Here is a 57,671-nt window from a genome sequence, read left to right as displayed (position 1 = left end):
CACAGCACAACATCCGGCCCAATCGCGCGCATCACCAGCGCATTGGCATCGAACCCCAGCCGTGTGCCGCAGTTCACGCAGGACTGATTGCGAAAATGCACCTCTTTCGCGCAGGTGGGGCAAGTAAAGCGTTTCATGGGGCTACCGTTCAGGTGACTAGGCCGAAAGGTAGCATGGCGCAGGACCATGGCAACGGCCCCTCGCGCCAAACGCTGTCCGCTAATGCGATCAGCCGCTAGGCGCGTCGGCTGCGATCATGCTGCAGCACGGCCGCCTCGCTGACCGACAAAACGCGCCGGGCATAACCGCCGTAGGCGCCGATATCGCTGCGCAAGTCGGGTACGCGCGCGAACAGGCGATCCTTGTCCGGTGCGGCAATCGTCGCCAGCGCGGCAGAGGCGGGATGGAAGCTTTCGGTCGGCACGTTGTTGGCAAAGACGATCTGATGCTGGGCCAGCATCACGTGAATATAGGTGACCGCGGGCATGCCGCGCTCGCGCAGGACGGCATAATCGTCGATTAAATCGCGAGCAGTGACAAGGACTTCGTCGGTGTTGAACAGCGCGCGGGCCCGCGGTCCGCGCAGCACGATACGGTGGTCAGGCGACACGAGCAGGCCAGCATCGGGCACGTCGCGGTCCAGTGCCCCGGCCCGCAGTCGCACGGGCAGCAAGTCCGGCATCGCCAACATCCGGGCCCCCGTCACGCGGCGGCGGCCAATCCACAGGATTTCTGCGGCACCATTGTCTTGCGTCTGGACCCGGTCGCCTTCGCCCAAGCTGGCCACATCGCGCGGGCCGTCCGGTGTCAGGATCATTGTGCCGGGGGTGAAGCAGATGACACCCTTGGGTGCCTCTTCCGCCTCTGCCCGGGTGGCTGCGTCGATGTCGTCTCTGACGATCCAAAGATCAGTGCGGCGCGGCGGGATATCGTTCAGAAACATCAGCAGCGGTTTGCGCCCAGCGCCGCGCGGGATCAGCGTGACATCCCAGGTGTCATGCCCGTTGGTGACGGTAAACGATTTGTCGAAAAGCGGACCCTGCAGCACCATCGGGGCAGGGCGATGCGCGACATGCGACGACGCGAGCAGCCGCCGCACGGTGAGTGCGGCGCGCTTGCGCAGATCTGCCTGTCCCTCGGATGGTCCCAGCGGAAGGATGGCGTTTGGACCATCCACGCGCACCGGCTCTCCGGTCCATGACCAGACGGCGCCTGTGCGAATACAGCGAACCGGCGCAGAGCTGCGCCCGTCCAGTTCCGTTTGCGACCAAGGGATGACGAACGTGCCGGAAAAGCCCGTTTTCATGCCTGTTTACTCTGCCTCATCTGCCTCGCGTCGTTAATCGCGCGGGGTCATAGGACGACGGTATCAAGCTGGCGGGGCGGCAATCAAGCGGCAGCGGCGCTAAGTCCGTGTTTTTTTGTCAGAAGTTGAAATTAAGTTTCAATGATCCAACGACTTGGCCTTCGTCCTGCGCTTCGAATTCGCGGCTTAGGTAGGTCGCGCCGTAAAAGAACGAAATCCCCGGAACTGGCTGCCAATTCACACCAGCCCTAGCGCGTGTGCGGGTGGGGGACGCAACATAGCCTTGGGACGACGGCAAAAACAGACTGTCTTTTACAGCCGCCACATCGCCGCCTAGCAAGAAACTTACGCCTGTTTCGTCGCCTTGGGTGCCGCGATAAAGTTGCCCTGTTACAACATCGCGCAGCAGTACGTCGCTTTGTCCGACCTTTCCGATCAGCAGATCAGCCCCGGCGCGGACCATATCCTCTGCCCCGGCCTTCGCCTCGACAAAGGGGCGCAGGGTGGCGGTAGGGGTCATGCTGTAGGTGTAACGCGCCTCTCCGCTGCCCTGAAAAGCGAATTGGTTCTTTAAGGCATTGCCGGTCGTCGGACGCGGCAGGCTGAATGCGCGGTGGTATGCCGTCTGAAAGTCATCCAGCCCGGTTTGCGGACCGATCGCCAAAACATCGCCGCCGAGGCTGATTTCGGCCGGGCCAAGGTCATAATGGGTGTGGGCCCCGACGCTGATCATGCCAACATAAGGGCGATCACGGGTGCGGCGGGTGGGGGCAATGATTTCGGTGCGAAAACGATATTCCATCACCTCGCCAATGCCGCGCAGGTCGCCGTCATAGGGTTCTGCCGCGCGCAAGTGGCTGAAAACATAGCTTCCGGTGCGCCAGCGATCAAAGCCATCACCGAACAGATCGTTGTTAAACAGCCTGCCGTTACCGATAGCCTGTTGGGCCGTCAAATTGATTTGCGCGCCCGCCTGCCCGGCTGAAAAACCGGCAAATAATGCGCAAAAAAGGATTAGGGCCAAATGGCGCATGTCATGTCCTATCGTTCGGCCCCCGCCGTATTCGGCCTTGATAATGCAGGCGAGCTTACCTGCGCTAGCGTCCAGAATCCGACAGTCAGAATCATGGCGCTATAGCAACACCCGGTGCCCCGCTACTTCGCCTTAACTTGCAGCCATATGGGTTAAAAAGGCGTGAATAGCTTGCGTTTGTATGCAGAAGCGGTTGGTATGACGATACGCATCTGCAGGCCGGTATGGCCGACTGATCCGACGAAAGGGACACCATGCCAACGACCCAGACCCAAGCGCCGGAAGCCATGGTTGACCATAATGCCGCCAAAGCCATTGTGACGGGACATTGCGCCGACCCCTTCGCGCAACTGGGACTGCAAGATCGCGGCGCGGGCCTGTTGCTGACCGTCTTTGTGCCGGGCGCAGATACGGTCAAGGTGCTGACCGGCAAGGTAGAGGCGGACATGACCGCGCTCCCTGATTATCCCGGCCTTTTTGTTGCAAGCTTGCCAAAGCGGCCAAAGACTTATCGTCTGCGGGCCAGTGCGCAAGGTCATACGTGGGACTTCGACGATCCCTATGCCTTTGGCCCTGTGCTGACGGATGACGACATTTACTACCTCGGCGAAGGCACGCACCAACGCCTGTGGGACGCGCTGGGCGCGCATGTGATGGAACATGAGGGCGTGCGCGGCACTCGGTTTGCGGTTTGGGCCCCCAATGCGCAGCGCGTGTCGGTTGTCGGCGATTTCAACCTATGGGACGGACGGCGTGCGCCGATGCGCAAACGCGGTGGCGGCGTGTGGGAAATCTTTATGCCCGGCATGGGGCCCGGTGATGTCTATAAATACGAGATCGTCGGCATCAATGGCGCGCGCCTGCCGCTGAAAGCTGATCCCATGGGCTTCGGGTCAGAGCATCCGCCGCGCACCGGATCGGTCGTGCGTGATCTGTCCGGCGCCACGTGGCACGACGCGGATTATATGAAAACGCGGGCGGCGGCGCAGAACATCGACGCACCGATCAGCATCTACGAGGTCAATCTTTCAAGCTGGAAACGCGCGCCCGGCAACCGGCCGCTGTCTTATATCGAGCTTGCGTCCGATCTTATCGACTATGTCGCTTGGATGGGGTTCACGCATATTGAACTGATGCCGATCTCAGAGCATCCCTTTGACGGATCATGGGGCTACCAGCCCGTCGGCATGTATGCCCCCACCATTCGCCACGGCACGCCTGACGAATTCCGTGCGCTGGTTGATGCCGCCCATGCCAAGGGTCTGGGTGTGCTGCTTGACTGGGTGCCCGGGCATTTCCCGATCGACGAACATGGCCTTGGCAATTTCGACGGCACCCAGCTGTACGAACACGCTGACCCGCGCGAAGGTTTTCATCAGGACTGGAACACCCTGATCCCGAACTTTGGCCGGAACGAGGTGGCGAACTACTACACCTCTAACGCGCTGTATTGGCTCGAGGAATATCACCTTGATGGCATCCGCGTCGATGCTGTCGCGTCGATGTTGTACCGCGATTACAGCCGCAAGCATGACGAATGGGTGCCAAACTACGACGGCGGCCGCGAAAACTACGAAGCCATCGCTTTGCTGCAAAACATGAACACCCTCACCTACGGCGAGGTGCCGGGCATCATGACCGTGGCAGAGGAAAGTACCGCCTTTCCCGGCGTGTCGCGGCCTGTGGAATACGGCGGGCTTGGCTTTGGGTTCAAGTGGAACATGGGGTGGATGAACGACTCCCTGCGGTACATGGAGCTCGACCCGATCCACCGCAAACACCACCATCACGAGATGACGTTCAGCCTGCACTACGCCTTTGGCGAGAACTATGTCCTGCCGATCAGCCATGACGAGGTCGTGCACGGCAAAGGGTCGATGCTGCACAAAATGCCGGGCAATAGCTGGGAACGCTTTGCTAACCTGCGCGCCTATTACGGGTTCATGTGGACCCATCCGGGCAAAAAGCTGCTGTTCATGGGGCAAGAGTTTGCGCAGTCGCAGGAATGGAACCACAATCAATCGCTCGACTGGCATGAATGCGACGATGGCCGCCACAAGGGCGTCCAGATGTGGGTGCGCGACCTGAATAATTTCTACCGCGATACGCCAAGCTTGTATCTGAACGACACACGTCCCAGCGGATTTAGCTGGCTAGAGGCGAACGATGCCGACCGGTCCGTCTTTGCCTATGTGCGCCATGGCGGCGCAAATGATCCCAAGGTCGTGGTCGTCATGAACATGACGCCGGTGGAACGCCCCGGTTACCGCATCGGCCTGCCCGCAGGCGGGCGCTGGCGCGAGGCGCTTAATTCCGATGCAGAAGCCTACGGCGGCGGCGGTCGCGGCAATATGGGCGGTGTTTCGACGGAAAATATGCCGTGGATGGGGCAAGACTGCTCTGCCACAGTGAACATTCCGCCGCTGTCGACAGTTATATTCATTCAAGACATGTCTTAAGTTTTTTGGGAGGAAAACAATGAAACCCACGCCAAACACTCGCTTGTCCAACCGCGCATTGGCCTTTGTGCTGGCGGGGGGGCGGGGAAGTCGCCTGAAAGAGCTGACCGACAACCGCGCGAAACCTGCGGTCTATTTCGGCGGCAAAACGCGGATCGTCGACTTTGCCCTGTCGAATGCCTTGAACTCTGGCATCCGCAAGATGGCGATCGCGACGCAGTACAAGGCGCATAGCCTGATCCGCCACTGCCAGCGCGGTTGGGGGTTTTTGCGGGCGGAACGGAACGAATTTCTGGACATCCTGCCTGCGTCCCAGCGCATGGGCGAAACGAAATGGTATGTCGGCACCGCCGACGCGGTCACGCAGAATATCGATATCATCGACAGCTATGACATCGAATATATCGTCATTCTGGCGGGCGATCACATCTACAAGATGGACTACGAGATCATGCTGCAACAGCATGTGAACACCGGCGCAGACGTCACCATCGGCTGCCTGACCGTCCCCCGGATGGAAGCGATAGCCTTTGGTGTGATGCACGTTGATACCGACAGCCGCATCACCGACTTTCTGGAAAAGCCCAGCGACCCGCCCAGCATTCCCGGCGATCCAGATCATGCGCTTGCCTCGATGGGTATCTATATCTTCGACTGGAAATTCCTGCGCGAACGGCTTTTGGCCGATATGGAAGACGCCAATTCCAGCCACGATTTCGGCCACGACATTATCCCGCATGTCGTGAAACACGGCAAAGCCATGGCGCACCGCTTTAGCGATAGCTGCGTGACGTCCGGGCTGGAAACAGAGCCTTACTGGCGCGATGTGGGCACGATTGATGCCTTTTGGCAGGCGAATATCGACCTGACCGAATTTACACCGCCGCTGGATTTGTATGACAACGCATGGCCGATCTGGACTTATTCCGAAGGCGTGCCGCCCGCCAAGTTCATCCATAACGAAGACGGCCGTCGCGGCTCTGCTGTGTCGTCGATGGTCAGCGGTAATTGCATCATCTCTGGGTCAACAGTGACGGAATCGCTGCTCTTTACCGGGGTACGGACACATTCTTATGCCTCGCTTGACCGGGTTGTCGCGCTGCCGGATGTGCGGGTCCGTCGCAAAGCGCAGCTTAGCAATTGCGTCATCGACCGGGGTGTCGAAATCCCCGAAGGCTTGGTCGTGGGTGCTGATCCTGACCTTGACCGCGCCAACGGCTTTCGCGTGTCCGAAGGCGGTGTCGTTCTGATCACCAAAACGATGATAGAAGCCCTGAACGCCAAGAGGTAGCCCATGCCAGGTCGCGTCCTATCCGTCGCATCCGAATACGTCCCGCTGGTGAAAACCGGCGGGCTTGCCGATGTGGCGGGCGCGCTGCCCGGCGCGCTGCGCGGCCAAGGGTGGGACATGCGCACGCTGATCCCGGCCTATCCGGGCCTGATCGCCAAGGCCGGCGCAAAAGCGGTGGTTTGGTCTGATCCTGATCTGTTCGGCGGCCCCGCGCAGGTGTTGGCGGGGCAGGTGGCTGGTACTGATGTACTGCTGCTGGACGCTCCGCATCTGTATGATCGCAAGGGTGGCCCGTATGGCGATCCCGGCGATTTCCCCGATAACGCGAAACGCTTTGCCGCGCTGTCTTGGGTTGCCGCCCAGATCGCGCGGGACGGGCTGCCGGATGGCTGGTTGCCCAATATCTTGCACGGGCATGATTGGCAGGCTGGGTTTGCCCCCGCCTATCTGCGCTTTAGCGGCGATACGCGGGTCAAGACGGTGATGACGATCCACAATATTGCCTTTCAGGGCAACGCCCCTGCCGCGATGCTGGGGGCGCTGCGCCTACCGATTGAAGCGTTCAATAGCGATACGCTGGAATATTACGGCCACCTGTCCAGCCTTAAGGCCGGCCTTGCCACCGCCGACGCCATCACAACGGTCAGCCCGACCTATGCAGCAGAGCTGATGCGCGGCGATTTCGGCATGGGGCTGGAAGGGCTACTCGCGCACCGCAGCGCTGATCTTTACGGGATTTTAAACGGCGTTGATGACACTGTCTGGAACCCGGAAACCGATCCAGAGGTGAAACCATACGGCAAGAAAACTTTGAAACGTAAAGCGGCCAATCGCGATGCCTTATTGGCTGAATTTGGTCTGCAAGACACGAGCGGCCCGCTGGCCATCGTCGTCAGTCGCCTGACCGATCAAAAGGGGATCGACATGATTGTCGACACCGCTGCAGATTTTGTGGGCATGGGCGGCGCGCTGGCGATCCTTGGATCGGGCGAACAGCGCCTAGAAGAGGCGATGAAGGATCTGGTCAAAGCGCACCCCGGCAAGATCGGTCTGCGCATCGGCTATGACGAGGCATTGTCGCACCGCATGTTCGCGGGGGGCGACGCCGTGCTGGTGCCGTCGCGGTTTGAACCCTGCGGCCTGACCCAGCTTTACGGGCTGCGCTATGGCTGCGTGCCCGTCGTCGCACTGACAGGCGGGCTAGCGGATACGGTGATCGACGCGAATCCCATGGCGCAGCAGGCCAATGTTGCAACCGGGGTGCAGTTTCACCCCGTAGATGCGCTGGCCTTTGGGCAAGCGCTGCGCAAGTTGATGGAATTGCACGCTGATTCCAAGGGCTGGGCAGCCATGCAAAAACGCGGGATGTCACAGGCGCTTGGATGGGATACATCGGCGTTAGCTTATGCCCAATTATACGAGTCCCTGACCGCGTGAATGTGAACCTGAACAACGGTATCCCGACGAAACTGCGTGAACACTCGCTTGCTGCGGGTCGACCCAATCCGCTGGGAGCCACTTTTGACGGGCAGGGTGTAAACTTTGCCGTCTTTTCCGAACACGCCGAGGCGATTGACCTGTGTCTGTTCACCGACGATGGCCGCAAGGAACGCGCGCGCATCCCGCTGCTAGAACGCGACGGTGACATCTGGCACGTCTATGTCGGCGGCGTCACGCCCGGCACGAAATACGGTTTTCGTGTTCAGGGTCCGTATGATCCGGAAAACGGGCACCGGTTCAATTACAATAAGCTGCTGCTCGATCCTTATACCAAGCGGATCGCAGGCCGGTTAAAGTGGTCTGACGCCGTCATGGGCTACCGCGTCGGCTCGCCTAAGGCGGACCTTAGCTTTGACACCCGTGACAGTGCCTTTGCGATGCCGCGGTCTATGGTCGTGGACCCGTCGTTCAACTGGGGTGATGATAAACCGCCCGCGATCAGCGCTTCTGATACATTGCTGTACGAGGCGCATGTCAAAGGCATGACCGCCCGCATGCCCGGCGTATCGCCGATGACGCGGGGTCGGTTTTTGGGCATGGCGTCCGAACCCGTTTTGGAACACCTGACCAAGATTGGCGTGACGACGGTGCAACTGATGCCCGCGCAGGCCTATGTCGATGATCACTTCCTCGCCAAGCAGGGGCTGAAAAACTATTGGGGCTATAACTCCATCGGATTTTTCGCGCCCGAACCGCGCTATATGACCGATCAGGGCATCTGGGAATTTCAGACCATGGTCCGCCGCTTTCACGCCGCCGGGATAGAGGTCGTGCTGGACGTCGTCTATAACCACACCGCCGAAGGCAACGAGATGGGGCCGACCCTGTCGTTCAAGGGTTTTGATAACCTGTCCTATTACCGGCTGGCCGAAGACAAACGCTTTTACGTCAACGATACCGGCACCGGGAACACACTGCGCGTCGAACACCCGATGGTGCTGCGGATGATCATGGATTCCATGCGCTATTGGGTCGAAGTCATGCACGTCGATGGCTTCCGTTTTGACCTTGCGACCATTTTGGCGCGCGAAGAGTCCGGCTTTGACCGGCAAGGCGGTTTCCTTGATGCGCTGCGCCAAGACCCCGTGCTTGGCAACGTCAAGCTGATCGCAGAGCCTTGGGACCTTGGCCCGGGTGGTTATCAGCTGGGCAACTGGCCGCATCCGTTCCTAGAGTTCAACGACAAATACCGCGATAACGTGCGCAAGTATTGGCGCGGCGACAGCGGGATCGTCGCCGATCTGGCCAAGCGCGTGGCCGGTAGCGCCGAACAATTCGACCATTCGGGCCGGGCTGCGACGTCTTCGATCAACTTCGTCACCGTCCACGACGGCTTTGTTCTGGACGATCTGGTCAGCTACAACGTCAAACACAATGCCGCCAACGGCGAAGATAACCGCGATGGCAAGGACGACAATTACTCTGACAACATGGGCGTCGAAGGCCCGACCGATGACGAGAAAATTCGCGCCGCCCGCGCCCTGCGCAAGCGCAATCTGCTGGCGACGGTGTTCCTGTCGCAGGGCACGCCAATGCTGTTGTCAGGGGACGAGATCGGGAACTCTCAGTGGGGCAACAACAACACCTATGCGCAGGATAATGACCAAGGCTGGGTGAATTGGAACAAGCCCGATCACAAGCTGCTGGCCTTTGTCGAAAAGCTGGCCGACTTGCGCCGCGCCCACCCTGTGCTGCGGCAATCGCGTTTTCTGCACAGCCGCGCCCGGCGCACGGATGGCAAGCCTGACCTGTTTTGGCGTATGCCCGATGGCCGCGCCCCCAGCGCCGAAGACTGGCAAAACCCGAATTGGCGCTCTTTGTCGGTCGAGGTGCGCACGTCATCCGATACCCCCGAATACGCTGCATCAAACGATGTGCTGTTCCTGACCTTCAACGCCGGGGACGAGGTGACGGTCAAAATGCCTGACCTGCCGCCTGATTGCCTGTGGGAACTTGTTCTCGACACCGCCGCGCCAGAGGACGGGCCGCAGTGCATCACGGGCACCTCTGCCAAGATCGCGGCGCAATCTGTTTGCGTATTTGCCCAAACGCCCGCCTGATCTAGCTGTCAGGCGTAAGGAGGAACTGCCATGCACACCGTCACGACCCAACCGATCGAAGGGCAAAAGCCCGGCACATCCGGCCTGCGCAAAAAGACCCGCGTCTTTATGCAGGCGCATTATCTGGAAAACTTCGTGCAGTCCGTTTTTGACGCGATTGGCGGGGCTGCGGGTAAAACCTTTGTCGTCGGCGGCGATGGTCGTTATTTCAACGACCGCTCCGCGCAAGTCATCCTGCGTATGGCCGCCGCCAACGGCGCGGCGCATGTGATCGTGGGGCAGGGCGCGCTGCTGTCCACGCCCGCCGCATCCCACTTGATCCGCCTGAACAAGACCGATGGCGGCCTTATCATGTCCGCCAGCCACAATCCCGGCGGCGAGGATGAGGATTTTGGTATCAAGTTCAACGGCCCCAACGGTGGCCCGGCGCCTGAAGGGCTGACGGACAAGATTTTTGCGCGGACCACGGAAATCACAGCGTATCAGATCACTGACGCGCAGGATGTGGACCTGAACACCATCGGCACCGCCGCGCTGGGCGATATGAAGGTCACGATCGTTGACCCCGTCGCTGACTACGCCGCCCTGCTGGAAACTCTGTTCGACTTTGACGCGATCCGTGCGATGATCAAAGGCGGCTTCCGCATCAGCTTTGACGCGATGAACGCGATCACCGGCCCCTATGCGACCGAGATTATCGAAAACCGCCTTGGCGCAGCCAAAGGCAGCGTCGTCCACGGCACCCCGCTGCCCGATTTCGGTGGCATGCATCCCGATCCCAACCCAACTTGGGCGCACGAGCTGATGGCAACGATGAACGGCGCGGACGCGCCCGACTTTGGTGCCGCCAGCGACGGCGACGGCGACCGCAACATGATCGTCGGCCCGAACGTCTATGTCAGCCCGTCCGACAGCCTTGCTGTGCTGGCCGCCAACGCGCATCTGGCAAAGGGCTATACCAAAGGCCTCGCCGGTGTCGCGCGGTCTATGCCCACCTCTGCCGCGGCCGACCGCGTCGCGGAAAAGCTGGGCATGCCGTGTTACGAGACGCCGACGGGCTGGAAGTTCTTTGGTAACCTGATGGACGACGGCCGGGTGACGCTGTGCGGAGAGGAATCCTTTGGCACAGGCTCTGACCATGTGCGCGAAAAGGATGGCGTTTGGGCTGTGCTGATGTGGCTGAATATCCTCGCCAAGCGCAAGATGAGCGTCGCACAGATCATGCAGGACCACTGGCAGACCTACGGGCGCAACTACTATTCCCGCCACGATTACGAGGCGATTGATAGCGATATCGCCAATACGCTGGTTGCCGATTTGCGCGCCAAACTGGCGGATTTGCAGGGGCAAGCCGTGCAGGGCCGCACCATCGCAAACGCTGACGATTATTCCTACACCGATCCCGTCGACGGATCTGTGTCCGATCATCAAGGGATCCGTGTCATCTTTGACGACGGTGCACGCTTTGTGATCCGCCTGTCCGGCACGGGCACCTCTGGCGCGACCCTGCGCCTGTACCTAGAGGCGCTGGAACTGGACCCTGCGAATTTCGATCACGACCCGCAGGACGCGCTGGCCAGCATCATCGCCGCGGCAGAGGACGTCGCCGGGATTAAGGCGCGCACAGGCCGCAGCGGGCCAGACCTTACGACCTGATACGAAAACGCCGCCCCGTCAGGCGGGGCGGCGATCAATCAGCCAGCGAATTTCTTGTATTCGCCTTCGCTCATGAACTCTTCCAGCTCGTCCATATCCTCTGGCATGATGGCGAACAGCCAACCGTCGCCGACAGGATCGTCAACCAGCAGGCCGGGGTTTTTGGTCAGTGCTGTGTTCACGTCGGCGATCTCTCCTGCGATGGGCGCAAGGATGTCAGATGACGCCTTGTCGCTTTCGATCACGGCGCAATCGTCGTCGCGGGCAACGGCATCGCCCTCTTCGGGTAACTCGACAAAGGCGATTTCGCCCAGTTCTGCGGCCGCAAATTCGGTGATGCCGACGATGACCATGTCATCCTCGACGCGCATCCAGAGATGTTCCTCTGTGAACTTCATAGGGCAATCCTTTGTCAGCACCTGTTTTCACGTCAAAGAATAGGGACTGTTTGCGGGCGTTCAAGGACTTGCGCGCCGCTGTTCATCACGCAAAGCTGCGGTCAATAATTGGGCGGAGGAGGCCACAATGACCGACATCTATATCACAGGAGCTGCACGCACGCCGCTGGGCGCATTTCAGGGCGCATTTTCCACTGTCACAGCGCCGCAATTGGGCAGCGTCGCGATCCGCGCAGCGCTCACGCGAGCTGGCGTTGATCCGGCAAGCATTGAAGAGGTGCTAATGGGCAACGTCCTGCCAGCAGGGCTTGGCCAAGCGCCAGCAAGGCAGGCATCTCTGGGCGCGGGCATCGGGGTGGCGACGCCTTGCACCACCGTCAGCAAGGTCTGTGGGTCGGGGATGAAGGCCATCACGCAGGGCATGGACGCCATCCTTGCGGGCAATGTCGCGACGGTCGTCGCTGGCGGCATGGAAAGCATGACAAATGCCCCCTACCTGCTGCCCAAGGCACGGGGCGGCGCGCGGATCGGGCATGACGTGATGCTGGATCACATGATGATCGACGGGCTAGAGGACGCCTATGCCCGCACGGATAGCGGCGCGCGCCGGTCTATGGGTACCTTCGGAGAGGACTGCGCCGTAAAATACGGCTTTGACCGCGCCGCGCAGGACGCCTTTGCCATCGCCAGCGTCACACGGGCGAAACAGGCGGCGGACGCAGGGCTGTTCGACTGGGAAATCGCCCCCGTCATGGCGGGTCGCAAGGGCGATGTGCAGGTCAGCCGCGACGAAGGGCCGGACCGCATCGACACCAGCAAGATCCCTGGTTTGCGCGCGGCTTTTGCCAAGGAAGGAACGATCACGGCCGCCTCTGCGTCGTCGATCAATGACGGTGCCGCAGCGTTGGTGCTGATGTCAGGCGATGCGATGCGCGCGGCAGGGGCCACCCCGCTCGCGCGGATCGTGGGTCACGCGTCCTATGCAGGAGAGCCGGGCTGGTTCACCACCGCCCCGATTTTCGCTAAGCAAAAGCTGGCCGAAAAGATTGGCTGGGACCTGAAAGAGGTCGACCTATTCGAGATCAACGAGGCCTTTGCCGTCGTCCCCATGGCCGCGATGGCCGACTGCGGTATCAGCCATGACCGCGTCAACGTGCACGGCGGGGCCTGTGCGCTGGGCCACCCGATCGGCGCATCTGGTGCGCGGATCGTTGTGACCTTGCTTGGTGCGATGCGGGCGCGCGGGGCAAAGCGCGGGATCGCCAGCATCTGCATCGGCGGTGGCGAAGCGCTCGCCCTCGCGCTGGAAGCTTAAAGGATCGCGAGCCGGATCGCGTAGGCGACTACGGTCAGGGCGGCAACGCTTGCCACCCAGATCGCCACGAACCACGCGATCCGCTGCCAGACAGGACCGGTTGCCATTAGTGGTACCCGGCTTCCGGGTCCAGCTTGCCGCGGAACACCCAATAGGCGTATGCGGTGTAGCCTAGGATCAGCGGAACCAAGACGACCGTGCCGACCAGCGCGAATTTCAGACTAGAATCCGGGGCGGCCACGTCCCAAATCGTCAAGCTGGGTGGTACCATCATCGGGTAAAAGCTGATGCCGATCCCGATAAAGCTGATCACAAAAAGCGCCATCGACGCAAGAAACGGGGCGACATCCCGCCCGTTCGCGATCCCGTGGAACAGCTTATAAACGGCAAAGGCCATGAAAAGGGGCACTGGTAGGGTGATCAACATGCCGGGCATGGTGAACCAACGCTCAAAGTAGATCGGGTTCTGGAAGGGTGTCCAGACGCTGACCAGCGCGATGAAGACCAGCGTCGCAATCGCCAGCGGCTTGGCCAGATCGCGCATACGGTGATGCACCGCGCCATCCGTTTTCATCATGATCCACGTCGCGCCCAGCAACGCATAGCCGATCACGACGGCGATGCCCGTCAGCATGGAAAATGGCGTCAGCCAGTCCCACCAGCCACCAGAATAGTGGCGGTCCGTCACCGCGATGCCCTGCACAAGCGCGCCAAGGGCAATGCCCTGACACAGCGCCGCCACGGTCGAGCCACCAAAGAAGGCGATGTCCCAGACTTTCTTCCAACGCTCTGTCCGCCAACGGTATTCAAAGGCCACGCCCCTGAACACCAGCGCCAGCAGCATCAATATGATCGGCATATAAAGCGCCGACATCACTACCGCATAGGCGAGGGGAAAGACGGCAAAAAGCCCGCCGCCGCCCAGCACGAGCCAAGTCTCGTTTCCGTCCCAGATGGGCGCGACAGAGTTCATCATCGTGTCGCGGTCTTTTTTGGTGTGGGCAAAGGGAAACAGGATGCCCACCCCAAGGTCAAAGCCGTCAAGGACGACATAGGTCAGCACCGCAAAGGCGATGATGCCGGCCCAGATGAATGCAAGATCGAATTCCATTGTGATCGCTCCTTATTCGGCCGGGTGGGCGTCGTGGGTTTGCTGAACGGGTGTGATCCCCGCCGTGCGGATCGGACCGTCCCGCAGGCCAAGGCGCGGTGACGCCGGGTCCTTACCCATCATGCGCAGAATATAGAATGTGCCTGCGCCGAAGACGAAGAAGTAGACGATGATAAAGGCGATCAGCGATGCAGCGACAGCCGGTGCCGCGACCGGGCCAAGGCTTTCGGACGTGCGCAGCAGGCCGTAGACGGTAAACGGCTGGCGGCCGACCTCTGTTGTGATCCACCCGGCCAGCACGGCGACAAAGCCCATGGGCCCCATGACGACAGCGGCGCGGTGCAGCCACTTGGTGTCATAAAGCCGCCCGCGCCAGCGCTGAATGCCGCCCCACAGGCCGATCCCCAGCATGGCAAAGCCTATACCGACCATCACGCGGAAGCTAAAGAAAACGATCGCCACGGGCGGCTCGTCCTCGTCCGGGACGGTATCTAGGCCATTCAGGGGTGCGTTTAGGTCGTGCTTCAGGATCAGGGACGACAGCTTGGGGATCTCAATCGCATAATCGACCCGCTTCTCTTCTTGGTTGGGGATGCCGAATAGGATCAGCGGCGCGCCGTCAGGGTGGCTGTCAAAGTGGCCTTCCATCGCCATGATCTTGGTCGGCTGGTGTTCCAGCGTGTTGATACCATGCGCGTCGCCCGCGCCAATCTGCAGCGGCGTCACGATCAGCGCCATCCACATCGCCATCGAGAACATCTTGCGCGTCGCTTTATTTTCGCGGTCCTTCAGTAGGTGCCAACCGGCTACCCCGGCGACCACAAAGGCGGTCGTCAAATAGGCCGCCAAAACCATGTGAACAAGGCGGTAAGGGAACGACGGGTTAAAGATGATCGCCCACCAGTCCTCTGGCACGAACTGTCCGACGTCGTTCATGGAATAGCCCGCAGGCGTTTGCATCCAGCTGTTGACCGACAAAATCCAAGTTGCCGACATCAGGGTGCCGCCAGCAACCATGGCGGTGGCGAACATGTGCAATCCGTTGCCCACTTTTTCACGCCCGAACAGCATGATGCCCAAAAAGCCAGCTTCTAGGAAAAACGCGCTTAGCACTTCGTAGGCCATCAACGGGCCAAGCACCGGGCCGGTCTTGTCAGCGTATTCGGACCAGTTGGTCCCGAATTGGTACGACATAACGATGCCCGACACGACGCCCATGCCAAAGGCCACGGCAAAGATCTTTTTCCAGTAATCGAACACGATGCGGTATGCGTTGTCGCCGGTGTAAAGCCACGCCGCGTTCAGAACGGCCAGAAAGCTGGCCAATCCGATCGAAAATGCGGGGAAAATGATGTGGAAAGAGATGGTGAACGCGAATTGGAAACGTGCCAGGATCTCTGCGTCGAAGCTACTGAGCATGGGCCTTGTCCTTGGTTTGACCACACGGGTGTGGGTTGCTGTGGTCTTTTCACGGCTATCGCGTGGGCGCGATAGGACACAACGGCACAGCATTTGCCGCTTATTTTGTTGTGCACTCAATCACTGCTATAGTGTAAAACACAGCGTATGTCTGGCAAGGTTTGCTCCAAATAGGGGCGCCCGTGTCGGTCTGCCAAACGTCGCCTCACACTGAAACGCCGCGCTATGCCGGGACAAAGGATATTGACGATGACCAATCGCAGAATGCTTCTGGGGGCCGCAGGCGCGGCAATAATGTTGGCAATGGGCGCAACCAGCGCCTTTGCGCAGGATGTGACGTTGAAGCTGCATCAGTTCTTGCCAGCCCAGTCCGCTGTGCCGTCGCTGATCCTTGATGTCTGGGCTGACAAGGTCGAGGCGGACTCGGGCGGGCGCATTAAGATCGACCGCTTCCCGTCGATGCAGCTGGGCGGCACACCGCCTGAATTGGTGGATCAGGCCATCGACGGCGTTGCCGATATCGTTTGGACAGTCGTTGGCTATACCCCCGGCCGTTTCCCGAGCACCGAAGTGTTTGAACTGCCGTTCTTTGTCGCCGATCCGATGGCTGCGTCCTACGCTTATTGGAAGATGTACGAGGCGGACATGCAGGACCAGTTCGACGGTCTGCACATGCTGGGCACATGGGTCCATGGGCCGGGCCTGTTCCACACGACCGATCCGGTAAACGCGCCCAGCGATCTGCAAGGCATGAAAATCCGGGGCGGCTCTCGTATGGTGAACGATATGCTTACGGCCGTTGGTGCGACGCCTGTCGGCATGCCAGTCCCTGCGGTGTCCGAGTCCCTGTCCAAAGGCGTCATCGACGGCGCGACCCTTCCGTGGGAGGTCACGTCGTCCCTAAAGGTCGCTGAATTGGTCGGTAATCACACCGATTTCGAAGGGAACGGGCTGTATACGCTGACCTTTATCATGGCGATGAACCAAGGGGCCTATGACGGCTTGCCTGACGACCTTAAGGCGGTCATTGACGCCAATTCCGGCCTCGACTTCTCTGTCAGGGCGGCAGAGGCGAATTTGGGTGCGGATGGGCCTTCCAAACAGATCGCCGAAGATATGGGCAATAACTTTATCACCATCGACCAAGCCACTGTTGACACCGACTGGATGCCTTTGGTCGCGCCAATCTACGACAGCTGGGTGGCCGATATGGACAGCAAAGGCTATGACGGGCAGGCGATGATCGACCGCGCCCGCGCCTTGATGGCGGAATACACCGCCGCGCAATAATCCGCGTGGCATCTAAATAGGGGCACCCGCCCTTTGCCAATCCTGCACTGTGGCGGAGCCCTGATGTATTCTTTCTTTTTGAAGCTTTCAAAGCTGATGGCTTGGCTCGGCGGCGCGATGCTGACCGCCTTGATCGTGATGGTCTGCACCTCTGTCTTGGGCAGAGAGGTCAACGGCATCTTGCACGCCGATTGGCTGGTGTCCTTGGCACCGGGCCTGTCACGCTGGCTGCTGGATCTTGGTGTCGGCCCTGTAAATGGTGACTTCGAACTCGTGGAATCCGGGATCGCCTTTAGCATCTTTGCCTTCTTGCCGCTTTGCCAGTTGACCGGCGGCCACGCGACCGTGGATGTGTTCACCAACTACCTGTCTGACCGCGTAAACCAAGGGTTGCGGCTGGTGACGGATATCGTCTTTGCTGGCGTTATGGTGTTGATCGCATGGCAACTTTGGCTGGGCTTGGCGTCCAAAAAGTCCTCTGGCCAAACGACATTCCTGCTCGAAATGCCAGTGTGGTGGGCCTATGCGCTGTCGCTATCAGGGGCGATCGTAGCGGCCGTCATTGCGTGTTATGTCGCCGCGATGCGGCTGCGCGAGGTAGCGTCGGGCAGGGTCATCCTGCCGATTGATTTAGGGGCCAACCATTGAGCGATCTTGCCATCGGGATCACATCCTTTCCCGCCCTGCTGCTGCTCATCTTTTTGCGCGTGCCGATCGGATTGGCGATGTTTCTGGCCGGGCTGGTCGGATTGATCCTCGTGACAGGGGACACGACGATCCCCTTTGCGCGGCTGAAATCCGAAACCTTCACCACCTTTTCCAGCTATTCGTTGTCGATCATCCCGATGTTCCTGTTGATGGGGCATTTTGCGACGTTGGGCGGTATGTCTCAGGCGCTATTTAAGGCTGCCGAAGGGTTTCTGGGCCACCGTAAAGGCGGCGTCGCGATGGCCGCGATTGGTGCCTGCGCCGGCTTTGGCGCGATCTGCGGGTCATCGCTGGCCACCGCCGCCACCATGAGCCGCGTCGCCCTGCCAGAGCTGCGCCGCTCCGGCTATGCGGGCGGGTTTGCAACCGCAACGCTGGCAGCGGGCGGCACGCTTGGCATCCTGATCCCGCCGTCTATCGTGCTGGTGATCTACGCCATCCTGACAGAGCAAAACATTGCCAAACTCTTTCTTGCGGCCTTCATCCCCGGCATCCTCGCCGCCTTGGGCTATGTCTTGGTCATCTCGCTTTATGTGCGCCTTTACCCCGGCAACGCTGGCACGCGCCCGCGCGCCTCGTGGCGCGCACGGCTGCGCGGCGTCTGGGATGTCTGGCCCGTGCTGATCGTCTTTGCCCTTGTTGTTGGCGGTATCTACGCAGGCTGGTTTACCCCCACCGAAGGCGCTGCCGTTGGCGCGCTGGGTACAGGCGCGATCGCTTGGGCCAATGGCGGGCTGTCTTGGGACAGCTTGGGCGAAAGCTTTATGGTGACCGCGCGGTCCACCGCGATGATCTTTTTCATCGTGCTGGGGGCTGCGTTTTATAACGGCTTCTTGGCGTTGACGCAGGTGCCACAGGAAATCGCGCTCTGGGTCGTGGATCAGGGGCTGTCGCCGCTTTTGGTCCTGACACTGATCCTTGTTTTCTACCTTTTGCTCGGCTGCCTGATGGACAGCCTGTCGATGATCTTGTTGACCATCCCGATCTTTTGGCCGGTCATGGAGGGGCTCGATTTCGGCTTTGTCAGCCTTATTGATCTACAAAGCGCACGCTTGTCAGATCTGGTTCAAAGCGGCGCGCAGATCGCACCCGATGTGCTGGCGCAGGCGCAGGCCGCCCTGGCGCAAGGCTTAGAGCTGACCCGCGAGCAAATGAACGACATTGGCCTGCGCGGTGCGACCGAAGGTGCGCTGTCGCGTATCAATACCGAACAGGTCGCGATCTGGTTCGGTATCCTCGTCCTGATCGTGGTCGAGGTGGGGTTAATCACGCCGCCGGTTGGTATGAACCTGTTCATTATCAATACGATGGACCGCACGACACCTATGGTAGAGACCTACCGCGCCGTGCTGTTCTTCGTTGCCTCCGATTTGGTGCGCGTTGTCCTGCTGGTGCTGTTTCCTGTCATCACGCTCGCGCTGATCCCGTGGTAAGTCGCCCGAAGGCGATCTGATCGCCTCGTTCGAATTGGGCCGCCGTGGACCAAGGCTCGCTAGTGATCGGCACTACGTGGACGATTCGCAGTAAATGCCGCGGTGGGTTCAACCGGTCAGCGCAACAACTGGCTGAAAGCACAGACGTGCATCTACTGCATCACGATCAGATTCAGCGTTTCCTAGCACAGCACAGGAACGAAGCCTCTGTAGGATCGTCGGACAGACGCCGCATTTTTTTATGTCGCCTTCTTGAGGGTGTAAAAATGGCAAAGCGGGTTTTGCCTAATGGACAGCAGCCTCTTTCTTGCAAGACAGAGCACATCTTTCACAGGATAACAAAGGGTCCTGAAAAATGACAGCTATGATACGCGCGAACTCTCTGACCCTTGGTGGCCTCGGCCCTAAATCTTTTAGCAGTATGGAGAAGCACGGCAAGCGCTTAGACGGTTCATCGCAACGGCGACGCATTCGAGAAGCTGAGCCGTTGGTCTACGGAAGTCTCGACCTTCGTGACGCTTACAATCGACATATGACTGGAGTGCGGACCAACCGAAGCTTGAAACGACCAATTATGCACGCGATCATTAAGTTCCCACTCGATTTGCATATCAATTCGACATCAGAGCAGCGGATGCTGGATCATGCGGTTCGCTTCATAAACCAAACACACGGCGGAAAGGCGGTGTTTGCAGGACGCTTGGATCGGGACGAGCAAGGCCAGCACATTGTAGATGTCTTCTATGCCCCAAAGTACGAAAAGCTGACCAAAAACAGACAAGGTAAACAGGTTCGTACGTGGTGGATGTCAACTACCAAGCACTGTAAGGCATTGTGCACTAAGCATCGATCAGAGATCGAAAACCGGAACGATCAGAAGAAGTTTACGACCGGCCCACGGCAGATTGGCATTGCGCTCCAAGCAGAACTTTACGCCTATCTTAAGGCTGCGGGCTTGGACCTGACCCCCAGAAAACCAAAGAATGGGCCCCGGCCTGACCGTCAGGAAATCGAGGCCTACAAAGCGACTAAGGATGCGGAGGAAAAAGCATTCATGACGCGGGCGAAGGCTGAACAGGATGCGGCGGCGATACGTGAAAGCGCTTGGGCCGAAGGTTTCGCAGCTGGAGTTGTAGAAGCATCTGCCGAGGTTCACCGCCTTTCAGGCGACATAGAATCATTAAGAAAAGCTTTGTGGACATTCATTAGCAAGCAGTCGCCGCTGCCGTCGCGAAAGCAGGCCGAAGAATTGAAACGCAAAGCAAGCGAGTTGCTGTATAAGCTGGATGCAATAGCCGAACGCTTGGACGACATGTCAGCTCCCGAAGACGGCTATAACAGTAATCCTAGTTTCTGAGATTTAGCGCGCTGCCTTCAGAAAGCTGCGGTTGCCTGACCACTCTAATCCCGTGATCCTTATTCAAATATCGCCTTGATGAAATACACGTATCATTGGAAACAAATCGATCAAATTTGGCGCGGCATAATAGAGAACTTGTCAGTCTGCGCTCTGCAAATCATGATAAAATTGGGCTTATCCAGCAGCTTGAAGATGCAGTTGCTAGCACGAGCCTCCGATTTAGGAGTACAGATGGAAGAGGCGATGGACCATGGTCAAACGCGTCGGGAGCAAGACTTACGCAATGTCCAGAACCTCGATTTGCTGGCGCAGACGCTTGCCGATTTGGGGCGTTTCACGCAGGCGCTTGCGCCAATGATGACGACCCTTGCGGAAAGTCCGGCACATTAACCGGGGGTTATGACACTGCGCGGGGTGGCTGACCGACTAGCTGGGGCCGCTGTCAATCTGCCTTAAGATGCCGGGGGCGACGTTTGCGTTTTCTAAGCCGCATCCACCGGCATTGCACCGTGTAGGGTTAATGCGGTCGTGCGGACCTGATCGCTGATTTGCAGAAGCTGCGCTGCCATCGGTGTGCTGCGCCGCCAGATCATCCCGATCGTCCGCGAAGGGCCAGGCCGTGCAAACCGAGCGACACTGACCGGCGCGCTGTTTGCTTCGATCACAACAGCCATGTCGGGAATCAGCGTCACGCCTATCCCTGCGCCGACCATCTGCACGAGGGTCGTCAGGGCAGAGCCGTCAAGCCATTCACGTGGGCGGGCACTGCGCGTGTCACAAAACGCAAGGGCCTGATCGCGAAAGCAATGACCTTCCTCCAGAAGTAACAGCCGCATCTGTCGCAGTTGGCCTGCGTCCGGCACGGGTTTGCTGTCATCGGCCTGAGGACGGATAAGGACAAAATCTTCGGTCATCAGGGGAACCTCAGTTAACGTAGGTTCCGACACGGGAAGGGCGACAATGGCGGCATCCAGTTGACCTTCCGCGAGCTCGGCAAGCAGCCTCGGTGTCACGCTTTCGCGTACCTGCAAGTCCAGCCCAGGATAAAGTTCGGTCAGATCAGCGATCAGGCGGGGTAAAAGATAAGGGGCCACCGTCGGAATAATGCCAAGCCGCAGCCGCCTGATCATGCCACCTTTGGAAATTTGGGCCAGATCGCCAAGATCATCGACCGACTGTAGAATTGCGCGCGCCCGTTGTAAAAAATCCTCTCCAAATACGGTGGGCCGAACCATGCGGGGGCCACGTTCAAACAAGGGCTGTCCTAGGCGTTCTTCCAAGTCTTTGACCTGCATGGACAACGCGGGCTGGCTGACGGATTGCATGTCCGCCGCGCGTCCAAAGTGGCCCTGATCTGCAACAGCGCAGGCATAGCGCAGGTGTTTGAGCGTTATATTTTTCATAAGCTAAACTTATCGTAACAATCAGTAGATACAAGTTCCTCTAATCGATTTGGCCCGTTAAACAGGCGTCACAAGGGCAAATCAGACCACTAGAATATCGCAAGGAGTCAGAACATGGACGGAAACACCACAGGAACCGGCGGCGGCTGCCCGATGGGCCACACGCGCCCCAATGCTGCAAATAGCGCGCGGTCAAACCGTGACTGGTGGCCCAACCAGCTGAACCTTAAAATCCTCAGCCAGAACCTGCCCGGCTCCAACCCGCTTGGTCCCGATTTCGATTACGCCGCCGCTTTTGCGACGCTTGATCTGGACGCGCTCAAGGCTGATTTGCTTGCCCTGATGGCCGACAGCCAGGACTGGTGGCCCGCCGACTATGGTCATTACGGTCCCTTCTTTGTGCGCATGGCGTGGCACGCCGCGGGCACCTATCGCACAGCCGACGGCCGCGGCGGTTCGTCCTCTGGCACGCAGCGCTTTGCGCCGCTGAACAGCTGGCCCGACAACGGCAACCTTGATAAGGCGCGCCGCCTGCTTTGGCCGATCAAGCAAAAATACGGCAACGCGATCAGCTGGGGCGACCTGATGATCCTCGCCGGCACGACCGCGATCGAAGACATGGGCCTGCCCGCCTTTGGTTTTGCCGGTGGCCGCGCCGACAACTGGGAACCCGAAGAAGACATCTATTGGGGTGCCGAAGATACTTGGCTGGACGACAAACGCTATTCCGGCGACCGTCTGCTGGAAAACCCGCTGGCCGCTGTGCAGATGGGCCTGATCTACGTCAACCCAGAGGGGCCGAACGGCAACCCTGATCCGCTCGCCTCTGCCCGCGACATTCGCGACACCTTTGGCCGCATGGCGATGAACGACGAAGAAACCGTCGCGCTGATCGCGGGTGGCCACACCTTCGGCAAGGCACACGGCGCGGGCGACGCGGCTCATGTCGGCGTAGAGCCCGAGGGCGCAACCATCGCAGAGCAAGGCTTTGGTTGGACCAGCACCTTTGAATCCGGCGTTGGCGTTCACGCCATCACCAGCGGGTTGGAGGGCGCATGGACCCCCAAGCCGACGACCTGGGATAACGCCTATTTCGACATGCTGTTCGGTTTCGAGTGGGAGCTGACCAAAAGCCCCGCCGGCGCGCACCAGTGGCGTCCGACGGACCGCGATGCGGACGATCTGGTCCCTGACGCCCATGATCCGAACAAGCGCCACGCACCGGTCATGTTCACATCAGATTTGGCCCTGAAAGAGGATCCGATCTACCTTGAGATCAGCAAGCGTTTCCACGAAAATCCAGACCAATTCGCAGACGCTTTTGCGCGGGCGTGGTTCAAGCTGACCCACCGCGATATGGGTCCGGTTGATCGCTACCTTGGCCCTTGGGTGCCTCAAGAAGAGCTGCTTTGGCAGGACCCGATCCCGGCACGCGACTACGATCTGATCGACGCCGCAGACGTGGACACGCTGAAGGCCGCGATCCTGAAAACCGGTCTGCCGGTCGGCCAGTTGGTCAGCACCGCTTGGGCAAGCGCCAGCACCTTCCGTGGCAGCGACAAACGGGGCGGTGCCAATGGCGCGCGCATCCAGCTGTCCCCGATGAAGGATTGGGAGGCGAACAACCCCGCCCAGTTGGATGATACCCTGCGCATCCTGCGCGATGTTGTGCGCACGTTCAACGACAGCCAAACTGGCGGCAAGCGGGTCAGCTTGGCCGATGTCATCGTGCTGGGCGGTGTGGCTGCGGTTGAAAAGGCGGCAAAGGATGCGGGCCACGATGTGACTGTGCCCTTCACGTCGGGCCGCACCGATGCGACCCAAGAGCAGACGGACGTCGAATCCGTCGACATGCTGCAGCCCGCCTCTGACGGTTTCCGCAACTACCAGCAGGCCGACTACACCGTGTCGCCAGCCGAATTGTTGATCGACAAGGCGCAGTTGCTGACCTTGACGGCGGCCGAAATGACCGCACTGATCGGCGGCATGCGGGTGCTCGGGACCAATACCGATGGCTCTAGCCATGGTGTGTTCACCGACCGTCCGGGTGTGTTGACGAACGACTTCTTCGACAACCTGCTGTCGATGGCGACAGAATGGCGCGCCGTCGACGAAAACGATCGCATGTTCGAAGGCCGTGATCGCAAGACGAAGGAACTGCGCTGGACTGCGACCCAGACGGACTTGATCTTTGGCTCAAACAGCCAGTTGCGCGGCCTTGCTGAAACCTACGCTGGCGACGCGGCAGAGCACCGCTTTGTAGATGCCTTCGTCGCGGCATGGGCCAAGGTGATGGACCTCGACCGTTTCGATGTAAAATAAACCACTACGCCGCGGCCTCTGAATGGGGCCGCGGCGTTCCCAAACGTTTCGGAATAGGCGCGGGCTGGGGTCCGCCCCCACTTGCAACACCCCGCAGTTATCCGCCAAGCTGCGGTTTATGGTTACACTCAAAGACATCAGCCGCGACGTCGGTCTATCGATTACGCAGGTCAGCCGCGCGCTGGGCGGGCATACGGATGTGAACGCAGCGACGCGCGAACGGGTGCAGCTTGCCGCAACCCGGCTGGGCTATCGCCCCAATGCCATCGCTCGCAGCTTGAAAACCGGGCGGTCGGGCATCGTGGCGATGATTGTCGCGGGCTCGCGCGATCCCGATTCCAACGCGCATCTTTTCGAAATTGTCATGGGCCTATCGGCCGAAATCTCGGCGCTTGGGTTGCAGTTCGTCCTGCATGTCGGCCAGCCCGGTGCTGACGTGGTGAAATTGCATACAGAGCTTTACCGCAGCGGCGGCATCGACGGTTTCGTTATCATTGGCCCGTCACCTGCCGATCAACGCATCAAATGCCTTACTGACCTCGGCGCCCCCTTCATCGTTCACGGCCGCGATCCAGAGCAGCCCCATCCCTTCGTCGATATCGAGAACTTCGATGTCGGCCGCACCATGGCCGACCATCTTTTGTCGCTGGGCCATCGCCGTATTGCCTTCCTCAACGGGCCATTAAGCGAGTTCTTTGCAATCCAGCGCCAACGCGGCGTTGACGCCGCTTTCGCGGCGCATGGCCTGTCGGTTGACCCTGCGCTGATGCGATCCATCACTATGATAGAGCCGCAAGGCCGCAGCGCCGCGCGCGATTTACTGCAACTTGATAGCCCGCCCACGGCCATCATTGCGGGCAACACGATGATTGCGCGCGGGGTCTATCACGCGGCCGCTGATGCCGGCGTCAGCATCCCGGGCGATTTGTCGGTTCTTGCGCATGACGACGGCTTAGAACTGTTTCCGGCCGCCGGTTTCGAGCCGCCGTTGGGCGGGACGTCAGCGCATCTTAGCGCAGCGTGGATCAGCCTATCTGCGGACTTAAAGCAGATCATTGCTGCGTCGAAAACGCCTATGCACAACCGAATTCTTGACCTAACCTTTGATAAAGGCAGCGCGACACAATCAATTTTAGTTGACAGGTCCATGCCTGTCGGCCCTTAATCCGAAACGTTTCGGAAGATTCCGAACCAAGACTTACTCTGGGAGGAGACCACCAATGATCCGCACACTTTCCGGCGTCAGCGTTGTTGCGCTGCTGGCCGTATCAGCAAGCTCCGCGTCCGCGCAGGACCTGATGTTCCCCAAGGGCGAAGGCGATTTTAGCTGGGCTGCCTTGGAATCCTTTGCCGCAAGCCATGACTACACAGGCGAAAAGCTGATGGTCACCGGGGCGACGACCGGCGATGACGCAGAGCGTTACCGCACTCTTTATGCGTATTTCACGGATGCGACCGGTGCCGAGGTCGAATACTCCGGCTCCGAATCCTTCGAGCAGGACATCGTGATCGCTTCCCAAGCGGGCGGTCTGCCTGATGTCGCCCTGTTCCCGCAGCCCGGTTTGGCCAAGGACCTCGCGTCCAAGGGTGCATTGGTCGCGGTCGATGACGCGATGACCGATTTCATGACGACGAACTACGCCGCTGGTGACAGCTGGAAACAGCTCGCGACTTTCCCTGGCTCTGACGGCGCCGACCACGTCTTTGGCCTGTTCTTTGGCACCGACGTCAAATCGCTGGTTTGGTATGTGCCAGAACAGTTCGAAGAGGCCGGCTACGAGATTCCCGAAACCCAAGAAGACCTGTTCGCCCTGTCCGAGCAGATTGTCGCAGACGGCGGCACCCCGTGGTGCATCGGTCTGGGGTCGGGCGCTGCAACGGGCTGGCCCGCGACTGACTGGGTCGAGGACATGATGCTTCGTACCGCCTCGCTTGAAGACTACGACCGCTGGGTCAGCAACGATCTGAAGTTCAACGACCCCATCGTCGTGAACGCGATCGAACAGTACGGCAAATACGCCCTGACCGAAGGTTTCGTCGATGGCGGCCCGTCCGCTGCGGCCAGCACTGACTTCCGCGATAGCCCCGATGGCATGTTCGACTTCCCGCCAAAGTGCTACATGCACAAGCAGGCGTCGTTCATCCCGATCTTCTTCCCTGAAGGTGTCGAAGCCGGCACGGACGTAGAATTCTTCTACTTCCCACCCTTCGCATCCGAAGAAGCACTGGGCCGTCCCGTTCTGGGCTCCGGCGGTTTGGCCTCTGTTACGAACGATCGTGACGTGACCAAGGGCTTCATGGAATTCCTTGGTAGCCCAATCGCGCACGAGATCATGATGGCGCAGGGCCAGTTCTTGTCACCGCACAAGGACGCAAACCTCGACATCTATACCTCCGATGTTCAGCGCGCCTTGGGCGAGATCCTGACAACGGCGACGTCCTTCCGCTTTGACGGATCGGACCTGATGCCCGGCGAGATTGGCACAAACGCCTTCTGGACTGGCATGGTGGACTACACCACTGGCAAGCCCGCACAGCAGGTCGCTGACGAAGTCCAGACCCGCTGGGATGCAATCCAGTAAAGTACTGAGTGCGCCGGGCCTTCGGGTCCGGCGCATATCATCTGCGGGCCTTGCCCGTCACTTTTTCAGCGATCTTGAGGAGGGGCACGCGTGAATCCGGTCTTTCAGGGGCTTTTGACGATCCTTATCGGCGTCGGGGGCATCTTCGCATACTTCGTGCTGTCGAACATGTTGCTGGACAAGGTGCTGTTCCCGGCGAAGGGGCCGAACGCATCGCGCAATATCAACCGCGCCAATCTGATCCGGCCGTGGTTATTTCTGGCCCCCACCATCATCGCGCTCTCGCTCTATCTGGTCTATCCGGTGATCGGATCCTTCATCCGCTCGCTCTATAATCGGTCTGGCGACCAGTTCATCGGCTTCGGTAACTATTCCTCTCTCATTGCATCCCCTGATTTCCGCACGGCGTTCATGAACAATGTGCTTTGGGCGCTGTTCGTGCCTGCCGTGTCGACATTCCTTGGTCTGGTGATCGCCCAGCTGACGGACAAGCTGTCTTGGGGCAATATCGCCAAGTCGATCATCTTTATGCCCATGGCGATTTCCTTCGTCGGTGCATCGCTGATCTGGAAATTCGTCTACGCCATTGACCCGAACCTTGGCATCATCAACGCGATCCGCGCCTCTATGGGCCTGAACCCATTGGATGTGTTGCAACTTGCGTTCTGGAATAACTTTTTCCTGATGGCGATCCTGATCTGGGTGCAAACTGGCTTTGCCATGGTCATCCTGTCCGCCGCCCTGCGCGGCATCCCCGAAGAAACGATCGAGGCAGCCGTCATCGACGGTGCCAACCCGTTCCAGATCTTCATGAAAATTCAGGTGCCGCAGATTACGGGCACCATCGTCGTCGTTTGGACGACAACGACCATTCTTGTGCTGAAAGTTTTCGATATCGTTTACGCCATGACGGGCGGCAACTTTAACACGCAGATTTTGCCCAGCTACATGATGCAGTTCATGTTCCGCGACGACGGACGCGCCACGGCCGTGGCTATCGTCATCATGCTGATTGTGACGCCGGTTATGATCCAAAACATCATCCAAGCGCGCAAAGAAATGCGCTGAGGGAGGCTGATATGGACAATATCGTCGGCAAGAAAACCGGCCTTGCGGTCGCAGCCAACCTAACCGTCGCCATCCTTGTGGTGCTGTGGCTGATCCCGACCATCGGCCTGCTGGTGTCATCCTTCCGCGACCGCGACGCGATTTCAGCCACGGGTTGGTGGCGCGCGCCCTTTTCCACTGAACAGACGTTCCGGGGCAGGGGGGATACCAAAACAGTCACGCAGGACGGTGCCCTTTTTATCCTGACTGGCAACGTCTTTGACGATCCAGAGGTCGCCCCGTCCTTTCCGGACGGTCCCGCCACAATCAGCGCCTTTGGCACCCGCGGCAACAATCCCGGCGAATACACCGCTGGCACCACCGCCGATATCGGGGATCGAGAGGCGCTGCTGATCAACGCCGACGGCACCTATCGCTATGCCCTGCCAGAGGACCCCGGAAGCCGCGGTCCGCGCTACTATATCCAAGCCAAGACGCCGCCCAAGTTCACCCTGTCCAACTACGAAACCGTCATCACGGCGGGCGGCATGGGGCAGGCGTTTATCAATACGCTGACCGTGACGATCCCTGCCACGATCATCCCGATCCTGATGGCGGCCTTCGCGGCTTACGCCCTCGCGTGGATGGATTTCGCGGGCCGCTCTTGGATCATCGCCGCGATCATCGGCCTGCTGGTCGTTCCGCTGCAATTGGCGCTGGTGCCAATGTTGCAACTGCACAATCAGGTTGGCATCGGGCAAAGCTTTCTCGGCATCTGGCTCGCCCACTCTGCCTTTGGCCAGCCGCTCGCCGTCTATCTTTTGCGCAACTACATGATCGGCCTGCCGCGCGACATTATCGAATCCGCCCGTGTCGACGGCGGTACCGATTTCCAGATATTTATGAAGATCGTCCTGCCCCTGTCCTTTCCCGCGCTCGCCGCCTTCGCGATCTTCCAGTTTTTGTGGACGTGGAACGACCTACTGGTCGCCAAGGTATTCTTGCCCAGCGGCGAGGCGACCAAGGTCATGACCGTCAAAATCGCCGACGACCTGCTTGGCTCGCGCGGCGGCGATTGGGGCATCCTTGCCTCTGCCGCTTTCGTGTCGATCGCCGTGCCGCTCCTCGTCTTCTTCTCTCTGCAACGCTACCTCGTCCGCGGCCTGCTGGCCGGGTCCGTGAAATAAGGAGTCCTTGCCGTGGCCACCCTCAAATTGACGAACGTCGGCAAGACCTATGGCGGCACCGTCGACGTGTTGAAAGACATCAACCTTGATATCGAAACTGGCGAACTTATCGTCTTCGTCGGCCCCTCTGGCTGCGGAAAATCCACACTTTTGCGGATGATCGCAGGACTAGAGCGGATCACCCAGGGAGAGCTGCAAATCGACGGGCGCGTCGTCAACGACATCCCGCCCGCCCAACGCGGTATCGCGATGGTGTTTCAAAGTTATGCGCTCTACCCCCATATGACCGTGCGCGACAACATGACCTTTGCACTGAAATTGGCAAAAAAGAGTAAAGAAGAAATCGACGCCGCCGTGTCCAAAGCCGCCCGCATCCTGCAACTCGAACCCTACCTCGACCGCCTGCCAAAGGCGCTGTCTGGCGGTCAGCGCCAGCGCGTCGCCATTGGTCGGTCCATCGTGCGCGACCCCAAGGTTTACCTGTTTGACGAACCGCTCTCGAACCTTGACGCCGCCCTGCGCGTCGCCACCCGGATCGAGATCGCGCAACTCAAGGAAACCATGCCCGAAAGCACGATGATCTACGTCACCCACGACCAGGTCGAGGCGATGACGCTGGCGTCGCGCATCGTCGTGCTGGCCAACAAAGGCATCGCGCAGGTCGGCACGCCGCTGGAACTTTACGAGCGCCCCGAAAACGAATTTGTCGCCCAGTTCATCGGTAGCCCCGCCATGAACTTGCTGGCCGGCGAAATCGTCGAAACCGGCCCGCGCACCATGGTCAAACTGGTTGGCGGCGGCACCGCAATCGCCGCCGTCGAAACCCAAGCCGCTGACAAGGGCCTCAAGGTCAATGTCGGCGTCCGGCCCGAAGACCTGACCTCTGTGCAAGACGGCGCACCCTATATATTCGAGGGCAAGGTTAACATCACCGAAGCACTAGGAGAGGTCACGCTGCTGTATTTCGACCGCGTTGGCGATAATGACGCGGTCATCGGCAAGCTGCCCGGCATTCACAAAGGCCTGCGCGGCACATCTGTCCGCATGACGGCGGAACCGGACAAGGTGCAAATCTTTCACAACGGTCAGTCCCTGCATTATCGCTAGGGGCGGCCGACGTTGCGGCGAAAAAACAGCCTCCCCGCCGCTGATGTCCCGTGCTAAAGGTGCGCCATGAAAAGCATTCTTGTCCTCAACGGCCCGAACCTGAACCTGCTTGGCAAACGCCAGCCCGAAATCTATGGCCATGCCACCCTTGATGACGTGGCCGATCTGTGCCGCGCCGCCGCCGGCGATGTCACGATCCGGATGGAACAGTCCAACCACGAAGGCCAGCTGATCGACTGGATCCACGAGGCGCGCACCGCGCACGCCGGGATCGTGATTAACGCTGGGGCTTATACCCACACCTCTGTCGCGATTTTTGACGCGCTGAACGCTTTCGACGGTCCCGTGATCGAGGTGCACATCTCGAACGTGCACAAAAGAGAGTCATTCCGCCATCACTCCTACATCTCGCCCCGCGCTGACGGTGTGATCGTGGGCTTCGGCATCAATGGTTACGCCGCTGCGGTGCGCCAGATCTGCGATCTGATCAACGCCAGCTGACCCGCGAACCAGCACCCCCTTTCGCACCGCGATCAAATCGGCCATCTTCGCCGCGAAACATCACAGCCGCACCAACTGCCAAAGGGACGCCATGACCCATATTCTTGCGATCGACCAAGGGACAACCTCGTCCCGTGCCATCATTTTTGATGCAGACATGGCCCCCATCGCCAGCGCGCAAGAAGAGTTCGATCAGCATTTCCCGCAATCGGGCTGGGTGGAACATGACCCTTCCGACCTCTGGGCTTCTACCGCCGCCACCTGCCGCGCGGCGATTGAAAAGGCGGGCCTTGGCGTTGATGCGATCACGGCAATCGGCATCACGAACCAGCGCGAAACCACGCTGGTCTGGGACCGCGCCACCGGGCAGCCGATCCACAACGCCATCGTCTGGCAAGACCGCCGCACCGCCGATACCTGCCGCGATCTGGCGGAACACGCGGACCTCGTGACGGCCAAAACCGGGCTTCTGCTCGACCCCTACTTCTCTGCGACCAAGGTGAAATGGATCCTCGATCACGTCGACGGTGCCCGCGACCGCGCCAAGGCAGGAGAGCTTGCTTTTGGCACCGTGGACAGCTGGCTGATCTGGAAACTGACCGCAGGCGCGGTCCACGCCACTGACGCCACCAATGCCTGCCGCACGATGCTCTATGACATCCACAAAGGGCGCTGGTCCTCCACCATCTGCGACCTGCTCGATATCCCGATGGAAATGCTGCCAGAGGTGAAAGATTGCGCCGCAGACTTCGGCACCACGCGGCCCGATCTGTTCGGCCGCGCCATTCCGATCATGGGCGTCGCGGGCGACCAGCAAGCCGCCACGCTGGGGCAGGCCTGCTTCAAACCTGGCATGATGAAATCGACCTACGGCACTGGCTGCTTTGCTTTGCTGAATACCGGTGACACCCCCGTCGCCTCGACCTCGCGCCTTCTGACGACAATCGCCTACCAGCTCGACGGTAAGCCCACCTATGCCCTCGAAGGGTCGATCTTTATCGCCGGCGCCGTTGTGCAATGGCTCCGCGATGGCCTTAAAATGATCCGAGAGGCAAAGGAAACGCAGCCCCTCGCCGAAGCCTCCGATCCCGGCCAGCCCGTCATCCTGGTGCCCGCCTTTACCGGCCTTGGCGCGCCCTATTGGAACGCCGACTGCCGCGGTGCCATTTACGGGTTGTCGCGCAACTCCGGCCCCGCCGAACTCGCGCGCGCGGCGCTCGAATCGGTCGGCTACCAGACCCGCGACTTGCTCGACGCTATGCGCGCTGACTGGGCCGGTGATGCTGGTGACGCCTCGCTCCGCGTTGATGGCGGGATGAGCGCATCTGACTACGCGATGCAATTCCTCGCTGACATCATCGACGCGCCCGTTGATCGCCCGAAAGTCCAAGAAACGACTGCCCTTGGTGCCGCTTGGCTCGCGGGGCATCGGGCGGGTCTTTACCCGGACCAAGCCGGTTTTGCCGAAAAATGGGCCCTCGACCGGACTTTTACCCCCGCTATGGCCCCCGAAGACCGCGCAGCGAAATACCACCAATGGACGCGCGCGGTGCAGGCGACCCTTGTTTTTGCTGGGGCGGACTGACCTGACGGGTTTCATCTTGCCAAAAATACTCATGCCGCGGTTCACCTGCAAAGCTGATCTTGCCGCAGAAGGGGCCGGACATCGCGCCGGGTGCAACCATTCCCGTTGACACCCCCCGCCCAATCCCCTAACTGGCCCCTCTATTGGTGTTGGTGGCCCCCGCAAGGGGAGCGCCTGTCAGGGCCTCGGCCCAAAGGACAACGCCCTTCACGCGCAATAGCGCACAACCGAAGGAGATCAGCCGTGACCAAACGCACAGCTGCCAAGTACAAAATTGACCGCCGCATGGGCGAGAACATCTGGGGCCGTCCAAAGTCCCCCGTGAATCGCCGTGAATACGGCCCCGGCCAGCACGGTCAGCGCCGCAAGGGCAAAGTCTCTGACTTTGGTCTGCAGTTGCGCGCCAAGCAGAAGCTGAAAGGCTACTACGGCGACCTGACCGAGAAGCAGTTCCGCCGCATCTATACCGAAGCTGAGCGCGTCAAGGGCGACACCGGCGAGAACCTGATTGGTTTGCTGGAGCGTCGTCTTGACGCTGTTGTCTACCGCGCCAAGTTCGTCCCGACTGTCTTTGCTGCACGTCAGTTCGTGAACCACGGCCACGTGACCGTGAACGGCCAGCGCGTGAACATCCCCTCCTACCGCGTAAAAGAGGGTGACATCATCGAGGTCCGTGCGAAGTCCAAGCAGATGGAACTGGTTCTGGTCGCGTCTCAGCTGCCAGAGCGTGACGTTCCTGACTACATGGAAGTCGATCACTCCAAGATGGTTGCGACATTCACCCGCACGCCAACGCTGGGCGATGTGCCGTACCCCGTCACGATGGAACCGAACCTGGTCGTCGAATTCTACGCTAAGAACTAAGCCACTTTCCGGCTTGTTCTGCCAAGGCCGCCCTTCGGGGCGGCCTTTTGCGTTTCTAGGATATGGCCCTTGATCAAGCGCCGAAAAATCGGAAAGCTGCGCAAATCACGCCGCGCCAAATTTCCGGTTTAACTTGCGCATGCCGCCGATCCAGCGATCATAATCCTGCGCCTTGGCCTGCATGTAACCGCGCACTTGGGCGTGCGGCAGCACCAAAAATACCTCGTCCCGTATCGCCTCTACGCAGGCCTGCGCCACCACGTCCGGCTCCAGCATTCCGTCGATCCCGGCCACATTCTCGCCCATGCCGTCCGTCATGGCGGACCGCACCGCCTGCGGACACAGGACAGAAACTTTGATCCCCGCGTCCCCATGCGTCATCGCGAGCCATTCCGCGAGGCCCACCGCGGCGTGTTTCGTCACCCCATAAGGGGCCGCGCCGATCTGGTTTAGCAAACCGGCCGCACTGGCGGTGTTCAACAGATACCCGCCGCCGCGCGCAATCATCAGCGGCACAACATGGCGCGCGGCCCAGACGTGGGCCATGACGTTGATCGTCCAGATCCGTTGCCAGTCGTCATCGGCAACCTCCATCCCGCCGGGGGTAAAGATGCCTGCGTTGGAACAGAACAGGTCAATCGGCCCGATCTGCCCTTCCACCATCGCGACCAGTTCAGCAATCTGCGCCTCTTGCGTGACATCGACCTGCACGCCCGTGCCGCCAATCTCTGCTGCCACTTGGCCCGCGCCGTCCCCGTCCAGATCGGCGCAGACCACATGCGCCGCGCCTGCCGCTGCAAAGCCCTGCGCGAGCGCCCGCCCGATGCCGCCTGCCGCCCCTGTGACCACCACGATCTTGCCTGCAATCTCCATGCGCCGCCTCCTTCATCCGTTACCGCGTTCCGGCAAAGGCTAGACAGATCGCGCCCAAACAAAAAGAGGTGGCCGCCCCTCGCGCCCATGCGCGTCAGCTTGCCACTGGTCAGACGGCGGCAGGGTCGCTAGAACACCGCCAAGCGCCTTAGATATGGAAACCAGACCGATGACGATCACGCCTCGCCCCGGCATCATGGATATTGCTCTTTATCAAGGTGGGGCGAGCCATGTGGACGGCATGTCGAATGTGCTCAAACTGTCCTCGAACGAAAACCCCTTTGGCCCCTCGCCAAAGGCCAAGGATGCCTTTCAGCGCGCGGTCCACGATTTGCACCGCTATCCCGTCACCGATCACGCCGCTCTGCGGCAGGCGATTGCGGACGTCTGGCACGTCGATCCGGCCCGTGTGATCTGCGGCGTCGGCTCTGACGAAATCCTGCACCTGTTGGCGCAAGCCTACGCGGACGAGGGCGACGAGGTCATCTATACCGAACACGGCTTTGCGATCTATCGCATCGTGGCCCTCGCGTCCGGCGCGACGCCCGTTGTTGTGCCCGAGCATGAGCGCGTCATCGACGTCGACGCCATCCTTGCGGCTTGCAACGACCGCACCCGGCTTGTCTATATCGCCAACCCCGCCAACCCGACCGCCACGATGATCGGTCAGGCAGAGGTCGCGCGCCTTGCCGAAGGTCTGCCTGACAAGGCGATGCTGGTCCTTGACGGGGCCTATGCCGAATTTGCCGAAGGCTATGACGGCGGCCGCGCTTTGGTGGAATCGCGCGACAACGTCTTTATGACGCGCACCTTTTCCAAGATTTACGGTCTGGGTGGTTTGCGCATCGGCTGGGGCTACGGCCCGCAGGCGGTGATTGATGTGCTCAACCGCATTCGCGGCCCTTTTAACCTGTCCGGCGGCGCGCTTGCCGCGGCAGAGGCGGCGGTGCGTGATACGGATTACACGGAAAAATGCCGGGTCGAAAACGCCCGCTGGCGCGACTGGCTGTCCACGTCGCTGGCCGAAATGGGCGTGCCTTCTGACACCTCTACCGCGAACTTCATTCTGGCGCGCTTCACGTCAGAGGAAGAGGCGCTGGCCTGCAACGCACACCTGTTGTCCCAAGGCATCATCGTGCGGCACCCCAAAAGCTATGGCTTCCCGCATTGCCTGCGCATCACGGTCGGCGACGAATCCGCCTGCCGCCGCGTCGTGCATGCCATTGGCCAGTTCAAGGGCGCACGATGACCGTCATCTATAACAAAGTCGCTCTGATCGGCCTTGGCCTGATCGCGTCGTCCATGGCGCTTGCGATGAAACGGGGCGGCCTTGCCACCACAATCACCGGTTATGCCCGCAGCCAAGAAACCCGCGACATCGCCCGCGAACTGAACCTGTGCGAGGTCTTCGACACCGCAGCAGAGGCCGTGCAGGACGCCGACCTCGTCGTGCTCTGCGTGCCCGTGGGCGCGATGGCCGCTGTGATGGCCGATATCGGACCTGCGCTGAAACCGGGCGCGACGTTGTCCGACGTCGGCTCGGTCAAGAAAGCCGTGATCGAGGCGGTCGCCCCCTTCGTCCCCGAAGGCGTGCATTTTGTCCCTGCGCACCCGCTGGCCGGCACAGAGCATTCGGGCCCACGGTCCGGTTTCGCCACGCTGTTCGACAACCGCTGGTGCATCATCGTCCCGACCGAAGGGTCGGACCGCGCCGCTGTCGAGCAGCTGGAAAAGCTGTGGCAGGGCATCGGGGCCAACACAGACGAGATGGACGCAGATCACCACGATCTGGTCCTTGCCGTCACCAGCCACACGCCGCACCTGATTGCCTACACCATGGTCGGTGTGGCCGATGACCTAAGCCGCGTGACCGATAGCGAAGTCATCAAATACTCTGCCGCTGGTTTTCGGGATTTCACACGCATCGCGGCCTCTGACCCGACGATGTGGCGCGATGTGTTCCTGACGAACAAAGAAGCGACGCTGGAGATTCTGGGCCGCTTCACAGAGGAACTCTTTTCCCTGCAACGCGCCATCCGCACCGGCGACGGCGAACACTTGCACGACTACTTTACCCGCACCCGCGCGATCCGGCGCGGCATCATCGACGCAGGCCAAGACACAGATGCCCCTGACTTCGGGCGCACCCCGGCACCGCGCTGATGCGTCTAATCACGCTTACGCTGCTGCTGGCCGGCACTGCCGCCGCCGCAGAGCCGCTGTCGAACACCCTGCGCCCCGCCATGCGCCCCGCGGACGGCATGTTCGACGATGGCGATGTGCCAGAGCATGAAATCCCGGCCTTCCGTCCCGTTCTGCGGCCCGGTGGCAGCATCGCCGTACAGGCAGAGGCCGCAACGCAGGTCACCGCACCCGCAGGTGCCACCGCGCTTGCGCCTTTGGTGACGGATAGGCCAGCACTGCGTCCTGCAGTCATCACCCAGCGCGCCGTGCAGCAACAGCAAGAGCTGGCGCGCGGGCAAATCTGCGGCGATCCGGCGATCCAAGGCGAAGAAATTGCCGATATCAACGGCCCCGGTGGCTGCGGCGTGACAGGCGCGGTCAAGGTCAAATCCGTGGCAGGCGTGCGCCTGACGTCGCAACCGACCATGGACTGCAATACGGCCAAAGCGCTGCGCCGCTGGGTGACCGACGGGATCATTCCCGCCGTCGGCGATACCGGCGGCGGCGTGGCATCCCTGCGCGTGGTGGGCAGCTATACGTGCCGCAACCGCGTCGGCGGCAGCGCCACGAACAATAAGCTGTCGGAACACGGCCGCGGGCGTGCGGTGGATATCGGAGGGATCCATTTGAAAAGCGGTCGAGAATTGACCGTGCTGACGGATTGGAACAAAGGCAGCGCGGGCCAGCAGCTGAAACAGATGTGGCAGGCCGCCTGCGGTCCCTTTGGCACCGTGTTGGGGCCAGCGGCCAACGCTGCGCACCGGGATCATTTTCATGTCGACACCGCGCGATATCGCTCTGGCAGTTATTGCCGCTAGGGTCGATTTTTGAGTATTTTTGGCAAGATGAATGCGCAGTAAGGAGCAATCGCGCCGTCTTTACCCCGGCCGCCGGGCTGCCTATAACGCGGGCATGAATATGCGGGTCCTGATACGAATTATGTCCCCGGCGCGCTGATCGTCAGCGCCGCCGGGTCAAGGTGCGCTGCGCCGCCCTCTTTTTCCTGCCAAATTCCAGATCGAAGGACGCCTTTCATGTGCGCCGACACCCCCGACACGACCGTTGATTACAAAAGCACCCTGAACCTGCCGCGCACGGATTTTCCGATGCGTGCAGGCTTGCCCAAGCGCGAGCCGGAATGGTTGGCACGCTGGGCCGAGATTGGTGTTTATGACACCCTGCGCGGCAAAGAAGGGCGCACTCCCTTTACGCTGCACGATGGCCCGCCCTATGCGAATGGCCACCTGCACATCGGCCACGCGCTGAACAAGGTGCTGAAGGATATGGTCGTGCGCAGCCAGCAGATGATGGGGCGCGACGCGCGCTATATCCCCGGCTGGGATTGCCATGGTCTGCCGATCGAATGGAAGATCGAAGAACAGTACCGCGCCAAGGGCCTGAACAAAGATGACGTGCCGGTCAATGATTTCCGCGCTGAGTGCCGCAAGTTTGCCGCCGGCTGGGTCGATATCCAGCGCGAGGAATTCAAGCGTTTGGGCGTGACGGGCAACTGGGCCGATCCATACCTGACGATGAACTTCCACGCCGAGGCCGTGATCGCCGCCGAGTTCCAGAAGTTTCTTATGAACGGCACGCTGTATCAAGGCTCTAAGCCTGTGATGTGGTCGCCAGTGGAAAAGACCGCCCTGGCCGAGGCCGAGGTCGAGTATCACGATAAGGAAAGCCACACCGTCTGGGTGAAGTTTGCGGTGCTTGATCCGGTCGCAGGTGACGGTAGCGCACTTGATAACCGCGATTTGGTTGGTGCTTCGGTTGTCATCTGGACAACGACGCCCTGGACCATGCCGTCCAACAAGGGGATCGTTTACGGCAAGGACATCGCCTACGGCCTGTACGAAGTCACCGGCGTGCCAGAACAAAGCTGGATGACCGTCGGTGACCGGTATCTGCTGGCCGATGGTCTGGCCGCGACCGCGTTCCAGAAGGCCCGTCTGGAAGATACGATGTGGACTCGCGTTCGCGATGTCGATCCGTCGGTCATCACTCAGGTCGCCCACCCGCTTGCGGGCACCGAGGGGTCGAATGGCGAATGGGACCAGCCCCGCGATTTCCGCGCGGCCCCTTTCGTGACCGACGACGAAGGCACCGGTTTTGTCCACTGCGCCCCGTCGCACGGTATGGAAGAGTTCGAGCTGTACCGCGATCTGGGCATGCTGGAACAGGTCATCACCTATAACGTGACCGAAGACGGCACCTTCCGCGCCGATTTGCCGTTCTTTGGCGGCAAGGCGATCTTTCGCGACAAGCCCAAGAACAAGTCTTGGGAAGGCGACGCTAACACTGCCGTTATCGACAAACTGGTCGAGGTGGGCGGCCTGTTTGCGCGTGGCAAGATCAAGCACAGCTATCCGCATTCGTGGCGGTCCAAGGCACCGGTTATCTTCCGCAACACGCCCCAGTGGTTTGCCGCGATCGACCGTCCGGTCGGCGACGGATTGGACACCTACGGGAAGACGATCCGCGAACGCGCGCTGACCTCTATCGACGAATTGGTGACATGGACGCCGCAGCGTGGTCGCAATCGTCTGCATGCGATGATTGCGCAGCGCCCCGATTGGGTGCTGTCGCGTCAGCGCGCTTGGGGTGTGCCGCTGGTCTGCTTTACTAAGAAGGGCGCGTTGCCCACCGATCCCGATTTTTTGCTGCGCGACGAGGGCGTCAATGCCCGCGTGCGCGACGCGTTCGAGGCAGAAGGCGCGGATGCGTGGTATGTGGACGGCGCGAAGGAACGCTTCCTTGGCAATGACTACAACGCGGACGACTGGGATCAGGTCTTTGACATCCTCGACGTCTGGTTCGACTCCGGGTCGACCCACGCCTTTGTGCTGCGCGACCGCGCGGACGGGTCAGAGGACGGCTTGGCCGATCTGTATCTTGAAGGCACCGATCAGCACCGCGGCTGGTTCCATTCGTCGATGCTGCAAAGCTGCGGCACGCAGGGCCGCGCGCCCTATCGCGGTGTGCTGACCCACGGCTTTACGCTGGACGAAAAGGGCATGAAAATGTCCAAGTCCGTCGGCAATACCGTCGCGCCTGAAACGGTGATCAAGGAATATGGCGCGGATATTCTGCGCCTTTGGGTCGCCCAATCCGACTATACCAACGACCTGCGGATCGGGCCGGAAATCCTGAAAGGCACCGCTGACAGCTATCGCCGTCTGCGCAACACCATGCGCTTCATGCTCGGCTCGCTTGCCGATGTGACCGAAGGTGACCGCGTCGCCCGCGCTGATATGCCAGAGCTGGAACAGTGGGTGCTGCACCGTATGGCAGAGCTTGATAGCGTTGTCCGCAAGGGCTACGCGGCCTATGATTTCCAAGGCGTCTTCCGGGCGATCTTTGATTTCGCGACGCTGGATCTGTCGGCGTTCTACTTCGATATCCGCAAGGATGCGCTGTACTGCGACGGCGACACGCCGCGCCGCCGCGCCGCGCGCACTGTGCTGGAACTGCTGTTCGACCGCTTGACCACATGGCTGGCCCCGATCCTGTGCTTCACCATGGAAGAGGTCTGGCTGGAACGGCACCCCGGCCCGGTGTCATCCGTGCACCTGCAGGACTTTCCTGAAACGCCGGATGAATGGCTCGACCCTGCGCTTGCGTCGAAATGGTCGACCGTGCGCCGTGTGCGCCGCGTTGTCACCGGCGCGCTGGAAGTGAAGCGGACGGAAAAGGTGATCGGCGCATCGCTTGAAGCAGCCCCAGTCGTTCACGTGACGGCGGAAGAAGCCGCGACGCTGAAAACCCTGTCCTTTGACGATCTGTGCATCACCAGCGGGATCGAAATCACGACAGACCCAGCCCCGGCTGAAGCGTTCCGCATCGAAGATATCGCTGATGTGGGTGTCGTGTTCGAGCGCGCGGATGGCGACAAATGCCAGCGCTGCTGGAAGATCCTGCCGGACGTGGGCACGCATAGCCACCCCGGCGTCTGCGCCCGCTGCGACGCGGCGCTCGGCAAATAAGATACGGGGCCGGAGCGATCCGGCCCCTTTTTTTTCATCAGGTAATCAGCACAGGGCAGGTCGCATGGGCAATCAGCTTTTGCGACACGCTCCCCACCAGCATCCCGCGCAGCGTGCCATAGCCACGCCGGCCAGCGACGATCATGTCAGCGTTGGTCAATTTGGCATGTTCCAAAATTGCCTCGGCCGGGGTGCCGCGCAGCACATGGACGCTGGGGGCGGCGTAGCCTGCCTCTTGCACCAGCTTGGCCGCGTTTTCCAAGATCGCCTCGGCGTTGGCCTTCGCCTCTTCTTCGTGGATCGGGATCATCACCGCGCTGCCGCCAACGGCGATGGCGTTCATGTCGATGTGCATCACCGTGGCAACGTCCAGCGCTGCCTGATATTTTTGCGCCAGATCGGCGGCGTTCAGCAGGGCAGATACGGCGTGGTCAGAGCCGTCAAAGCAGACCATGACTTTCGTGATCATCTGGGGTTCTCCTTTTATTGCGCCCATTCTGGCAGCGGCGACCCGGTGCGTCTTTGATATGGGACAAACAGCCTGCGGCCTTTCCCTTGTCCGCCAAACCGCTAGGATTGCCGCATATCCTTAGCGAAAGTTAACGCCTTATGCCTGATTTACGCGACCCCAATGCCTTGCCGCGCATGCAGGCAGCGTTTGACCGCCAAGGGATCATGCAGACCCTTGGCGTCACGGTGGATGACGTCGCGCCGGGCCGCGTCACGCTGTGCTTGCCCTTTGCGCCGCATCTGACGCAGCATCATGGATTTCTGCACGCGGGCGTCATCACGACGGTGATGGATTCCGCCGCCGGGTTCGCGGCCTTCACCCTGATGGACGCGGAGTCCGAGGTGCTGACCGCGGAATTCAAATCCAGCTTTATCGCCCCCGCACGTGGGCAAAGCTTTCGCGTGGTGGGCGATGTTATCCGTTCTGGCCGCACCTTGACCTTTGCGCAGGCGCAGGCCTTTGCCAACGACAACGGGGTGGAAACCCTGATTGCCACGCTAAGCGCGACAATGATGGCCGTGCGCAACCCGGCGCTGCGCCAGCCCGGTCCAGGATGACGGGTGTTCTGCTGGACACGGACCTTGGTCCGCTGGGCGCTGATCACACGGATGCCGGGATTACGGCGCTGCATTGGGGGCCGGGAAACCTGACGACTGGGCCATTGGCCGATACGCTACGGCGCGAACTTGTGGCCTATTTCGCAGGATCGCCTAAGGAGTTCACCGTGCCGCTTGCCTTGTCTGGCAGTCCGTTTCAGCAAGCGTTTTTGAAGGCGCTGATCGCGATCCCTTATGGCGAAACGCGCACCTATGGCGATCTGGCGCGGCAGCTTGGCGTCAGTGCGCAGGCCATCGGGCAGGCCTGCGGCGCGAATCCCATTCCCATCGTAATCCCGTGCCACCGTGTGCTGGGGGCCAGCAGCCTTGGCGGCTTTTCCGGCCCGCGCGGGATCGAGGATAAAATTGCCCTGCTCAAACGCGAAGGCGCGGCAGGTTTGCTCATATGACAACAGCGGTTTTTCTGGCCGTTATGGCCGCTGCCGTCCTGCACGCGCTATGGAACGCCTTGATCCGGCGCGGAGCCGACAAACAAAGCGTGATGCTGGCGCTGACGCTGGGCAATGCGCTGACGGGGCTTTGCGTAGTTGCCATGCGGCCTTGGCCCGATCCGCAGATTTGGGTCTGGATCGCAGCCTCTGGCCTGATCCACACGATGTATCAACTCTTTCTGGCCTATGCCTATGAACAGGGCGATCTAAGCCGGGTTTACCCGCTTGCGCGCGGCGGTGCGCCGATGATTGTGCTGCTGGTCAGCGTCGTCTTCGCACTCGACCCCGTCACCGGGCCAGAGGTGGGCGGCGTGCTGCTGCTTGGGGCAGGGCTAGCCGTCATGGCGCGGGGCGTGTTCACAAGCGGCGAAAGCCGCCGCATGCTGCCCTTTGCAGCTGGCTCTGCCTGCGCGACGGCGGGGTATACGTTGACTGACGGGATCGGCGCACGGATTGGCGGCGATCCCATTGCTTATACCGGTTGGCTGCTGATCGCGGCGGCGGTGTTTTATGTGCCGGTCATTCTGGCGCTGCGCGGAAGCGCTGTCGTGCCGCGCACGGCCCGTGTCTGGGGCGTCGGGCTGGTGGCGGGCGGCTTTTCGTTCATGGCTTACGGCATTGTCGTCTGGGCTATGACACAGGCCCCGATCGCACTGGTCGCAGCGCTGCGCGAGACGTCGATCCTGTTCGCCGTATTGATCGGCTGGTGGGCCTTCAATGAACGCATGAGCCCTCAGAAAGGCATCGCAGCCGGGCTGATCGTCGCTGGTGTTGTGCTGACGCGGCTTTAACCCTCGCGGCCATACATGATCTGCTGCGCTGCCCCGGCGAGTGTCAGGTAGACCGAGGTGACGATCAGCCCGTAGTGCGCCCAGCTGCCCGGATCAAAATTAACCCATGCGGCCCAGCCTGCGAAGATGACCCAAGCCAGCGCCATCGGCAGCGTGATGTAGCGCCAGCGCTGGGTGCGGACCGGGTGGACGAATTTGACCGGCACGAACATCGTGATCGCCAGCGCGGCAACGAGGCAAAGGCAGACCCACCAGTCAGGCTTGAGCGCGAAAAGCACCAGCACCAGCATGTTCCAGCAACCCGGAAAGCCAGAGAAAGAATAGTCCTTTGTCTTCATCCGCGTGTCGGCGAAATACATCGCCGAGGTATAAGTGATGATGATGATCGCGGCCCACCCCGACCAGCCGTCCATCAGGCCAGAGCCATAAAGCGCATAGGCCGGGATGAAGACATAGGTCAGATAGTCGATGATCAGGTCGAGCAAGACGCCGTCAAATTCAGGCGCGTTGGTTTCGACATCGTATCTGCGCGCCAGTGGCCCGTCGATGCCATCCACGAAGAAGGCCACGATCAGCCACAGAAACATCAACGCCCAGTCATGATCGACCGCCGCAAGCATGGCGAGCATGGCGAAAACAGCGCCGGTCGCAGTCAGTAGATGCACAGCTAGCGCTTTGTTGGTGATGGTCATAGGGGCGGCTTTCGGTTTGGCACAACGTTAAGTTTAGCGCGTTTTGCGGAGGAAGTAGCCCAATGGAGGCAAGTTTTTGAAAAAAGCGCAATGCGTTGCGGCTGTTAAGTGTGTTTGCCTCCGGCGGGAGTATTTCAGGCAAGATGATGCAAAAGCGGTCAGGCGCGGGGGTGGGCGGCGTCGTAGACCTCCATCAGGCGGGCGGCGTCGACGGAGGTATAGGCTTGTGTGGTAGACAGGCTGGCGTGGCCGAGCAGTTCTTGAATGCAGCGCAGGTCGCCGCCAGCGGTCAACAGGTGGGTGGCAAAGCTGTGGCGCATCGCGTGGGGCGTGGCGGTGGCGGGTAGGCCAAGTTGCAGGCGCGACAGCTCCATTACCTTTTGGATGGCGCGGGGGTTTAGGGCACCGCCGCGCACGCCGCGGAATAGCGGGCCACCGTCCGCCAGATCGTGGGGACACAGGCGCACATAGGCGGCGACGGCGTCGCGGGCGGCGGGCAGGACGGGGACGATGCGCATTTTGCCACCCTTACCGGTGATGCGCAGCACGTCGGGCAGGGGGGATTGGGCTGCGGTCAGCGACAGCGCCTCTGATATGCGCAGGCCGAGGCCATAGAGCACGGTGACCACGGCGGTATCGCGGGCGGCGACCCAAGGCTCTAGCGCTTGGCATTCGACGCGGTCGATCATCGCGCGGGCAGCGGTTTCCTCCAGCGGGCGGGGGAGTTTTTTCGTAAACTTGGGGCTGCGGATGGTCAGGACGGCTGTGGGCTCGAATCCCTCACGCTCTGACAGCCAGCGGTAGAAGGTTTTGACGGCTGACAGGCTGCGGGCGAGCGAGCGCGCGCCGACGCCGCGGCCCCGTTCATGCGCCATCCAGGCGCGCATGTCGCCTGTTGTGATCCGGGCGATGGGGCCAAGGCCGACCGCGCCGCCGTTGTGGTTTTGCATGAAGGCCAGAAAGCCCTGCACATCGGCGCGGTAGGCGGTCAGCGTGTGGTCCGCCGCGTCATTCAGGGCGGCGCATTGGGCGAGCCATCCGTTCAGCGCATCGGTCAGCTGCGGGGCGATCATACGCCAGCCGCAAGCCACCGGCGCATGCTGCGTTCAAACACGCCGCCGAAAAAGGTCAGCAAGTCAGTGCCTTGCTGCGGGGTGAACAGATGTGGATCCTCTGACCCCATGACCAGCATGCCGGGCAGGCGGCCCGCGCCAAGGTCGAGCTTGAGGCACGCCTCTGAGCGGACATAGTCGGATTTGTCGCCATAAACCTCTGCGCCGTGGTTTTGCACCTGCCGCAGGGTGACGGCGCGGACGGGGATGTCGCGGCCGTGGGTGATGTAGGTGTCGCAGAAGCCGGGGCCGCCGACGGACAGGACTTCGCCAAGCTGGCGGATCGCTGGATCGTCGCCATCGCCTTCGCTTTCGAGCACAAGGCGCATGACATCGACGCGCAGGGTGTCGGCAACATCGCCGGCCAGATCGCGCAGGAACGTTTCAAACCGGGTCGCGTCCATCAGGCGCAGAATGGCGCGGTGAACTTGGTTGGTGCCAGCGAGGTTTTCGTAGGCCGCGGCGATCACGCTGCGGTGCGTGTCCTCTAGCCGGTCAAGGCGGGATTCGAGCCGTTCCATCGCGATGCCGCGTAGATCGACGATATTGCCGCCCATGGTTTTTTCATTCGCGGCCACAAGTGCGCGCATGATGTCCTGATCTTCCAGCAGAAGATCGGGGTCCGCAATGATGCGATCACGGACGGATGTGTCCATCAGGGGTGTTGTGCTCATGTGCCTGCTCTTTTTTGATTTTGTGCAAGGCTAGCAGGTCTGACGCCTGATTTCGCCTTTAAATTGATCGCGGGGTGGAAGGGGCCGCCCCTGTTGCAGGTGCGGCCCAGTCGTTTTGGCTTACAGAATCTTGATGCCAGCTTTTTTGACGTCGGCCATGAAGCCATCAAGGCCCTTGTCTGTCAGGATATGGCTGGCCATGCCTTTGATGACGGCGGGCGGTGCGGTGGCGACATCAGCGCCGATCAGCGCCGCGTCTTTCATGTGGTTGGCGGTGCGGATCGACGCGACAAGGATCTGCGTGTCAAAGCCGTAGTTGTCATAGATCGTGCGGATGTCGCCGATCAATTCCATGCCGTCGATGTTGATATCGTCCAAGCGGCCCACGAAGGGGCTGATGAATGTCGCACCAGCTTTGGCGGCCAGCAGCGCCTGGTTTGCAGAGAAGCACAGGGTCACGTTGACCATGGTGCCTTCGTCGGACAGCGTCTTGCAGGTTTGCAGACCGGCCCATGTCAGCGGTACTTTGACTGCGATATTTGGTGCGATCTTGGCCAGCTTGCGGCCTTCGGCCAGCATCGTCTCGGCGTCCAAGGCGACGACTTCGGCGGACACGGGGCCGCTGACGATGTCACAGATTTCTTTGGTAACTTCGAGGATGTCGCGACCGGATTTGGCGATCAGGGACGGGTTGGTGGTGACCCCGTCGACCATGCCCAGTGCATGCAGTTCCTTGATGGCGTCGATATCTGCGGTGTCTACGAAAAACTTCATCGGCTCGTTCCCTTCGGGTTGGCGTTTGCTTGGTCAGCGTTTACCTGATGGGGGAAACCCTGAAAAGGCCGTTATGGTTCAGTCACATTTCAACGAAGGCGAATTGGTCGGTGTGCTGACCACGCAGCCGCTTGGGCGGGTGTTGGATTACAAGGCGCCGCAGGGCGGCTGTTTTGCTGGGGCGTTCGTCGAAGTCCCGCTGGGGCCACGGAAAATTCTGGGCGTGGTCTGGGGGCCAGGGGCTGGCGATTTCGATTATGCCAAAGTGCGTAGCGTGGTGCGCGTGCTTGATGTTGCCCCGATGCGGTCTGAAATGCAGACTTTTTTAACGCGGGCCGCCGATTATACCCTGACGCCGCTGGATCAGATGTTGCGGCTGGCGACGCGGGCACCGGGGATGGGCGATGCGCCGGGCACGCGCAAGGTCTACCGGCTTGGGACAAGCGAGCCGTCACGGATGACCGATGCGCGGCGGGCGGTGCTGGATGTGCTGCGCGAATACGGCGGGCTGGCGTTTACGCTTAAAGAACTGGCCGAGATGGCAGGGGTGGGCACCACTGTCGTCAAAGGCATGGTCAAGCTGGGGGCGGTGAGCGAGGAAGACGCGCCGCGCGATACGTCCTATCCGAAGCTGGACCCGGATTACGGCGGCAAGGAACTAACGGCAGATCAGGCGGCGGGGGCCGCGGTGCTGGCCGAGGCTGTGGCGAGCGGTGCCTATGGCACGACCTTGCTGAAAGGTGTGACCGGGTCGGGCAAGACCGAGGTTTATCTAGAGGCTGTCGCCGCTTGCCTGCGGGCCGGGCGGCAGGCCTTGGTGCTGCTGCCAGAGATCGCGCTGACGGGCGAGTTTCTGGACAGGATCGAAGCACGCTTTGGCCAGCGGCCCGCGGAATGGCATTCCGGCGTGACGCAGACGGAACGGCGGCGTTGCTGGCGGATGGTTGGGCAAGGGGACGCGGATGTTGTGGTCGGGGCGCGGTCTGCGCTGTTTCTGCCTTACCGCGATCTGGGGCTGATCGTCGTCGATGAAGAGCATGATACATCCTATAAACAAGAGGACGGCGTGCTGTATAATGCCCGCGACATGGCTGTGCTGCGGGCGGCGGGGAACGGGGCGCAGGTGGTGCTGGCATCAGCTACGCCAAGTCTGGAAAGCTGGGCCAATGTCGAGGCGGGCAAGTATCGGCGGCTGGAGCTGAAGAGCCGCTTTGGTCCTGCGGTGATGCCGAAAATGTCCGCAATTGATATGCGGTCAGAGGATTTGCCGAGCGGGCATTGGGTGTCGCCGTCCTTGCGCGCTGCGATGCAGTTACGGATTGAGCGGGGCGAGCAGAGCCTCGTGTTTTTGAACCGCCGCGGGTACGCGCCGGTGACGCTGTGCCGGGCCTGCGGGCACCAGATTGCCTGCGATGATTGCGATGCGCGGATGGTCGAGCACCGCTTTTTGAAGCGGCTGATGTGCCACCAATGCGGCGCGACCAAGCCGATGCCGACGGTCTGCCCGCATTGCGCGGTCGAGGATAAGCTAAGCGCTGTTGGCCCCGGCGTAGAGCGGATGGGTGAAGAGGTGCAGGCGCTGTTCCCTGATGCGCGGGTCGTGGTTTTGTCGAGCGATCTGTATGGCTCTGCCCGCGCAATGAAGGCGCATATCGCAGATATTGCGGCGGGCGGGGCGGATATTGTGATCGGCACACAGCTGGTGGCGAAAGGGCATAACTTTCCCAAGCTGACGCTTGTCGGTGTGATTGACGCGGATTTAGGCCTGCAAGGATCCGATTTGCGCGCGGCAGAGCGGACGTTCCAGCTGATGCGGCAGGTCGCGGGGCGCGCTGGGCGGGCAGAGGCACCGGGAGAGGCGCTGCTTCAGACCTATCAGCCGGAACATGCTGTGATCCGGGCAATTGTTGCAGGTGATGAAGAGGCGTTTTGGTCCGCCGAGGCGGCAGAGCGCAAGGCCGCTGGTGTGCCGCCTTATGGCCGCATGGCCGGGATCGTGCTGAGCGGGGGCGATGTGCAGCAGGTCTTTGAGTTGGGCACAGCGATGGCGCGCCAAGACGGGGCGTTGCGGCGGATTGGGGCGCAAGTCTTTGGTCCGGCACCAGCGCCGATTGCGCGGATCAGGGGACGGCACCGGGTGCGGTTGCTGGTGAAGGCGGACAAGGCTGCGCCTTTGCAGCAGGCGCTGGCGGAATGGGCGGCGCAGTTCAAGTTGCGTGGTGATTTGCGGATGGCGATCGATATCGATCCGCAGAGTTTTTACTAAGCACAAAATACATTTCAAAAACTAAATGTTTCGCATGCGATACATATTATGTAATCTTTTACAGTTATTTAACGGCTGCGCGCGCAGGGTGACGGGATGATGAAACGGCGCTGTTCGGGCTGCGGCCCGAAGACGCCCCGCCCACCATCCCATATTGCTCTGGCGTGTCGCGAGGCCTAAGCATTCGGCCATGAGTACTGTGAAACTGTCCGACGCCCGCAACCTGCCGTTCTGGCGCAGGCCATTTACGTTGCTTTTCGTGATGGCGATGGCGATGCCTGTCGCCTTTGCGACGTGGTCGGCACTGCTGAACAACTTCGTCATTGATGTCGCGGGCTTTGACGGCGGCGACATCGGGTTGTTGCATACGGTGCGAGAGATTCCGGGCTTTCTGGCCATCGGGGTGATCGCCCTGATTATCTTTATCCGCGAACAGGTGCTGGGGCTGATTGCCTTGCTGCTGCTGGGGGTGTCGACGGCGGTGACGGCCTATTTTCCGGATATGGCGGGGATTTTGACGATCACCATGCTGTCCTCGATCGGGTTCCACTACTTTGAGACGGTGAACCAAAGCTTGCAATTGCAGTGGATCGACCGGGCGCGCGCGCCGCAGATGCTGGGTTGGATCATGGCCGCAGGGTCGGGCGCGACGCTGGTCGCCTATGTGCTGATCGTGATGACATGGGAAAGGTTCGATCTGTCTTATGCCTTTGTTTACATGGTGTCCGGCGGGTTCTGCGCGCTTGCAGCGCTGTGGTGTCTGGTCGCCTATCCCCAGTTCGAGGCGCCGCATCCGCAGCTGAAGACCTTTGTGCTGCGCCGTCGATATTGGCTGTATTATGCGTTGCAGTTCATGTCGGGCGCGCGCAGGCAAATCTTTGTCGTCTTTGCGGGCTTTATGATGGTCGAACGCTTTGGCTTTCGCGTGGACGAGGTGACGGCGCTGTTCCTGATCAATCTGGTCGTGAATATCGTGCTGGCCCCGCTGATGGGCCGCATTGTCGGCCAGTTTGGCGAGCGGCGTGCGTTGATGTTCGAATATCTTGGCTTGGTCGCCGTGTTTCTGGCTTATGGCGGTGTCTATTTCTTTGGCTGGGGCGTGGCGATTGCAGCGACGCTGTATGTCTTAGACCATATCTTTTTCGCGCTGGCCTTTGCATTGAAGACGTATTTCCAAAAGATCGCCGATCCGGCGGATATTGCGCCGACGGCGGCGGTGGCCTTTACGATTAACCATATCGCGGCGGTGTTTCTGCCGGTGTTGCTGGGGCTGCTTTGGCTGGTTTCGCCGACGCTGGTGTTTGGACTGGCAGCGGGGATGGCGGCGGTGTCGTTTGGTCTTGCGCTGCTGATCCCGCGGCATCCGGTCCCCGGTCACGAGACAGTGTTTGCCCACCCGCCCGCGCCGGTCGCCGCGCAGTAGAAATTGCGCGGCAACGGACTATATTAACGCAATACCCCGCTTAGGAGATTTCACATGTTATTCATGTCCCGCGATAAATCCGAAATGATCAGCGCCGAGAACGCTCTGCCGGGCCGCGATCAGGCTGTGCCGACGGAAAAGATGCACTTTGTACTTGAGACCCCGATCAAGGATGTCCCCGAAGGCCATGCAGTTGCCGTGTTCGGCATGGGGTGTTTCTGGGGCGTCGAGCGGATGTTCTGGAAGCTGGACGGCGTGACGACGACGGCCGTGGGCTATGCTGGCGGCTATACGCCGAACCCGACCTATGAAGAGGTCTGCACCGGCAAGACGGGCCATAACGAGGTTGTCCGCGTCGTCTATGACCCGGCCAAGATCAGCTATGACGCGCTGCTTCAGGTGTTTTGGGAAGGGCATGATCCGACCCAAGGGATGCGGCAAGGCAATGATGCGGGAACGCAGTACCGTTCTGGCATCTATATGATGGACGCAGCCCAGCGTGCGGCGGCCGCGCAAAGCAAGACCGCGTTTCAGCCGCGTCTGACGGACGCTGGTTACGGCACGATCACAAGCGAGATCGTGGATGCGCCGACGTTTTATTATGCCGAAGGCTATCACCAGCAGTATCTGGCAAAGAACCCGAACGGCTATTGCGGCATTGGCGGCACCGGCGTGACCTGTCCAATTGGTGTCGGTGCCTGATCAGGCATCTTTATCGGCGCAGAATTACAAGGCCCCGGCACCGCGCCGGGGCCTTTGCGTTTGACGCACCCAGCGCTTGGTTCTAACTGGGCCAGCATAAAGGGGATCGCCATGACCACGTTTACCGCATTGACCACGACCATGGGACGCAGCACCGCCGAGGGGCTTGCCCTTGCGCTGGAGGCGCTCGAGCCGGAGCCCACAGGGATCGGTGTGTTCGAGGTCGAGGACGGCTCTGGCCTGTTCGAGGTCGCCGCGTATTTCACCGATGAGCCGGACCGCGCGGGCCTTGCTGTGCTGGCGATGGTGCACGGCGTGCAGGATTTCAACGTCTCTGACGTGCCGGACGAAGACTGGGTCGCCAAGGTGCGCCGCGACTTGCCGCCCGTCGATGCGGGCCGGTTCTTTGTCTACGGCAGCCACGATGCGGACAAGGTGCCCGCGGGCAAAGTGCCGCTGTTGATCGAGGCGGCGATGGCTTTTGGCACGGGCCACCACGGCACGACGCTGGGCTGTTTGCGTGCATTTGACCGCATGGTCGACGCGGGCTTTGTGCCGCAAAACGCCGTCGACATTGGCTGCGGCACGGCCGTTTTGGCGATGGCGGCGGCGCATATCAGCCCGAATGTGGTGTTGGCGTCCGACATTGACCCCACAGCGGTCGAGGTTGCGGCGGCCAATGTCGCGGCGAATAACCTGACCGGCCGGGTCGATTGTTTGATCGCGGCAGGCTTTGATGCGCCAGCGCTGGCAAAAGCGGCCCCATTTGATCTGGTGTTTGCAAACATCCTGAAGGGGCCGCTGATTGCCATCGCCGAGGATATGGCGAAGGCGACTCAGCCGGGCGGGACGGCGATTCTGTCGGGGATACTGAACGAGCAGGCCGATGCGGTCGTCGAGGTTTATGCACGCGCTGGATTTAATGAGACGCGCCGCGACAGTATTGTTGATTGGACGACGCTAACTTTAACGAAATTTGACTAAAATAAGTCCGTTAACCGGGTTTTGCCTTGGCTTAGCCATTTTTTAACGTTAATTTCAACTCCAAGAGGTGGGGGCTTCTGGAGATTGTCATGTCTGGACATCGCGACCAATTTTATAAGCGGCTTCGCCGAATTACCCGGCAGCACAACAAGCTGAGCGGCGGGTATACGCTGCGGCTGAACAAGCAAAATCTGATCGTTGCGCGCCCACATTTCACTGCGCTGGCGTTTCCGTGGAAAGCACTGTTTGTGACGGCGCTGATTGCGCTGGGCTTTAAGGCTTACATCATGACTGTGATGGATGCGCCAACCTATGCAGGCAAGCTGGACACCCTGTCGCAAGGGCACATGTTCGAGCAAGCTGGCGCTTGGGTCATGCAGCCCGATCCGGCGACGGATGCGGTTGCGCGGGTCATGCGGATGATGCGCAGCTAAAATAACCTAAGTGGTTCGAAGCAAGCCAGCCCTTCGCCGGGCTGGCTTTTGTGTGTCTGGGGGCCGGAAAGCAAAACGCCGCGCCGGAGGATTATCCGGGCGCGGCGTTATTCTGTCTGAAGCTTGCGCGTTTTAGCGGCGGAAGCCGCCAGCTGCGACGTCGTTGATGTCGCCGTAGCACAGGCCGATATCGTCAAGCTCGCGGGCCGACAGCTGGGACAGGGACTTGCGCGTGATGCGCGCGTCGTTCCAAGCGGCCAGACGAGAGACGGTGGCAGTGAAAAGACCGGAGGCGAAGCCGCCGGTCAGGGCGGGGTTCGCGCGGGTTGCGTTGATCGATGCCATGGGAGTGGCTCCTGAAGATGTGCTGCAATGGCAGCGTTTATATTGATAGCTGGCACGTAGCCACCGAACCGGGGTGCCACCACCCCCGATTTTTGCAGGGCTTCCATGTGTTTTCATCATGCCTACTAAATGGGCGATTGGCGTCAATAATGGGCGATGCGGCCGGCGGCGTAAGTGGCGCAAATGGCGACAGATTACGGCTAATCGGGCGGGGCAAGCGAAGGGCGCTTGGTTTGTGTTCGCGTTTTGTGCTAACTGGGTCCTAACCAAAAGAAACGAATGAGGGTGCGATGCGGGTGTTGGGGATCGATCCGGGGCTGCGGAATATGGGCTGGGGTGTTGTCGATGTGCAGGGTAGCCGAATCGCGCATGTTGCGAATGGCGTCTGTCATGGGCTGGGTGATAATCTGGCTGAGCGGCTTTTGACGCTGTATCAGGGGCTGAGCGCCGTGATGATCACATATGCGCCCGACCGTGCGGCGGTCGAGCAGACCTTTGTGAACAAGGACGCGGTCGGCACGCTAAAGCTGGGGCAGGCGCGGGGGATCGCGCTGCTGGTTGTCGCGCAGGCGGGGATCGAGGTGGGTGAATACGCCCCCAATGCTGTGAAAAAGGCCGTTGTTGGCGTGGGCCACGCGGCCAAGGCGCAGATTGACCATATGGTACGGCTGCAACTGCCGGGCGTTGACCTTGCCGGGCCGGATGCGGCGGATGCCTTGGCGATTGCGATCTGCCACGCGCACCATCTGCAATCGGCAGGGCATTTGAACAAGGCGCTGGCCAAAGCCACGGCGCGGGCTGCGTCATGATCGGGCGCATTGCCGGGCGGCTGGATTATCGCGCTGCGGATCATGTGCTGATTGACGTGCGCGGCGTTGGATATCTTGTGTTTATCAGTGATCGCACCATGGCCAACCTGCCGGGGAACGGCGAGGCGGTGGCGCTTTATACCGACCTTTTGGTGCGCGAGGATAACCTGCAACTATTCGGCTTCACCTCTCTGGTGGAAAAGGAATGGCACCGTTTGTTGATGGGCGTGCAAGGGATCGGGGCGAAAGCTTCGCTGGCTATTCTGGGTGCGCTCGGGCCAGAGGGCGTGTCGAAGGCGATTGCGCTGGGTGACTGGCACGCGCTGGCCAAGGCCAAGGGCGTGGGGCCGAAGATCGCGCAACGCGCGGCGATTGAGCTTAAGAATAAGGCTCCTGCCGTGATGGCGATGGGCGGCGATGCGCTTGATGACGATGATATCGTGATCGAGGATGACGCGCCTGCGGTGCCAGTTAAGGCACGTAAGGCACCGGCCAAGGCGAACCCGGCGCAGGGCGAGGCGCTGTCGGCGCTCGTGAATCTTGGATATGCGCCCGGCGATGCAGCGGCTGCGGTGGCCGAGGCGATGACACCGGGCGCTGCGACAGGGGACGTGATCCGCGCCGCCTTGAAGCTGCTGGCACCGAAGGGGTAAGGCAGGGGTATGAGTGAACCCGATCCCCTGATGCGGCCAGAGCCGTTGCCCGAGGATGCGGACCGCGCGCTGCGGCCGCAAACGCTGGAGGCGTTTATCGGTCAGGCCGAGGCGCGGGCGAACCTGCGTGTGTTCATCGAGAGCGCGAAGATGCGCAAAGATGCGATGGATCATGTGTTGTTTCACGGCCCGCCCGGGCTGGGTAAGACGACGCTGGCGCAGATTATGGCACGCGAATTGGGGGTTGGCTTCCGCATGACCTCTGGCCCCGTTTTGGCGCGGGCCGGGGATTTGGCGGCGATTTTGACGAACCTAGAGCCCAATGATGTGCTGTTTATCGACGAGATCCACCGTCTGAACCCGGCGGTCGAAGAAGTGCTATATCCCGCGCTTGAAGATTTCGCGCTGGATCTGGTCATTGGCGAGGGGCCTGCGGCGCGCACGGTGCGGATCGAATTGCAGCCGTTCACGCTGGTCGGGGCGACGACGCGGATGGGTCTGCTGACAACCCCGCTGCGCGACCGCTTTGGCATTCCGGTCCGGCTGGAGTTTTACACTGAGAACGAGTTGCACGAGATTGTCACGCGCGGTGCCCGCCTGATGGGTGCCCCTGCGACGCCGGACGGCGCGAGAGAGATTGCGCGGCGCGCGCGCGGCACACCGCGGATCGCGGGGCGGCTTTTGCGGCGGGTCGTGGATTTCGCGTTGGTCGAAGGTGATGGCACCGTGGACCACGCGATTGCTGACCGGGCGCTGACGCGGATGGGCGTGGATGATATGGGCTTGGATAACGCGGATCGGCGGTATTTGCGTCTGATTGCAGAGAGTTATGCCGGCGGCCCGGTGGGGATTGAGACCTTGAGTGCGGCGCTGAGTGAGAGCCGGGATTCGCTGGAAGATGTGATCGAGCCCTATCTGTTGCAGAAGGGTTTGATCCAGCGCACCCCGCGCGGGCGGATGTTGGCGCGGGATGCGTGGCGGCATTTAGGGTTGGCTGCGCCAAAGCGGGACAGTGATCTGTTTGACTAGGGTTGGAGCCTCCGGCGGGCGTATTTTACAAAAAAGCGAGGATGGGGCGGTGGCGATCGAAGCGGAAGAGGTGGCGGCGAAGTTCACGCGGGGCGATGGCAGCTATCTGTGCGCCCGCTGGGGGCGGCCAATTGTGCCGGTGGTGTTCGGCGTCGATGAGGCGACGCTGGGCGTTTTTAAAAGCGCGATTGAAGCGGTTGTCGTGATGGCCGGTCACAAGATGGCCGAGACGGACTGGGAACTGGGCGCGAACCTGATGGTGTTTTTCTGCCGTGATTGGGCAGAGCTGCCGGAGGTGCCGCATTTGGATCAGATGGTGCCGGACTTGGTGCCACTGGTCGCGCGATTGCAGGCGGCCGAGGCGAACCAGTACCGGGTTTTCCGCTTTGACGAGGTGGGCGCGATCAAGGCGTGCTTTGTTTTCCTGCGGATGGATGAGCATTTAGAGGCAGTGAGCGCGGATACGCTGGCGCTGAGTCAGGCGGTCCAGACGATCGTTCTTTGGTCGGACCGGGCGTTCATGGATGCCTCGCCGTTGGCGTTATTGGACGGCGTGGCGGTGATCAGGCCAGAGGTCGCGGCCATTGTGCGCGCGGTTTATGATCCGGTGATGCCGGCGGTGGCGCAGGACGCGAGTCATGCGCTTCGCATCGCGGCGCGGGCGGGGAAAATGCAATGAGCCACGAGACTCCGGTGCGTGTGTATTACGAAGATACCGACATGGGCGGGATCGTTTATTACGCTAACTATCTGAAATATATTGAACGTGGGCGGTCGGAACTGGTCGAACTGCTGGGGATGAACCAGCTAGAGATGCGGGACAAAGAGGGCATCGTCTTTGTCGTGACGCGGGTGGTGGCTGATTATCTGGCCCCCGCAAAGCTGGATGATCGGCTGGTCGTGCATACAAGTCACCGGGCGCAAAGTGCGGTGCGCTGGGTGTTTGACCAAGAGGTACGGCGCGGGGATGTGGTGCTATTCCGGGCGGAAGTTACTGCGGTGTGTATGACGCTAGAGGGAAAGCCGACGCGGCTGCCCAAGGGTTTGCGCGCGGCGGTACACTAGCCCATCGGCAGTCTGGCGCAAACGTGTGCGGAATGACATTGGCGTTTTGTTGCGATTCGGATAGAATCAGCGACAATCAGACCGCGAAAGCGGCCAAACGTCAGAGCAGGCACCATGGAAACAGTTCCCGATATCACGATGTGGTCGATGTTCGCCCACGCGACCATCCTTGTGAAATTCGTCATGTTCGCGCTGATTGGCACCAGTATTTGGTGCTGGTCGATCATCGTGGACAAGACAATTCAGTATCGCAAAGCGCGTGCTGCGGCGGACCTGTTTGACCGTGCCTTCTGGAGCGGCGAGCCGCTGGATCAGCTGTATGACCAGATCGGGGGTCAGCCACGCGGTGCGGCAGAGGTCGTCTTTAGCGCGGGCATGACCGAATGGCGCCGCAGCCATAAGCAGGACGGCGATCTGATCGCAGGCGCGCAGGCGCGGATTGATCGCAGCATGGATGTGGCTATCGCGAAAGAAGCGGCCAAGCTGCAAAAGGGTCTGTCTGTGCTGGCGACGACCGGGTCGGTTGCGCCTTATGTTGGTTTGTTCGGTACGGTCTTTGGGATCATGAACGCCTTTATCGAGATTGCGCAGGCGCAGAATACGAACCTTGCGGTTGTGGCACCCGGTATTGCAGAGGCGCTGTTGGCGACGGGTCTGGGCCTGATGGCGGCTATTCCTGCGGTTATTTTCTACAACAAGCTAAGCGCGGATGCGGACCGGATTGTCGCGGGCTATGAAGCCTTTGCCGACGAGTTCAGCACCATCCTGTCGCGCCAGTTGGACGCCTGAGCCATGGCTGAGGCTGGCAACCGGCGGGGGCGGCGGCGCGGACGGGCGCAGCCGATGGCCGAGATCAATATCACGCCCTTTGTGGACGTCATGCTGGTGCTACTGATCATCTTTATGGTTGCGGCCCCTTTGATGACCGTTGGCGTGCCTGTGGAATTGCCCAAGACTGCGGCAAATGCACTACCAAGTGATGAAGAAGAGCCGCTGACTGTGACGATCAAGGGTGACGGATCGCTTGCGATCCAGAACACCGACACGGCAGAGGGCGAGTTGGTCGCCAAGTTGCAGGCGATTGCAGCCGAGCGCACCAGCGACCGGATCTTCTTGCGCGCGGATGGCGGCAACGCTTGGAACCGGGTGGCAGAGGTCATGGGCGCGCTGAATGCGGCGGGCTTTTCCAACATCGGCCTTGTGACCGACATCGGCGGGACCGCGCTGGCTGCGCCTGCGGACGCGGGCAACTAAGTCATGGAACGCACGACCGGCACATATGTCTCGGCCGCCGGGCATCTGGCGTTGTTGGTCTGGCTGATCGGCGGCTGGGGGTTCGATTCTGAGCCTTTGCCGTTTGAAATCAGCGAAGTGTCTGTCGTGAGTTCCGAAGAATATGCCGCGATCGTGGCGGCGACGACGCCTGATCCGACCGAAGCGCCACCCGATGCGCCAGAGGCGCCAAGCGCCGAGGCCGCGCCAGAGGTGCCTGTGCAAGAAGAGGCCGCAGCGACCCCGCCCCCACCCGATGCGGTGCAGCCGCCAACGCCTGATTTGCCGCCGCCCCCCGCGCCAGAGCCGCCGGAGCCGATGCCTGTGATCAGCGATTCGCCAGCGACTCCCGGTCCGCCGGCAGAAGAGGTCGTGGCTGCGCCGAACCTGACCGCCAGCCCGCGCCCTATTCCGCGCCCTGCGCAACGGATTACGCCTGACGCCGTTGCGCCGCCGCCGCCTGATGCGGCCCCGGCGGATGTGGCGCAGGATATGGCGAGCCCTGACGCGGCCCCCGATGCGCCTGTGGTCGAGCAGGCGCAGGAGCAGACGGCACCCGAAGAGGCGGCGACCGAGATTGTGACCGAGGCGGAGACTCCGCAAGGTTTGGTGACCGAAACGCCGCGTCCGCGCACGCGTCCGAACCGGCCGACGACGGCCCCTGCGCCAGAGGTGGAGCCCGAGACGCAAACGGCAGAAGCGCCTGCGCCGCAGGTGGACCAGTCGGCGGTTCAGGCCGCGCTAGAGGCCGCTGCTGCGGCGACAGCGCCGCCATCGCAGGCAGCGAATGTGCCGCAAGGCCCGCCGATGACGGGATCAGAGCGCGAAGGCTTTCGCGTGGCGGTGAACCGCTGCTGGAACGTCGATCCGGGCAGCCAAGCGGCGCGGGTCCAGATGACGGTTGGGTTCACGCTGGATCAAAGCGGCAAGGTCAGCGGTGACGTGCGCCAAGTCGCGGCCAGTGGCGGCGATGATGCGGCGACCAAGATCGCCTATGATGCGGCGCGGCGTGCGATTCTGCGCTGTCAGGGCACCGATGGTTACGATCTGCCAGCGGACAAATATAGCGAGTGGCAAGAGGTCGAGATTACCTTTGACCCGTCGGGA

At 60.8% G+C, this 57,671-nt stretch carries 55 protein-coding genes (2 of these 55 running past the window's edge); 40 read left to right on the top strand and 15 right to left on the bottom strand.

The features are described from left to right. The 3 genes from KBW81_RS13860 to KBW81_RS13850 all read right to left on the bottom strand — a co-directional run. Positions 1–137: the start of a zinc-binding metallopeptidase family protein gene (locus tag KBW81_RS13860; protein WP_254247572.1), read on the bottom strand. It extends 871 nt beyond the left edge of the window; 137 of the gene's 1,008 nt are visible here — the first part of the coding sequence; the start codon lies at positions 135–137; the stop codon falls past the left edge of the window. Positions 138–235: 98 nt separating this feature from the next. Further along, the gene (locus KBW81_RS13855) at positions 236–1,306 is read right to left on the bottom strand and encodes a Hint domain-containing protein (protein ID WP_090185490.1); all 1,071 of its coding nucleotides are present in this window, start codon (positions 1,304–1,306) and stop codon (positions 236–238) included. Positions 1,307–1,424: 118 nt separating this feature from the next. Then, a complete protein-coding gene (locus KBW81_RS13850) occupies positions 1,425–2,339 on the bottom strand; it encodes a lipid A-modifier LpxR family protein (RefSeq protein WP_254247571.1) in 915 nt (304 codons plus the stop codon). A 254-nt stretch (positions 2,340–2,593) separates the two neighbouring features. On the opposite strand from KBW81_RS13850, the gene glgB reads away from it, so the two are divergent. From glgB to KBW81_RS13825, 5 genes are read left to right on the top strand one after another with little or no spacing between them, the layout of a single operon-like run. Beyond that, positions 2,594–4,798, top strand: coding sequence for a 1,4-alpha-glucan branching protein GlgB (gene glgB, locus KBW81_RS13845; RefSeq protein WP_392336851.1), 2,205 nt, complete (start codon positions 2,594–2,596; stop codon positions 4,796–4,798). A gap of 19 nt (positions 4,799–4,817) precedes the next feature. After that, on the top strand, positions 4,818–6,089 hold the full coding sequence (gene glgC / locus KBW81_RS13840) for a glucose-1-phosphate adenylyltransferase (protein WP_254247570.1): 1,272 nt from the start codon (positions 4,818–4,820) through the stop codon (positions 6,087–6,089). Between the two features lie 3 nt (positions 6,090–6,092). Beyond that, entirely contained in the window at positions 6,093–7,526 is a 1,434-nt protein-coding gene (gene glgA / locus KBW81_RS13835) for a glycogen synthase GlgA (RefSeq protein ID WP_254247569.1), read from the top strand. Continuing rightward, positions 7,472–9,649 carry a glycogen debranching protein GlgX gene (gene glgX, locus KBW81_RS13830; protein WP_254247568.1) on the top strand — a complete coding sequence of 726 codons (2,178 nt, stop codon included), beginning with the start codon at positions 7,472–7,474 and terminating at the stop codon, positions 9,647–9,649. The genes glgA and glgX overlap by 55 nt, the downstream gene beginning before the upstream one ends. 30 nt (positions 9,650–9,679) lie before the next feature. Beyond that, positions 9,680–11,305 (top strand): alpha-D-glucose phosphate-specific phosphoglucomutase, encoded by a 1,626-nt coding sequence (locus KBW81_RS13825; RefSeq protein WP_254247567.1) that lies wholly within the window; start codon positions 9,680–9,682, stop codon positions 11,303–11,305. Between the two features lie 38 nt (positions 11,306–11,343). On the opposite strand, the gene gcvH is transcribed toward KBW81_RS13825, so the two are convergent. Beyond that, complete coding sequence (gcvH, locus tag KBW81_RS13820) at positions 11,344–11,703, bottom strand: glycine cleavage system protein GcvH (RefSeq protein ID WP_090185504.1); 360 nt, start codon at positions 11,701–11,703, stop codon at positions 11,344–11,346. Between the two features lie 127 nt (positions 11,704–11,830). Here gcvH and KBW81_RS13815 point away from each other — a divergent pair, with 127 nt between their 5' ends. Then, the gene (locus KBW81_RS13815) at positions 11,831–13,018 is read left to right on the top strand and encodes an acetyl-CoA C-acyltransferase (RefSeq protein ID WP_254247566.1); all 1,188 of its coding nucleotides are present in this window, start codon (positions 11,831–11,833) and stop codon (positions 13,016–13,018) included. Here the strand turns inward: KBW81_RS13815 and KBW81_RS13810 are convergent. From KBW81_RS13810 to KBW81_RS13800, 3 genes are read right to left on the bottom strand one after another with little or no spacing between them, the layout of a single operon-like run. After that, the gene (locus KBW81_RS13810; protein WP_090185509.1) at positions 13,015–13,125 is read right to left on the bottom strand and encodes a DUF2474 family protein; all 111 of its coding nucleotides are present in this window, start codon (positions 13,123–13,125) and stop codon (positions 13,015–13,017) included. The genes KBW81_RS13815 and KBW81_RS13810 overlap by 4 nt on opposite strands. Beyond that, positions 13,125–14,129, bottom strand: coding sequence for a cytochrome d ubiquinol oxidase subunit II (cydB, locus tag KBW81_RS13805; RefSeq protein WP_090185511.1), 1,005 nt, complete (start codon positions 14,127–14,129; stop codon positions 13,125–13,127). Before cydB ends, KBW81_RS13810 begins: the two co-directional genes overlap by 1 nt. A 12-nt stretch (positions 14,130–14,141) precedes the next feature. Beyond that, a complete protein-coding gene (locus KBW81_RS13800) occupies positions 14,142–15,548 on the bottom strand; it encodes a cytochrome ubiquinol oxidase subunit I (RefSeq protein ID WP_090185514.1) in 1,407 nt (468 codons plus the stop codon). A gap of 249 nt (positions 15,549–15,797) precedes the next feature. Between KBW81_RS13800 and KBW81_RS13795 the strand changes: the two genes are divergently transcribed. From KBW81_RS13795 to KBW81_RS13775, 5 genes are all read left to right on the top strand, one after another. Beyond that, entirely contained in the window at positions 15,798–16,838 is a 1,041-nt protein-coding gene (locus KBW81_RS13795; RefSeq protein ID WP_254247565.1) for a TRAP transporter substrate-binding protein, read from the top strand. 63 nt (positions 16,839–16,901) lie between these two features. Continuing rightward, positions 16,902–17,486: a TRAP transporter small permease gene (locus tag KBW81_RS13790; RefSeq protein WP_254247564.1), complete on the top strand. Its 585-nt coding sequence runs from the start codon at positions 16,902–16,904 to the stop codon at positions 17,484–17,486. Continuing rightward, the gene (locus KBW81_RS13785) at positions 17,483–18,979 is read left to right on the top strand and encodes a TRAP transporter large permease (RefSeq protein WP_254247563.1); all 1,497 of its coding nucleotides are present in this window, start codon (positions 17,483–17,485) and stop codon (positions 18,977–18,979) included. The genes KBW81_RS13790 and KBW81_RS13785 overlap by 4 nt, the downstream gene beginning before the upstream one ends. Before the next feature lie 355 nt (positions 18,980–19,334). Further along, positions 19,335–20,336, top strand: coding sequence for a hypothetical protein (locus KBW81_RS13780; RefSeq protein WP_254247562.1), 1,002 nt, complete (start codon positions 19,335–19,337; stop codon positions 20,334–20,336). Between the two features lie 78 nt (positions 20,337–20,414). After that, a complete protein-coding gene (locus KBW81_RS13775) occupies positions 20,415–20,729 on the top strand; it encodes a hypothetical protein (RefSeq protein WP_254247561.1) in 315 nt (104 codons plus the stop codon). Between the two features lie 92 nt (positions 20,730–20,821). Here KBW81_RS13775 and KBW81_RS13770 read toward each other — a convergent pair whose 3' ends face one another. Then, a complete protein-coding gene (locus KBW81_RS13770) occupies positions 20,822–21,742 on the bottom strand; it encodes a hydrogen peroxide-inducible genes activator (protein ID WP_254247560.1) in 921 nt (306 codons plus the stop codon). A 114-nt stretch (positions 21,743–21,856) separates the two neighbouring features. On the opposite strand from KBW81_RS13770, the gene katG reads away from it, so the two are divergent. From katG to rpsD, 9 genes are all read left to right on the top strand, one after another. Beyond that, a complete protein-coding gene (gene katG / locus KBW81_RS13765) occupies positions 21,857–24,064 on the top strand; it encodes a catalase/peroxidase HPI (protein WP_411914368.1) in 2,208 nt (735 codons plus the stop codon). Positions 24,065–24,182: 118 nt separating this feature from the next. Next, the gene (locus tag KBW81_RS13760) at positions 24,183–25,229 is read left to right on the top strand and encodes a LacI family DNA-binding transcriptional regulator (RefSeq protein ID WP_254247559.1); all 1,047 of its coding nucleotides are present in this window, start codon (positions 24,183–24,185) and stop codon (positions 25,227–25,229) included. Positions 25,230–25,284: 55 nt separating this feature from the next. Beyond that, complete coding sequence (locus KBW81_RS13755) at positions 25,285–26,646, top strand: ABC transporter substrate-binding protein (protein WP_254247558.1); 1,362 nt, start codon at positions 25,285–25,287, stop codon at positions 26,644–26,646. Positions 26,647–26,736: 90 nt separating this feature from the next. After that, on the top strand, positions 26,737–27,714 hold the full coding sequence (locus tag KBW81_RS13750) for a carbohydrate ABC transporter permease (protein WP_254247557.1): 978 nt from the start codon (positions 26,737–26,739) through the stop codon (positions 27,712–27,714). Positions 27,715–27,725: 11 nt separating this feature from the next. Next, positions 27,726–28,880: an ABC transporter permease subunit gene (locus tag KBW81_RS13745; RefSeq protein WP_254247556.1), complete on the top strand. Its 1,155-nt coding sequence runs from the start codon at positions 27,726–27,728 to the stop codon at positions 28,878–28,880. A 12-nt stretch (positions 28,881–28,892) separates the two neighbouring features. Beyond that, a complete protein-coding gene (locus KBW81_RS13740) occupies positions 28,893–29,987 on the top strand; it encodes an ABC transporter ATP-binding protein (RefSeq protein ID WP_254247555.1) in 1,095 nt (364 codons plus the stop codon). A 66-nt stretch (positions 29,988–30,053) separates the two neighbouring features. Beyond that, positions 30,054–30,488 carry a type II 3-dehydroquinate dehydratase gene (gene aroQ / locus KBW81_RS13735; protein WP_090185600.1) on the top strand — a complete coding sequence of 145 codons (435 nt, stop codon included), beginning with the start codon at positions 30,054–30,056 and terminating at the stop codon, positions 30,486–30,488. Positions 30,489–30,579: 91 nt separating this feature from the next. Next, on the top strand, positions 30,580–32,073 hold the full coding sequence (glpK, locus tag KBW81_RS13730; protein WP_090185601.1) for a glycerol kinase GlpK: 1,494 nt from the start codon (positions 30,580–30,582) through the stop codon (positions 32,071–32,073). 243 nt (positions 32,074–32,316) lie between these two features. Continuing rightward, positions 32,317–32,937, top strand: coding sequence for a 30S ribosomal protein S4 (gene rpsD / locus KBW81_RS13725; protein ID WP_090185603.1), 621 nt, complete (start codon positions 32,317–32,319; stop codon positions 32,935–32,937). A 105-nt stretch (positions 32,938–33,042) separates the two neighbouring features. Here the strand turns inward: rpsD and KBW81_RS13720 are convergent, their stop codons facing one another. Further along, on the bottom strand, positions 33,043–33,810 hold the full coding sequence (locus KBW81_RS13720) for an SDR family oxidoreductase (protein ID WP_254247554.1): 768 nt from the start codon (positions 33,808–33,810) through the stop codon (positions 33,043–33,045). Positions 33,811–33,979: 169 nt separating this feature from the next. On the opposite strand from KBW81_RS13720, the gene hisC reads away from it, so the two are divergent. The 4 genes from hisC to ileS all read left to right on the top strand — a co-directional run bounded on the left by hisC (position 33,980) and on the right by ileS (position 39,980). Beyond that, entirely contained in the window at positions 33,980–35,059 is a 1,080-nt protein-coding gene (gene hisC / locus KBW81_RS13715) for a histidinol-phosphate transaminase (protein ID WP_254247553.1), read from the top strand. Then, positions 35,056–35,973: a prephenate/arogenate dehydrogenase family protein gene (locus KBW81_RS13710; RefSeq protein ID WP_090185608.1), complete on the top strand. Its 918-nt coding sequence runs from the start codon at positions 35,056–35,058 to the stop codon at positions 35,971–35,973. Before hisC ends, KBW81_RS13710 begins: the two co-directional genes overlap by 4 nt. Further along, entirely contained in the window at positions 35,973–36,812 is an 840-nt protein-coding gene (locus KBW81_RS13705; RefSeq protein ID WP_254247552.1) for an extensin-like domain-containing protein, read from the top strand. Before KBW81_RS13710 ends, KBW81_RS13705 begins: the two co-directional genes overlap by 1 nt. Before the next feature lie 216 nt (positions 36,813–37,028). Continuing rightward, positions 37,029–39,980 carry an isoleucine--tRNA ligase gene (gene ileS, locus KBW81_RS13700; RefSeq protein WP_254247551.1) on the top strand — a complete coding sequence of 984 codons (2,952 nt, stop codon included), beginning with the start codon at positions 37,029–37,031 and terminating at the stop codon, positions 39,978–39,980. A gap of 37 nt (positions 39,981–40,017) precedes the next feature. On the opposite strand, the gene KBW81_RS13695 is transcribed toward ileS, so the two are convergent. Further along, positions 40,018–40,449: a universal stress protein gene (locus KBW81_RS13695; protein ID WP_175499142.1), complete on the bottom strand. Its 432-nt coding sequence runs from the start codon at positions 40,447–40,449 to the stop codon at positions 40,018–40,020. A 140-nt stretch (positions 40,450–40,589) separates the two neighbouring features. Here KBW81_RS13695 and KBW81_RS13690 point away from each other — a divergent pair, with 140 nt between their 5' ends. From KBW81_RS13690 to KBW81_RS13680, 3 genes are read left to right on the top strand one after another with little or no spacing between them, the layout of a single operon-like run. After that, complete coding sequence (locus KBW81_RS13690) at positions 40,590–41,048, top strand: PaaI family thioesterase (protein WP_254247550.1); 459 nt, start codon at positions 40,590–40,592, stop codon at positions 41,046–41,048. Next, positions 41,045–41,497 (top strand): methylated-DNA--[protein]-cysteine S-methyltransferase, encoded by a 453-nt coding sequence (locus KBW81_RS13685; protein WP_254247549.1) that lies wholly within the window; start codon positions 41,045–41,047, stop codon positions 41,495–41,497. The genes KBW81_RS13690 and KBW81_RS13685 overlap by 4 nt, the downstream gene beginning before the upstream one ends. Then, complete coding sequence (locus KBW81_RS13680; RefSeq protein WP_254247548.1) at positions 41,494–42,330, top strand: DMT family transporter; 837 nt, start codon at positions 41,494–41,496, stop codon at positions 42,328–42,330. Before KBW81_RS13685 ends, KBW81_RS13680 begins: the two co-directional genes overlap by 4 nt. Here KBW81_RS13680 and KBW81_RS13675 read toward each other — a convergent pair. The 4 genes from KBW81_RS13675 to fsa form a co-directional block, all read right to left on the bottom strand. Next, positions 42,327–43,022, bottom strand: a complete 696-nt coding sequence (locus tag KBW81_RS13675) for a CDP-alcohol phosphatidyltransferase family protein (protein ID WP_090185626.1) — start codon at positions 43,020–43,022, stop codon at positions 42,327–42,329. The two genes, KBW81_RS13680 and KBW81_RS13675, sit on opposite strands and share 4 nt — an antisense overlap. A gap of 158 nt (positions 43,023–43,180) precedes the next feature. Further along, positions 43,181–44,095, bottom strand: coding sequence for a tyrosine recombinase XerC (locus KBW81_RS13670; protein ID WP_090185627.1), 915 nt, complete (start codon positions 44,093–44,095; stop codon positions 43,181–43,183). Next, positions 44,092–44,808, bottom strand: a complete 717-nt coding sequence (locus KBW81_RS13665) for a DUF484 family protein (RefSeq protein ID WP_090185630.1) — start codon at positions 44,806–44,808, stop codon at positions 44,092–44,094. The genes KBW81_RS13670 and KBW81_RS13665 overlap by 4 nt, the downstream gene beginning before the upstream one ends. A gap of 120 nt (positions 44,809–44,928) precedes the next feature. Beyond that, positions 44,929–45,582 (bottom strand): fructose-6-phosphate aldolase, encoded by a 654-nt coding sequence (gene fsa / locus KBW81_RS13660; RefSeq protein WP_090185633.1) that lies wholly within the window; start codon positions 45,580–45,582, stop codon positions 44,929–44,931. 73 nt (positions 45,583–45,655) lie between these two features. On the opposite strand from fsa, the gene KBW81_RS13655 reads away from it, so the two are divergent. From KBW81_RS13655 to KBW81_RS13635, 5 genes are all read left to right on the top strand, one after another. Next, complete coding sequence (locus KBW81_RS13655; protein WP_254247547.1) at positions 45,656–47,848, top strand: primosomal protein N'; 2,193 nt, start codon at positions 45,656–45,658, stop codon at positions 47,846–47,848. Between the two features lie 190 nt (positions 47,849–48,038). Further along, positions 48,039–49,271, top strand: a complete 1,233-nt coding sequence (locus KBW81_RS13650) for an MFS transporter (RefSeq protein ID WP_254247546.1) — start codon at positions 48,039–48,041, stop codon at positions 49,269–49,271. A 54-nt stretch (positions 49,272–49,325) separates the two neighbouring features. After that, positions 49,326–49,973, top strand: coding sequence for a peptide-methionine (S)-S-oxide reductase MsrA (msrA, locus tag KBW81_RS13645; protein ID WP_254247545.1), 648 nt, complete (start codon positions 49,326–49,328; stop codon positions 49,971–49,973). A 111-nt stretch (positions 49,974–50,084) separates the two neighbouring features. Then, the gene (locus KBW81_RS13640) at positions 50,085–50,957 is read left to right on the top strand and encodes a 50S ribosomal protein L11 methyltransferase (RefSeq protein ID WP_254247544.1); all 873 of its coding nucleotides are present in this window, start codon (positions 50,085–50,087) and stop codon (positions 50,955–50,957) included. Between the two features lie 89 nt (positions 50,958–51,046). Further along, positions 51,047–51,391, top strand: coding sequence for a hypothetical protein (locus tag KBW81_RS13635; protein ID WP_090185649.1), 345 nt, complete (start codon positions 51,047–51,049; stop codon positions 51,389–51,391). Between the two features lie 132 nt (positions 51,392–51,523). On the opposite strand, the gene KBW81_RS13630 is transcribed toward KBW81_RS13635, so the two are convergent. Further along, positions 51,524–51,736, bottom strand: a complete 213-nt coding sequence (locus KBW81_RS13630; RefSeq protein ID WP_254247543.1) for a DUF1127 domain-containing protein — start codon at positions 51,734–51,736, stop codon at positions 51,524–51,526. Positions 51,737–52,026: 290 nt separating this feature from the next. On the opposite strand from KBW81_RS13630, the gene ruvC reads away from it, so the two are divergent. From ruvC to KBW81_RS13590, 8 genes are all read left to right on the top strand, one after another. Further along, positions 52,027–52,545, top strand: a complete 519-nt coding sequence (gene ruvC / locus KBW81_RS13625) for a crossover junction endodeoxyribonuclease RuvC (RefSeq protein WP_090185656.1) — start codon at positions 52,027–52,029, stop codon at positions 52,543–52,545. Further along, complete coding sequence (ruvA, locus tag KBW81_RS13620) at positions 52,542–53,198, top strand: Holliday junction branch migration protein RuvA (protein ID WP_254247542.1); 657 nt, start codon at positions 52,542–52,544, stop codon at positions 53,196–53,198. Before ruvC ends, ruvA begins: the two co-directional genes overlap by 4 nt. 9 nt (positions 53,199–53,207) lie before the next feature. Further along, a complete protein-coding gene (gene ruvB, locus KBW81_RS13615; RefSeq protein ID WP_090185661.1) occupies positions 53,208–54,227 on the top strand; it encodes a Holliday junction branch migration DNA helicase RuvB in 1,020 nt (339 codons plus the stop codon). Between the two features lie 49 nt (positions 54,228–54,276). Then, positions 54,277–54,906, top strand: a complete 630-nt coding sequence (locus KBW81_RS13610; RefSeq protein WP_254247541.1) for a hypothetical protein — start codon at positions 54,277–54,279, stop codon at positions 54,904–54,906. After that, entirely contained in the window at positions 54,903–55,292 is a 390-nt protein-coding gene (gene ybgC, locus KBW81_RS13605) for a tol-pal system-associated acyl-CoA thioesterase (RefSeq protein WP_254247540.1), read from the top strand. The genes KBW81_RS13610 and ybgC overlap by 4 nt, the downstream gene beginning before the upstream one ends. 114 nt (positions 55,293–55,406) lie before the next feature. After that, positions 55,407–56,081, top strand: coding sequence for a protein TolQ (tolQ, locus tag KBW81_RS13600; RefSeq protein ID WP_175499143.1), 675 nt, complete (start codon positions 55,407–55,409; stop codon positions 56,079–56,081). 3 nt (positions 56,082–56,084) lie between these two features. Further along, the gene (gene tolR / locus KBW81_RS13595) at positions 56,085–56,546 is read left to right on the top strand and encodes a protein TolR (protein ID WP_254247539.1); all 462 of its coding nucleotides are present in this window, start codon (positions 56,085–56,087) and stop codon (positions 56,544–56,546) included. Between the two features lie 3 nt (positions 56,547–56,549). Then, positions 56,550–57,671, top strand: partial view of a hypothetical protein gene (locus tag KBW81_RS13590; protein WP_254247538.1) — the 5' portion only. Its footprint extends 15 nt past the window's final position; the window shows 1,122 of its 1,137 coding nt (coding positions 1–1,122); its start codon is at positions 56,550–56,552; its stop codon lies beyond the right edge, outside the window.

Source organism: Loktanella salsilacus (genome assembly GCF_024206795.1).
GTDB classification, from domain to species: Bacteria; Pseudomonadota; Alphaproteobacteria; order Rhodobacterales; family Rhodobacteraceae; genus Loktanella; species Loktanella salsilacus.
This window is presented reverse-complemented; position numbering and strand designations above follow the sequence as displayed.

Coding starts and splice junctions, on each gene's coding strand:
- KBW81_RS13855 (WP_090185490.1), bottom strand. CDS start 1,306: ATGAAAACGGGCTTTTCCGGCACGTTCGTCATCCCTTGGTCGCAAACG.
- KBW81_RS13850 (WP_254247571.1), bottom strand. CDS start 2,339: ATGCGCCATTTGGCCCTAATCCTTTTTTGCGCATTATTTGCCGGTTTT.
- glgB (WP_392336851.1), top strand. CDS start 2,594: ATGCCAACGACCCAGACCCAAGCGCCGGAAGCCATGGTTGACCATAAT.
- glgC (WP_254247570.1), top strand. CDS start 4,818: ATGAAACCCACGCCAAACACTCGCTTGTCCAACCGCGCATTGGCCTTT.
- glgA (WP_254247569.1), top strand. CDS start 6,093: ATGCCAGGTCGCGTCCTATCCGTCGCATCCGAATACGTCCCGCTGGTG.
- glgX (WP_254247568.1), top strand. CDS start 7,472: ATGGGATACATCGGCGTTAGCTTATGCCCAATTATACGAGTCCCTGAC.
- KBW81_RS13825 (WP_254247567.1), top strand. CDS start 9,680: ATGCACACCGTCACGACCCAACCGATCGAAGGGCAAAAGCCCGGCACA.
- gcvH (WP_090185504.1), bottom strand. CDS start 11,703: ATGAAGTTCACAGAGGAACATCTCTGGATGCGCGTCGAGGATGACATG.
- KBW81_RS13815 (WP_254247566.1), top strand. CDS start 11,831: ATGACCGACATCTATATCACAGGAGCTGCACGCACGCCGCTGGGCGCA.
- KBW81_RS13810 (WP_090185509.1), bottom strand. CDS start 13,125: ATGGCAACCGGTCCTGTCTGGCAGCGGATCGCGTGGTTCGTGGCGATC.
- cydB (WP_090185511.1), bottom strand. CDS start 14,129: ATGGAATTCGATCTTGCATTCATCTGGGCCGGCATCATCGCCTTTGCG.
- KBW81_RS13800 (WP_090185514.1), bottom strand. CDS start 15,548: ATGCTCAGTAGCTTCGACGCAGAGATCCTGGCACGTTTCCAATTCGCG.
- KBW81_RS13795 (WP_254247565.1), top strand. CDS start 15,798: ATGACCAATCGCAGAATGCTTCTGGGGGCCGCAGGCGCGGCAATAATG.
- KBW81_RS13790 (WP_254247564.1), top strand. CDS start 16,902: ATGTATTCTTTCTTTTTGAAGCTTTCAAAGCTGATGGCTTGGCTCGGC.
- KBW81_RS13780 (WP_254247562.1), top strand. CDS start 19,335: ATGACAGCTATGATACGCGCGAACTCTCTGACCCTTGGTGGCCTCGGC.
- KBW81_RS13775 (WP_254247561.1), top strand. CDS start 20,415: ATGAAATACACGTATCATTGGAAACAAATCGATCAAATTTGGCGCGGC.
- KBW81_RS13770 (WP_254247560.1), bottom strand. CDS start 21,742: ATGAAAAATATAACGCTCAAACACCTGCGCTATGCCTGCGCTGTTGCA.
- katG (WP_411914368.1), top strand. CDS start 21,857: ATGGACGGAAACACCACAGGAACCGGCGGCGGCTGCCCGATGGGCCAC.
- KBW81_RS13760 (WP_254247559.1), top strand. CDS start 24,183: ATGGTTACACTCAAAGACATCAGCCGCGACGTCGGTCTATCGATTACG.
- KBW81_RS13755 (WP_254247558.1), top strand. CDS start 25,285: ATGATCCGCACACTTTCCGGCGTCAGCGTTGTTGCGCTGCTGGCCGTA.
- KBW81_RS13745 (WP_254247556.1), top strand. CDS start 27,726: ATGGACAATATCGTCGGCAAGAAAACCGGCCTTGCGGTCGCAGCCAAC.
- aroQ (WP_090185600.1), top strand. CDS start 30,054: ATGAAAAGCATTCTTGTCCTCAACGGCCCGAACCTGAACCTGCTTGGC.
- glpK (WP_090185601.1), top strand. CDS start 30,580: ATGACCCATATTCTTGCGATCGACCAAGGGACAACCTCGTCCCGTGCC.
- KBW81_RS13720 (WP_254247554.1), bottom strand. CDS start 33,810: ATGGAGATTGCAGGCAAGATCGTGGTGGTCACAGGGGCGGCAGGCGGC.
- hisC (WP_254247553.1), top strand. CDS start 33,980: ATGACGATCACGCCTCGCCCCGGCATCATGGATATTGCTCTTTATCAA.
- KBW81_RS13710 (WP_090185608.1), top strand. CDS start 35,056: ATGACCGTCATCTATAACAAAGTCGCTCTGATCGGCCTTGGCCTGATC.
- KBW81_RS13705 (WP_254247552.1), top strand. CDS start 35,973: ATGCGTCTAATCACGCTTACGCTGCTGCTGGCCGGCACTGCCGCCGCC.
- ileS (WP_254247551.1), top strand. CDS start 37,029: ATGTGCGCCGACACCCCCGACACGACCGTTGATTACAAAAGCACCCTG.
- KBW81_RS13695 (WP_175499142.1), bottom strand. CDS start 40,449: ATGATCACGAAAGTCATGGTCTGCTTTGACGGCTCTGACCACGCCGTA.
- KBW81_RS13690 (WP_254247550.1), top strand. CDS start 40,590: ATGCCTGATTTACGCGACCCCAATGCCTTGCCGCGCATGCAGGCAGCG.
- KBW81_RS13685 (WP_254247549.1), top strand. CDS start 41,045: ATGACGGGTGTTCTGCTGGACACGGACCTTGGTCCGCTGGGCGCTGAT.
- KBW81_RS13680 (WP_254247548.1), top strand. CDS start 41,494: ATGACAACAGCGGTTTTTCTGGCCGTTATGGCCGCTGCCGTCCTGCAC.
- KBW81_RS13675 (WP_090185626.1), bottom strand. CDS start 43,022: ATGACCATCACCAACAAAGCGCTAGCTGTGCATCTACTGACTGCGACC.
- KBW81_RS13670 (WP_090185627.1), bottom strand. CDS start 44,095: ATGATCGCCCCGCAGCTGACCGATGCGCTGAACGGATGGCTCGCCCAA.
- KBW81_RS13665 (WP_090185630.1), bottom strand. CDS start 44,808: ATGAGCACAACACCCCTGATGGACACATCCGTCCGTGATCGCATCATT.
- fsa (WP_090185633.1), bottom strand. CDS start 45,582: ATGAAGTTTTTCGTAGACACCGCAGATATCGACGCCATCAAGGAACTG.
- KBW81_RS13655 (WP_254247547.1), top strand. CDS start 45,656: ATGGTTCAGTCACATTTCAACGAAGGCGAATTGGTCGGTGTGCTGACC.
- KBW81_RS13650 (WP_254247546.1), top strand. CDS start 48,039: ATGAGTACTGTGAAACTGTCCGACGCCCGCAACCTGCCGTTCTGGCGC.
- msrA (WP_254247545.1), top strand. CDS start 49,326: ATGTTATTCATGTCCCGCGATAAATCCGAAATGATCAGCGCCGAGAAC.
- KBW81_RS13640 (WP_254247544.1), top strand. CDS start 50,085: ATGACCACGTTTACCGCATTGACCACGACCATGGGACGCAGCACCGCC.
- KBW81_RS13635 (WP_090185649.1), top strand. CDS start 51,047: ATGTCTGGACATCGCGACCAATTTTATAAGCGGCTTCGCCGAATTACC.
- KBW81_RS13630 (WP_254247543.1), bottom strand. CDS start 51,736: ATGGCATCGATCAACGCAACCCGCGCGAACCCCGCCCTGACCGGCGGC.
- ruvC (WP_090185656.1), top strand. CDS start 52,027: ATGCGGGTGTTGGGGATCGATCCGGGGCTGCGGAATATGGGCTGGGGT.
- ruvA (WP_254247542.1), top strand. CDS start 52,542: ATGATCGGGCGCATTGCCGGGCGGCTGGATTATCGCGCTGCGGATCAT.
- ruvB (WP_090185661.1), top strand. CDS start 53,208: ATGAGTGAACCCGATCCCCTGATGCGGCCAGAGCCGTTGCCCGAGGAT.
- ybgC (WP_254247540.1), top strand. CDS start 54,903: ATGAGCCACGAGACTCCGGTGCGTGTGTATTACGAAGATACCGACATG.
- tolQ (WP_175499143.1), top strand. CDS start 55,407: ATGGAAACAGTTCCCGATATCACGATGTGGTCGATGTTCGCCCACGCG.
- tolR (WP_254247539.1), top strand. CDS start 56,085: ATGGCTGAGGCTGGCAACCGGCGGGGGCGGCGGCGCGGACGGGCGCAG.